We start from the raw sequence: 56360 nt of genomic DNA on the forward strand, positions 1-56360 counted from the left end.
CCCCAGTCCGAGACTCACACAAAGAAGTGGGACACCATGACTATTGAACCGAAGACCTCGACACGTTCGGAACGAACGTGGCACGGAGGCGACGACCGAACGGCACCGCTCAGGGAAGAACCTGAGCTGCCCGGACGCGGCCTGGACGCGGAGCCGGGATCGGGCTCGGCGCAACAACGCGCCCACGAACTGAGGAACAGGCCGGGCGCCGTCTTCTGGGGGTCCATCGGCGTCGTCGTTGCCTTCATCGCCTGGTCCGCGCTGTCGCCGGATTCCATGAGTGGCTCGATGACCGCGGCGATGAACTGGATCGCCGGCAGCGTGGGATGGACCTACCTCCTGGTCACCCTCGGGTGCATTCTCCTCATGGTGTACCTGGCCTTCAGCCGTTTCGGACGAATCAGACTCGGCAAGGACCAGGACCGACCCGAATACAGCACCTGGTCGTGGCTGGCCATGATCCTGTCCGCCGTCATGGGCATCGGGCTCATCAGCTACGCCGTGGCCGAACCCATCATTCACTTCACGCAGCCCCCGCACGGCTTGTCCGAACCGGGCACCTATCAGGCAGCCGTCCGAGCCATGCAATTCTCGTATTTCGACTGGGGACCGCATGCCTGGGCCGTGTTCGGGATCTTCGGCCTGGCTATCGCCTATTCGACCCATCGACGCGGCAACACCGGATTGATCTCACCGATGCTGAGGCCCGTCCTCGGCAAGGCCATGGACGGTCCGCTGGGACACGTGGTGGACATCCTGGCGGTCATCGCTACCCTCTTCGGGACCACGGCTTCCCTGGGACTGGGCGCGTCCCAGATCTCCGAGGGCATGAATCGTGTGCTGGGGATCCCCAACGAGCTCTTCGTCCAAATCGTGATCATCATCGGAATCACGACCGTGTTCACCCTCTCGGCCCTGTCCGGCGTGAACCGCGGCATCAAGTACACCAGCCAGGTCACCTCGGTGTTGTCCATCCTCCTTGCCCTGTACGTGCTCGTGATCGGGCCGACCGGGTTCTTGGGCAACCTGTTCTTTCGCTCCATGGGCCAGTACCTCAACGACTTCTTCATGGTCAGCCTGACCACCCCGGTATCCGGCGACGACGTCCAGTGGTACCAGTCCTGGACCTACTTCATGATGGCCTGGTGGCTGAGCTGGGGTGCGTTCGTCGGCGTCTTCCTCGCGAAGATCTCCCGCGGCCGCACGATTCGTGAGTTCGTGGTCGGCGTCCTCGGCATTCCCAGCCTGGTGTTCTTCGTCTGGTTCACAATTTTCGGAGGCACAGCCATCAAACTCGACATGGAAGGTGCCGGATCGATCGGTCGAGCGGCAACCCAGGATCTCAATTCGGCCTTCTTCGAAACCTTGGACCAGCTGCCCCTCACAGGAATCACGTCGGTCATCGCGATCATCCTGGTGGTCTTGTTCTTCGTTTCGGGCGCGGACGCCAATACGTTCGTGTTGAGCATGCTGACATCCCGAGGAGCTCTCGAACCGAGTCGTGCCATCCTCACCACGTGGGGCGCGCTCACGGGCGTCAGCGCGATCTTCCTTTTCTTGGTCGGCGGCCTGGACGCCCTCCAACAGGCGGCCATGATCTCGGCGTTGCCCTTCGGCATCGTGATCGCCCTGCTCGGGGTCAGCCTGGTCAAGTCATTGCGCACGGACCAGGACTTCGACTTCACGCGAACCGTCACCCGCGACGAGGTGAAAACGGGGATGCTCCGCGTGCCCTCCCCCATCCTGTCCATGGACTTCGAGGATCCGCCGACCAGCTCCATCCCCCAGCAACGCGCGCCACGCGACCAGCGAATCGAGTCCCTGAATTCCCCTGACCAGGGGTGATCTGCCTAGAGTGGGTCCGTGCACAGCCTTCGACGAGCCGCCGCATTCACCGGCACAGAAATCTTCTCCCCGTTCATTCTCGCGACCGTTTTGCTCATCGGGGTGCCCGCGAGCACGGGTCCCGGTTGGGTGTGGCAGGCCGTGGTGGGCGTGGTGGCCGTCGTCGTGATCCCGTGGGGCCTGTCCCTCTACATGGCACACACCGGCCGGGTCAGCGATCGCTTCATCTACCACCGGAAACAGCGGTACGTCTTCTACGGCATATCCCTGATCTCGATCGCCGCAGGAACCGCGATCCTGCTGATCGCGCCCGCCGCCGCGGCCACGAAGAGCATCATCATCGTGATGCTGCTGGCCATTCTGATCATCGCTCTCGTCAATTTCCGTCTCAAGGCCAGCGCCCATGCCGGAATGAGCGCGATCTTCGGCATGGTGATTCCGGGCCTGTTCGGACCCTGGTGGGTCCTCCTGTCGTTGGTGGTCCACGCTTCGGTGTGCTGGTCGCGGTGGTACCTGAAGAAGCACACCGTCCCCGAGATCGCGGTCGGGACGCTGATCGGTGTGCTGCTCGGCGCGGGCCACCTGTGGTTCGCCTCCTCGCTCTGACCGGCTGTTTCTCATCATGAACGTCGTTTGCGCCTGCGGCGTCGTCGGGAGAAGCTGAAACCGCCACATCAGCACGAGCGGAAGGATGGGCATGCTCGGGGTACTCGAGGGCTTCGCCATCATCGGGATCGTCGTCGGTATCGGGTACGTGGTCGAGCGCATGGGCGTGCTCGGCAAGAACGCCGGCTGGACCCTCAATCGATTCGCGTTCTTCGTTGCCCTGCCGGCGCTGATGTTCACGACCCTGGCGACGTCGGACCTCCACGTCATCTTCTCCGCGCGGCTACCGGTCGCCGCGCTGAGCTTCGTGGCCATGGCAGCCCTGTACACGCTAATCGCCGGGGTTTTTCTCAAACGCGGGGTCGGCCGGGTGACGGTCGGGGCCGTCGGGGCGGCCCTGCTGAACTCGAACAACATGGGCCTACCAGTGGCCACCTATATTTTCGGTGACCCATCCCAGGTGGCCCCGATCCTGTTGTTCCAGCTGGTCCTGGCCACTCCCATCTGCCTGGCGATCTTCGACGTCGTCGCCAAAGGCAGGTTGTCCGCTCGGGACGTGATCAGCCAACCCTTCCGCAACCCGATCATCATCGCTTCGGTGCTCGGTGTTCTGGTCAATGCCCTGGGGGTTCCGATCCCGGAAGTCATCGACCAGCCCCTGACCCTGGTCGGTGGGGCAGGGATCCCCCTGATCCTGGTGGCCTTCGGCATGTCGCTGCGGGGAAACCGTCCGCTCGCGGTCGAGGGCCAAAAGGTCGAGACGCTCCTCTCGGTGGGCCTGAAAGTCGTGGCCATGCCTGTGGCGGCGTTCCTCCTGGGCAACTACGTCTTCGGACTGGCCCCGCACGACCTCTTCGCGGCCACGGCCCTGGCCGGCCTGCCGACGGCACAGAACCTCTTCAGCTTCTCCTCGCGCTACAACCAGAATGTCTCGCTGGCCAGGGACATCGTCCTCCTCTCGACGATCGCCGCGATACCGGCACTCTTCGTGATCGCAGCAATCATGGCCTAGGCGCTCTCGGTTTATTTGGGGGGTGGCTGGGTGGGTCGCTGGGGCTGGTTTTGGGTCTGACCAGGGCTGCCCCGGGTCGGGTCCGGCGACGCTGGGCGGGGGACTTGGGTGCGAGCGCGATTGGCACCGGGTCCACGCCGGCCGCGTTGGGTGGATTTGGGTCGGAGACGACTGGCACCGGGTCCACGCAGGCCGCGTTGGGTGGATTTGGGTCGGATGCGACTGGCCCCGGGTCCACGCCGGCCGCGTTGGGTGGCGGTTACCCGAATCGGGGCCATTTGCCTCCGAAAGGTGGCGGTTAGGACACCACCTAACGGAGGGAAACGGCTCTCAATCCGGTAACCACCACCGGACGGGGCCAGTCCGGGTGGCCGACGTCGTCGTGAACCCCCTCGAGGCGGCAATTTCGAGCGGTCCGGCGCCCGAGGTGGCAATCGCGTGCGTTCCGCGGCCCGAGGTGGCAGTCTTGAGCGTTTTCGGGCCCCAAATCCGCACAAAACTGCCACCTCGCAGGGAGAACCGCACGAGAATGCCACCTCGCAGGAAGAACCGCACGAGAATGCCACCTCGCGGGGGGAGGGAGGGGGCTGGCCCACAGACAGCCCCAGAGGCCGGCCCGGAACTCCCTAGCCGAGAAGCCTGCCCAACCCCAGCCCCGCCGCGGCCGCCGCGGTCGAGACCACGAGCAGTCCGAGGGCGTTGACCCACGCGGCGTTCCAGCGTCGCTCCTGCATGAGCCGGAACGTTTCCACGCTTGCGGTCGAGAACGTCGTATAGCCTCCCATGAACCCGACGCCCAGGACCGCCTGCAGTTCCGGCGCCACCAGGTGCGCGGCGAGCAGGCCAGTCAGCCCTCCGAGCAGGAACGAGCCGGAGATGTTGATGATGTTGGTCGCCCACGGCATCGAGTTGCCCAGGGCCTGCTTGATGACGCCGTCCAGAAGCATGCGCACCGCCGCGCCGGCGCCTCCCGCGAGCGCGACGCCGAGAAAGAGCCAATCGATCACGCGGCGGTCCTTTCGTCGTTGCGGACCGGCGTCGTCGTTCGAGCTGCCACCAGAATCCCAGCGCCGGAGGCGACGACTCCGACAACCACGGTCAGCAGGGCATAGCCGATCCCCGTCCAGATTCGACCGGAGCCGAGGAGTTCGACGACGTTCGTCGCGAGCGTGCTGTAGGTCGTGAATCCACCCAGGGCACCGGTTCCCACGAGCACGCGGACCGTCCGCCGGGTGCCGACGTCGTCCCCGCGACGTCCGAGGGCTTCCAGAAGGTAGCCGAGGCAGAACGCCCCCACCAGGTTGATCGCGAGGATCGCGCCCATGGCCTGACCAGAGCCGGGGAAGGCGAGGGTCAGCCCGTATCGGATCGCGGTACCGAGGGCACCGCCGAGAAATGCGAGACCGAGATAGGCCGGACGGAGGTACAGGGGGCCGGTGGTCGGGGTGGGCGATTGGTCGTGACGCCGCATCATACCGTCCCGGCCGTTCCGTGCGGCTTCTCGCCCTCGACGTCGCCCTCGCCGGCGTCGGCGTCGTCGCCGTCGGCGCTGCCGGCGTCGGCGGTATCCCCGTCGCCCTCAACATCGCGCCAGGGCACCACGACGACGGGGCGTTCCTGCACGTGGCTCAGATACGTGGCGACGGACCCATTGAGGAATTCGCGGAAGCCGCCCCGGAAGCCGGGCTCGTGCGCTCCGACCACGATCATCGAGGCGCCTTCCGACTCCGCGAGTCGGGCAAGTTCGGCCCCCGCGCCGCCCGCGAGTGAATGCTCGCTCCACTCGACCGGGGTTCCGCGCAGGACCTCTTCGATCCTCGAACGGACCCGGTCCGGGAAGGGCTGAACGGCCTCGTCGAATTCGTCCGGGTCCAGGCTCTCCGAGGCGATGGTTCCGTCGTCGTTGAGCCTGACGGTCCGGCGTCCGACGTCGACGAGACAGCACGCGAGGCGAGAGCCGGTCGAGTATGCCAACCAGCTGGCCGTCGAGAGAATGGGTTCGAGCTGCCGCGGGTCGATGCCGACGGCGATCACTCCGCCGTGTGAGCTCATCGCGCCTCACCACCCGGGTCACGGGTCAGTGCGCGGGTGCGCGGCGTACGGGGTTTCATGGGTCTCCTACCTTCCGACGCGGACGCACCGTTTCATGGCGCGCCACATGACACAGGCAGGGACTGTTGTCGTTGTCCGCCGGCTCCGGATGGAGTGTCCCGTGGGCAACGAGGTTGGGTTACGGCGAGCCCCACCGCCGCGACGGAGCGTGTCCGTCCACTGAGTTCAACGTATTCCGGGCGCCCCGAGAAGTCAACGCGCCGCGGCCCGCCATGGCGGACACCTTCCGTCACGGCGGACATTTCCCGCCGTGGCGGAGATCATCCGCCGTGGCGCAAACCGTCACGTCCGGAAGTCCTCCATTTCGGCCACCCTCCCTTGCGATCAGCAGTCGAGAGGCCTAATGTACAACTTGTATCTATGTTGCGTTCAACCCCAGGAACGCGAAGTCTCGAAGGAACGGACCGTGCCCCAGAAATCCGCCAGGCCTCGCCCCGACGCCGATTCCGCCCCCACCCAGGAACGTCACACCGCCCCCGCGGGCGACCTCGTGTACCAAGAGGTCAAGGCCCGCATCCTCGACCACAGGCTCGAAGGCGGCGCCCTGATCAGCGAGGGGGACATCGCCGCCGAACTCCAGGTCAGCCGGACGCCGGTTCGCGAGGGGTTCGTGCGGTTGCAGGCCGAGGGGTGGATGACGCTGTACCCCAAGCGCGGTGCCCTGATCCGGCAGGCCGGCCCCAATGAAGCGCGGGACGTGGTCGAGGCGCGGATCGTCGTCGAGTCCCACGCGGTCGAAGCCATCACGACGTCGGGCCACGGCCAGGAAGTCGCGGACGAGCTGCGCGAGCTGATCCGGACCCAGTCGGAGGCGCTCGACGCAGGCAACCATGACGACTTCGCCGAGATCGACGCCGACTTCCACCAGCACATCGTTCTGCGCGCGGGGAACGGGCTGTTCATCGACTTCTTCGACAACCTCAAGGACCGGCAACGCCGAATGTCGGCGCGCTCCGTCTGGAAATCCAGCGAAAAGGCCGAGACCGTTCTGGCCCACCACCGCGAGCTGGCCGACCTCATCGCCGCGGGCGACGTCGTCGGCTTCAAGCAACGGCTCGGCACCCACCTCAACGAGGTGCACCACCGTCTCCTCCCCTGAGACCGGTCGCCGAGACCCCAGTCACCACAATTCCCTCGAAAGGACTCCCCCTCTTGCTTCCTCAGAAGCGCCGCCTCCCCCTGTGGCTTCTCGTCGCCACGTCCCTCTTCGCCGTCGCATGGGGCGGCAACCAGTTCACTCCACTTCTCGTGATGTACCAGGACCTCGACGACCTGAGCACCGGCGCGGTCGACGTCCTCCTCGGCGCGTACGTGCTGGGCATCGTTCCGGCGCTTCTGGTCGGCGGGCCACTCTCGGACCGTTGGGGGAGAAGGCCCCTCATGATTCCCGGGCCCGTGTTCGCCCTGATCGCCTCGGTACTGTTGGCCGTCGGTGCGGCCTCGCCCACGGTCCTGTTCATCGGCCGGGTCTTCTCGGGCCTTGGCTTGGGGCTGGGCATGGTGGTCGGTGGCTCCTGGATCAAAGAGCTCTCCATGGCTCCCTATGATCCGTCCGCCGACGACGCCGCCGGGGCCCGACGTGCCTCGATGTCCTTGACCGCAGGGTTCGCCCTCGGTGCCGCGGTGGCCGCCGGGCTCGCACAGTTCGGCCCCTGGCAAGCGGCAACGCCTTATGTGGTGCACATGATCGTGGCCCTGGTCGGCCTCGCGGCCGCGCTGATGGCCCCCGAGACTCATAGTCGCCAGGCCGAGCCGGCCCGGTTGGTCGACGACCTCCGGATTCCCACGGCGAAACACCGCAGGTTCCTGTGGGTCGTGGTCCCCATGGCCCCCTGGGTCTTCGGGTGCGCGGGCAGCGCCTACGCGGTTCTGCCCGGTGTGGTGAGCGCCCGGACCCAGGGTCTGGACATCGGATTCTCCGGACTGTTGTGCCTCGTCGGACTGGGGTGCGGATTCATCTTGCAGCAACTCGGCAAGAGGTTCGACGACGTCCGGTCGGCGCGCGCCGTCGTCGTCGCCCTGGCCTGCACCGTCCCCGCCATGGTCTGCGCCGCATGGGCCTCGTACACCCTGAATCCGTGGCTCGCGGTCCTGGCCGCGGCCATGCTCGGCAGTTCGTACGGGCTGCTACTGGTCTCCGGGCTGCAGGAGGTTCAACGCATCGCCAGCCCCAAGGATCTGGCCGGCCTGACCGCCGTCTACTACTCCCTGACCTACTTGGGCTTCTTCATCCCCGCGGCCCTCGCGGTGCTGAACTCCTGGATGACGTACCAGGTCATGTTCGTCGGGGGCGGTGCCGTGGCCCTGCTCTGCCTCGCCCTGGTCGCGAGTTTCTACCGCAAACACCTTCCGAATGCCGGTCCAGCGAACGGCGCCGAGGCCGCGCGGGCCTGAGGTCCGGGCCTGTGGCCGGCGGGCGGGGCGGCGTCGGGCGTCGCGCGCGGGCGACGGCGTCGGGCGTCGCTGGGCCGGGCGCGTCGGCGTCGGGCGTTGGGCGCGGGCGCGTCGGCGTCGGACGTTGGGCAGGCGCGACGGCGTCGGACGCAGCTGGGATGGGCCGTTTGCGCGTCGGGGCTGGGTTGGGAGCGCGATTCTCGGCCTGGACGACGCGGGCTGAGTGGCGGTTACCCGATTGAGCGCCGTTTACCCCCGTTAGGTGTAGGCGGCACCGCCTCCTAAGAGGGGTAGCCGCCTCGCATTCCGGCAACCCCCACCCAACAGGCCAGAGCAAAGGCCACGAGAGAGCCATGCAGGGGCCCAGACCGCACAAGGGCCACGCGGGCTGAGTGGCGGTTACCCGATTGAGCGCCGTTAGCCCCCGTTAGGTGTGGGCGGCACCGCCTCCTAAGAGAGGTAGCCGCCTCGCATTCCGGCAACCCCCACCCAACAGGCCAGAACAGGGGCCACGCGGGGCGACGACGCCGCGCACACCCCGTCGAGGTGGCAATCCCGTGCGCCAAGCCCCGGGGGTCCACGGCGAGGTGGCACATTTGTGCGGATTTGCGCCCCAAAAACGCACGTGGCTGCCACCTCGCGACAGGATGAGGGAGGCACGCCAGCGGGAGCCCCGGCCCGCCCCCGCCCCGTCTAAGCGGAAAGCGCGTTGCGGTATTCGCCCTCGCCGCGCAGGGCACGCAGGTTGTGTTCGATCAGGTCCTCCGAGTCGACCGGTCGGCCGCCCGCCGAATGCGGGGTGATGATGAGGTTGGGCGCTTCCCACAAGGGGCTGTCCGAGCCCAGCGGTTCCTGGGAGGCGACGTCGATCGCCGCGCCCGCGATCTCGCGGTCGTTGAGGGCCTGGATGAGGGCGTCCTCGTCCACGGTCAAACCACGGCCCACGTTGACCACGTAGGCATGCTCGGGAAGGGTTCTCAGCACATCCGCGTCGAGGGCCTTCTCCGTGGCCCCCGCGCTGGGCAGGATCATGACCAGAACATCGGTCCTGGCCAGCAGCTCGTCCTTCTCCTCCGTCGCGACGACGTTGTATCCGTCCCGCACGCCAGTCGACCGGGCGATGCCGGAGACCTGCGCCCCGAGAGCCGAGTACAGGGGCGCAAGCGTCGACGCGATCGACCCGAATCCCCAGATCGTGACCTGAGCATCGAGCAGCGTGGCGACGCGCCCTTCCGGGTGCAGCTTCTGCGGGCCGCCCAGTTCCGAGGCCCACCGGTGCTCGCGGTGCGCCGTGCCGAGTTCGGGAAGCGAACGCACCAGCGCCAGCGTCAGCGCGAGAGCATGTTCGGCCACCGGCTTGTCATGCAGACCGATTCCGGAACACACCACGATGTCCTCCGAGAACCCCGCCTTCACGATCGGGTCAGGCCCCGCGAGCAATGCCTGGATGAGGCGCAGACCGGTCAGACGGCGGGCACTGTCGGCAAGTTGTTCGGCCGTATTCGCCCAGACCACCAGGACGTCGGCGTCCACGTGCTCCTCCGGGACGGGTGACTTGGGGTCGTAGACGACCGCGGTGTCGCCCTCGTGCAACGACAGTTTGCCCTGATCGATCTCGATCGAGGACGGCAACAGAATCTTCAATGGTTCCTCCTTGGTCCGGGCCTGGTCCCCACCTTACGAGGAGGCGCCGACTATTAACTCCTGTGGCTTAACCCACGTCCCCGCGGCACGGTTCGGTGCAGGCGAGCGAGCGACGTCGCAATACCCTTCCGATTGCGCGCGAAGGACCCGTTGAGACGGAAGATGCCGGCCAGTGGAAGCCCCAGGAGCCGGGCCGGTCTCGCATCGAAGGTTTCGCGGACCAGGACGCCGCCGCCCTCGGCCGGTTCGACCTCCCATGTCCAGGTGTGTCCCGTGGGCATCCGCCAGGCGAAGGCGCGCCCGGGCTCGGCGCGGGTCACGGTGAAGGAGATGCGGTACGGAATCCCGTACAGCCTCATGGACTGGGTGACTCGGTCCCCGACGTCGGCCCGCTCCGGCCCCGCGATCCGGCGCTGCACCGTACCCGATCCGTCCAAGCGAGAATGCCGACTCACGTCCGAGACCAGGTCGTACACGGACTGCGGGTCGGAGGCCTCGAGAACGGTCTCGGCCGAGATCACGTTCCGGGGCGCATCCAGGAATCGAACAGCAGGAATGTACATGAACCCCATTCTTCCAGCCGTTTCGTGTGTCACCATGGGGAGTACAAGCAATCCATCGTGTGGAGGTTTCCTGTTGATTTCGATCATCGTCAAGTTCCAGGTCAAGCCGGAGTCGGCCGATTCGTTTCCCGAGGTGACCCGCGAATTCACGAAGGCCACGCGCGCCGAACCGGGCAACAAGTGGTTCGAGTGGTCGCGAAGCATTGAGAACCCGAATGAGTACGTGCTCCTCGAAGCGTTCGACGACGACGCCGCCGCGGACCACGTCAACAGCGAGCACTTCGCCAACGGTCTGGAGAGTATGCGCCCGCACCTGGTCGAGACCCCGAAGATCCTGTCCCGGCAGGTCGAGGGAGAGGACTGGGATCGCATGGGCGAACTGCAGATCGACCAGTGAGCGACCCCCTGCCCCCGGCAGGCGCGGTCCACGAAGACTCAGGTCATGCCCACGACGCGGTGCAACTTGCCGTGTCGACGGTGATCCTTGCGATGAGGCGCGAAGAGAAGGACGAACCGCATTCGCTGTGGTTGCCCCTCGTCAGGCGCCTCAGGGACCCTTTCAAGGGGATGTTCGCCCTCCCAGGCGGACCGCTCTCTCCCGAGCTGTCCCTCGAGATGTCCGCCGCATCGACTCTCGAACGGGCAACGGGCCTTGTCCCCGGGTACCTCGAGCAGTTGTACGCGTTCGGTCGCGTCCACCGCCTCCCCGGCCCCGAGGACGAGTACGACGACGTCGCCCCACCCAGCGAGCGGGTGGTCTCGGTGGTCTACTGGGCGTCGATTCCGACGACCGACGTCGCGAACACCCGTGTCCACGAGAATATCCGGTGGATGCGGGCCGATGACCTGCCGCGCCTGGCCTTCGACCACAACGAGATCGTCGACTATGCCCTGTACCGCCTGAAGAACAAGGTCGAGTACTCACGCATCGCGCATTCCTTCCTCGGGGAGGAATTCACCCTGGCCGAGCTGCGCGAGGTCTACGAAGCGATCCTTCAGCGGCCGCTGGATCCTGCGAATTTCCGTCGCCAGATCGCGGCGTCGAAATCCATCATCGACACCGGCAAACGCGTGGAAGGAACCCGGCACCGGCCCCCGCGCCTGTTCCGCTACGACCACACGCAGGCTTTCGCGGACCAGGGTCCCCTGGGCATGTACCGCGCGGCCGCGCACGACGCAGCCATGCGTCGCGACGAGAACCGGAATGAGAATCCGTAAGAAACCAATTTTCACTCTGCGATAAGGCGTATTCCGTGCCGAAGACTCGCCCTGATTGACTGCGGAATGTGATCCAGATCATGGGTCGCATTATCGATATTCAATGAGGAGTAGTCATGAGCACTCAGGACACCGCGCCAGTGGATCTCTCAACCGTCGAAGCCGCCCGCAAGAAAGCGCCCGAGGGACAACGCGTCGCCGTGGTCACGGGATCCGCGCGAGGAATCGGCGAAGGGATCGCGCAGAGGTTGGGCCGAGACGGCCTGCACGTCATCGTGGCCGACCTGCCCTCCATGCAGGAGGGCATCGACTCAACGGTGGAGGCGATCACGTCGGCAGGCGGCACCGCGACGGGAACGACCGTCGACGTCTCGGACGAAGACTCGGTCGCGGCCCTCGTGTCCACGGCCGTCAAGGCGGGAGGGCACTTGGACGTCTTCGTCGCGAACGCCGGGATCGCCCAGGTTCAGGAACTGCTCGACTACGATTCGAAAGACTTCCAGAAGATCGTCGACGTCAACATCAAGGGTGTCTTCAATTCATATCGCCTGGCCGCTCGCCAGATGGTCGACCAGGGGCACGGGGGCAAGATCATCGGTGCGGCCTCGATTGTCGCCTTCCGACCCTTCGCGTTCCTCGGACCGTATTCGCTGACCAAGTGGGCGGTTCGCGGGCTCACCCAGGCCGCGGCGATGGAATGGGCCGAATACGGGATCACGGTCAATGCGTACGGGCCCGGCATCGTCGGCACGAACATGTGGGACCTGATCGACGAGAAGCTCGCGGCCAAGCACGGTCAGCAACGGGGCGAGGCCCTGGCCGAGAACGCGCAATCGATCCAGTTGGGCCGCGTGTCCGTCCCGGACGACATCGCGCGCCTCGTCTCGTACTTGGCCGGAGAGGACTCCGACTACGTCACCGGGCAGACGATGCTCGTGGACGGGGGCATCCAGTTCAGCTGAGAGAAGGAGCCCCCAGCGGCACGTTCTGAGAATCGCGGAGAACGGCCCCGACCGACCGGCGTCGATCGGGGCCGTTCTCGCGGGGTGGGAAGACCGGGCCGCGCCCAGTCATTCCTCCCAGGAGTTCACCTCGGTCCGGAAACCAACGGTTCAGAGGTTCACGGTGTCACTCGAGCCCGAGGGTCGGTCGCCCGTGAACTTCGAGGTGACGATCTGGGCCAGGGAAACGACCTTGCCGCCGGGCTGCCCCCAGAACTGGGCGGACTCCCCGACGAAACGCATCAGACCCAGATTCGGGTCCTCCTTGCCGCCCTCGAACCAGGCGGCGACGCCGTCGTTCCACAGTTCGTCGATCTTCTCCCGGTTCGCGTTCTCGAACTCGACGTGACCCGAGACCGACAACCAGGACCCGACCTCGGCAAAGGCCAGGTTCACCTCGGAGGTCTCCATCAGGTCCTCCGCGAGTTCGCCGTGGAGACCGATGAAGAACCAGGCCTCGGCGTCCTCCGTGACCTTCTGCGGGGTCATGGGGTGCGAGTGAAGCCTTCCGTCGTTCTTGGAGACGGACGTCAGCATGACGAAACGCTCGCTGCGCATGATCTCGACGATCTTTTCCTGTGTCAGGTCAGACATTGCGGTTCCTTTCCATCGTGAAATGCGGCGCGTTGGCTCTGGAACCCATCTTTCTCCTCGCCGGTCCGACTGGCCAGAGGCGCGGTCGGCTTATGCTCACGGAGGAACGCGGCCCGACGTCGTCGGGATGGCCCGGGGCCTAGCGACGAAACAGCCGCTGGTTCGCGAACTCGGTGATACCCAGCCTTCCGAGCTCCCGACCGTTGCCCGATCTCTTGACCCCGCCGAAGGGCAGCTCCGCCGCGGTGCCTCCAGGCATGTTGATCGACACCATCCCGACCTCGAGGCCTTCGCCCACGGCTTCGGCCCTCTCCGGGTCCCCACCGAACACGGCGCCACCCAGTCCGTAGGGCGAGTCGTTGGCCACCTCGATGGCTTCTTCGTCGCTGTTGACCGAGTGCACGACGACGACCGGCCCGAACAGCTCCTCGTGGTACGCGTCCGACGAGGGGGCGACGTCGGTCAGGAGCGTCGGCGCATAGTAGTTCCCGGGCCGGTCCAAGCGCTTTCCGCCCGTGACCAGGGTGGCGCCCTGGGCGACGGCGCGGTCCACGTGTTCGGAGATGGCCTCGACCGCGCTCGCGGAGGACAAGGGGGCGAGCGTCGTCGCCGGGTCCTGCGGGTCGCCCGGCTCGTAGTCGGTCTCCAGGATCCTCTTCGCCGCGGCGACGAAGGGGGCATAGGCCTCCTCCATCACGATGAACCGCTTCGGGGAGTTGCAGGCCTGCCCCATGTTCTCCATGCGCGTCCGAACGGCCAGGTCGGCGATGTCTTCGATGTTCTCCTCGTCGAGCACGATCAGCGGATCGGAGCCGCCGAGCTCGAGCACGACCTTCTTGAGCTGTTCCCCGGCAATCGAGGCGACCGACGCGCCGGCGGCTTCGCTTCCCGTCAGGGAGACCCCGGAGATCCTGGGGTCGCGCACGACGCCGCCGATATGCCCCGCATCGATGAGCAGGATCTGGACGACGTCCGATCCCAGGCCCGCTTCCGCCAGAACGTCGGCCAGGGCGTAGGCGGATTCCGGGGTCGAGGACGCCGGTTTGATGAGCAAGGTATTGCCGAGAACAAGGTTGGGGGCGATCAACCGAGCCAATTGGTACATCGGATAGTTCCAGGGCATGACGCCCAGAATGACGCCGGTGGGCCGGTACTGCACGACGTCGTCCTGATCGGAATCCTCGATCGGCTGCTCCTGGAGCATGTCCGGCCCCTTGGAACCGTAGTACTCGAAGATCTGCGCGACGATCTCAACCTCGTTGACCGCGTCCGAGTTCCGTTTCCCCATCTCCCGGGTGATGACGCCGGCAAGCTCAGCGGACTTGTCCCGCAAGAGCTCCGCGGCCTTGAGCAAGGCACCCGCCCTCTCGGACGGCGTCGACTGCCGATCAGCCTTGTAGCCGTTGTGGAGGGTCTCGAGGGCGAACTCGATCTCGTCGTCCGTGGCGCTCTGGTATTCGCGCACGGTCTCGCCAGTAGCGGGGTTGGTCACGGCGTACATACAGCTCCTCGACGTTGCGGCGGGTGTGCTCACGACTCTTCCCGGATTCCGAAGGACTTTCCAGATCCTCCCATCATGAGAGATGACCCGCGAGTCACCGTAGAACGACGGAGCACGTCAGAACGGCAAAAGGCCCCGCACCACGAGGGTGCGGGGCCCGGGCCAGGGTCGGTGTTCCTTAGTTGGGAACGATGAGGCCCTTGGTCTGCGTACGAGCACGGTCGAAACGCTCCTGGGCGTCCGCCCAGTTGGCGATGTTCCAGAATGCCTTGACGTAATCGGGCTTGACGTTCTGGTAATCGAGGTAGAAGGCGTGCTCCCACATGTCGAGCTGCAGGATCGGGGTCTGGCCCAGCGGGACATTGCCGGCCTGCTGATCGTAGAGCTGGAAGAGGTTGAGACGCTCACCGATCGAGTCCCAGGCCAGCACGGCCCAGCCGGATCCCTGGATGCCCGTGGCAGTCGCAGTGAACTGCGCCTGGAAGGCATCGAAGGAACCGAAGAAGTCGTCGATCGCGGCGGCGAGCTCACCGGTGGGCTTGTCGCCTCCGTCCGGAGACAGGTTGTTCCAGAAGATCGAGTGGTTGGTGTGCCCGCCCAGGTTGAAGGCGAGATCCTTCTCGAGCTGGTTCACGTAGGCGAGGTCGTTGCTCGAACGTGCCGCTTCCAGCTTCTCCAGGGCGGTGTTCGCACCCTTGACGTAGGTCGCGTGGTGCTTGTCGTGGTGCAACTCCATAATGCGAGCCGAGATGTTGGGCTCGAGAGCTGCGTAGTCATACGGAAGATCCGGAAGTACGTACTGGTCAGCCATAACCAATCCTTTCAGTGATCCAGCTAATAGATCCACTCCCGACTTTAACACCAGGGCGCGGCCGCCTCACAGGGAAACGTCATATCTTCCGCCGCCAGCGAAGATCGGCTGAACACGGCGACGTCGGGCGCAACCCTTTCCGCGCAGGCGACCGGCCCCCGGGGCAGACGCGGTCGACCGACCCCGGGGCAGACCGTGGCACTCCCCCGGGCGGCGGCTCGCTGGCTGCGGCGCGGGAGGCAACCGCTCGCTGCCCCCCCCCTCCCCGGTCAGCGTCGGCGCTCCGTCTTCGACGCCTTCGACGTCACCCGTTCCCGCGCCCGACTCAGGACACCGCGGGCACCCGTGGTGGGTCGAAGTGCATCGAGGCGCGCCATGGTCGGTTCGTCGAGGCGGATGCGGCCGGCGTCGACGTTCTGCTCCAGGTGTTCGAGCGACGCGGTTCCCGGGATCAACAGGGTGTGGTCGGAATGGTGCAACAACCACGCGAGCCCGACCTGGGCGGGAGCCACGTCCAGTTCCCGGGCGATCTCCTGGACCTCGGGTTCGCGCCACACCTTCGCGGACCCGGGAAATGCGCCGCCGAGAGGGAAGTACGGCACCCACGCCATGTTCTTGGAACGGGACAGGGCAAGGGCCGCCTCGTGGGTGCGAGACGTCAACGAATACGCATTCTGCACGCAGACGGGACGCACCGGAAGCGAGCGTCGGAGTTGGTCATCGTTCACGTTGCTGACACCGATCTGGCCGATCAGCCCTTCGTCGCGCATCGCGACCATCTCGGCCAGCTGGTCCTCGAGGTTGACCCTCGGGAGGCCCGGCAACGGCGTATTTTCCGGTCCGACGCGTCTGAGGTTGACGACGTCGAGCCGTTCGACCCCGAGACTATCGAGATTGTCCTGGACCGCACGTCGGAGCTCTTCGGGCCTTTGCGCTGGAACCAGGGGCATGGGGCCACGCTCCGGCGGCCGCGCCCCGACCTTCGTGACGATCACGACGCCGTCCCGACCCGCGACCTCTTCCGCGAGCGCCCGGTTCGCGACCCCATTCCCGTAGAAGTAGGCGGTGTCGAAGTGATTGATGCCGAGGTCGAGGGCCCGCCGGAGCACGGTTCGCGCCGCCGTCGGGTCCTTGAGGCGAGGTAGTTGCATCGCGCCGTAACCGACGCGGGCGACGTCGTGGGGACCCAAGGCAGCCTTGCCTCCCGGGGCCGAGTCGTTGTGGTAGGCATCTGTGGGCGAACTGTTGGTCATGAGACGACCTTCCGACATGCGACGAGGAAATGCTTCCGAGGTGTTCCCGCGTGGCCGCAACCACCGAACGGGAGACGGTCCGCGCGGTTCTTGAGTTTCGCGCTGTTGGTGGATCATGATGCCATTTCCTGGCCCGAAGTGGCAGTTTCGTGCGGCCCCCTTGGCGCGAGGTGGCAATTTCGAGCGACCCCTGGCGCGAGGTGGCAATTTCGAGCGGCCCCCTGGCGCGAAGTGGCAATTTCGAGCGGTTTTTGGGCTTAAAACCGCACAAAAGCGCCACCTCGAGCTGGGGCAAGGACCGAATTCGCACAGGATTGCCACCTCGGGACGGTTGCCGACGCCGTCGCTCCCCCGCCCGGCACCGTTTGGTGGTGGTTACCCGATTGGGAGGCGTTTGCCACCCACCTCAGTCCGCACACGCGGGATCCTTGGGAGCCGTTGGGTGGCGGTTACCCAATTGCGGGGCCCTTGCCGCCCATCTGACGCCTCACACGCAGGGGTTTTAGGGCCCGTTGGGTGGTGGTTACCCAATTGCGGGGCCCTTGCCGCCCTTTTGACGCCTCACACGCAGGGGCTTTTGGGCCCGTTGGGTGGCGGTAGCCCAATGGCGGGGCCCTTACCGTCCATCTGACGCCTCACACGCAGGGGCTTTGGGGCCCGTTGGGTGGCGGTTACCCGATTGAGAGGCGTTTGCCCCTGCTAGGTGGGGGTTGAACCGCCACCTAGCAGGGGCAAACGCCTCCGAAGCCGGCAACCGCCACGCAACTCCAGCGGTCGCACCCGGCGACTCCGGCACGCCCCCACCCAGTGGCCCAAACCTGCCGGACCAAAGACCTCGAGTGCACGAAATTGCCACCTCACGGGCGGAAAAGAGGGGAAGGCAAATGTCGACGACGCCCCTAGCGCCCCTTCATCAAGTAGAGCGCTGAGTTGAGGTAGAGCGCGCAGAGACCCAGAACTGGCAATGCGGCGATCAACTCCCCTGAGGACACTTCCGTTGTCATCATCTTCAGGAGGATCCAGAAGGCCGGAACGCCGCCCAACATCAAGCTCGCGGTCGGGCGTGCAGTCATCCTCCACCAGGACCGTGGGGCGTCCGACTCGTCCGCACCCCTAAATACCCTGGTCAGGCCGTAAATTAGCGGAGCAAAAACGAACCAGAAGATCATCTGGTTATCCACGTCCGCCAAGAGTTCCGCTCCGCCCGCCGCCAGGGACGCCACCACGCATGACGCGAGAACCGCAGCGAGCTTCCCAACGAACGTGCGAACTCGCCATACCCACGGATCGCGGACGGGGAAGTCAGAGGCATCAACGGAAGCTGAGTTTTCGTGATTCATCGTTCTCCCGGAGTGGTTCTGTTCACCGGTCGCACTCCATGCAACCACACCCCACACGCCCGAACCCGCCCACAGACCCAGCCCACCCACGCAACTCGCACCTATTCTCACTCCGCGATAACCGGACTTCTCAGGATGCGAGTGGCCTAGTGAGACTGTGTTGCAGCACACATTTAGCTACACTCGAAGAGGAGTCACCGTGAAAGCTATCCGTCTCCACCAATACGGGAAGGACCCTGTGCTCGAAGAGGTCGACGAACCGAAGATCACCGACCCATGGGGCGTGATCGTCGATGTCGAGGCCGCGGGCCTGTGCCGCACCGATCTGCACATCGTCGAGGGCCAGTGGGAGCCGATCCAGCACCCGAGCCTCCCCTACATTCTCGGCCACGAGAACGCGGGGCGGGTCCGCGAGGTGGGAAGCGCCGTGAACAACGTCAGTCCGGGCGACACGGTCATCATGCATCCCCTGACCAGCTGTGGGTTGTGCCCACCCTGCCGCCTCGGCCAGGACTCACATTGCGAGAATTCGACTTTTCCCGGCGTCAGCGTGGACGGCGGGATGGCCGACCAGTTGCTCACCAACGCCAGAGCAGTCGTGAAACTCGACGACGGCTTGGACCCCAAGGACGTGGCGGCACTGGCCGACGCCGGGTTGACGGCGTATCACGCGGTGAGGAAAGCCGCCGACGAGTTGTTCCCGGGCAGCCACGCCGTCGTGATCGGCGCGGGCGGGCTCGGCCACATCGGCATCCAGACCCTGGCGGCCATCACGAGCGCGGAAATCACCGTGGTGGACCGGAGCGAAGAAGCCCTCGAGCTGGCACAACAGCTCGGCGCCCACCACACGGTGCGCGCGGGCGACGACGACGCCGTCGCGTCCCAAGTCCTCGACATCACCGGCGGCGGAGCCCAGATCGTCTTCGACTTCGTCGGTGAGCAGGGCGTCGAACTCTTGGCGCCGCGACTCCTGCGCAATCGCGGTTCGCACTACGTCGTCGGCTACGGCGGCGAATCAAGACTCCCGACGATCGAGATCATCAGCCGGGAAATCAATGTGATCGGCAACCTGGTGGGCACCTACAACGACCTGGTCGAACTCATGACGCTCACCGCCCAGGGGAGGGTCAAGCTGCACACCTCCATCTACCCCCTCGACGCCGCCCTGGATGCCTTTCACGACCTCGACGCCGGCCGACTGGTCGGTCGAGGAATCCTCGTGCCCTGACCGGAACAAACGATCGATAGGAGCTGAACGATGACGTTCCCAGCAAAATACCCACAATTGAACGAGATGGAGCTGACGGATGACGCACACGACGTGCTCATCAGGCTGCTCCGCGTGGCCTTCCCGCATCCGGACTTCCCGGACGGCCCGTACGAACGAACGGCCACCAGGATCCTCAACGAGGCCCGGGAATCGACCTGGTTCCGCGTGGCACTGACCCAGGGAATTCTCACGCTGGGCCAACTGGCCGGCGGCGATTTCAGGAATCTCGACGACGACGCCGCGACGAGCGTCCTGCGCCGCATCGAGGCCACGGCGTTCTTCGGGTTCATCCGCCGCACGACGGTGCTCAACCTCTACGACGACCCCGAGGTCTGGGAAGTCCTCGGCTACGAGGGGCCGAGCTTCGACAAGGGCGGCTACATCAACCGCGGTTTCAACGACCTCGATTGGCTCCCCGAGCCCCGGATCGAACTCTACGACGGTGAGCCACTGCCGGACATTGCCCCGAACGCAGTGCTCGCATCCACCGGAAAATCGCCGACCGGCGGCCAGCAGACCGACACCAGCAACCAGCCTGGATCCCAGGAAACCGTGATGAGAAAGGTTTCGAAGTGAAAATCGATCAGAATGAAGAAGCCGTTGTCATTGTGGGTTCGGGAGCGGGCGGAGGCACCCTCGCCTACGAACTGACCAAGAAGGGCATCCCCGTGGTCGTGCTCGAGGCGGGCCCGTACCTGCGCAACGAGGACTACGTGAACAACGAGTGGGAAGCCTTCAACCAGATGGCGTGGCTCGATCCGCGCACGACCAGTGGTTCGTGGCGCATCACCACCGACTTCCCGAACCTTCCGACATGGATCGTGAAGGCGGTGGGCGGCACCACGACGCACTGGTCGGGTGCGACGCCGCGCTTCAAGGAACACGAGTTCAAGGCCCGCAGCACGTACGGCCGCGTGGAGGGGGCCAACCTTCTCGATTGGCCGATCACGAAGGAAGACCTGGACCCGTACTACGAGCGGGCCGAAATCGCGATGGGATCGACCCACACCCACGGGCGCAAACCGTTGCCGGCCAACAACAACTACAAGGTCTTCGCGAACGGGGCCGAGCGCATCGGCTACAAGCATTACGCGACCGGCCCCTACGCGACCAACGCCGAGGAATACGACGGCCGCCCCGCATCCATCCAGGACGGCTTCAACTTCCAGGGCGACAAGAACAAGTCCAAGTGGTCGACCCTGGTCCGCGAGATCCCGCGGGCCGAGGACACCGGGCTGTTGGACCTGCGCTCGGACTGTCAGGTCGTGCAGATCACCCACGACGCTTCCGGTCGAGCGGATTCCGTGCTCTATCTCGACGACGAAGGAAACCTTCACCGTCAGGCCGCGAAGCTCGTGGCGGTCGCGGGCAACTCGATCGAGACCCCGCGCCTGCTCCTCATGTCGGCAACCGCCATGTTCCCTGATGGGCTCGCGAATTCGTCGGGGCAGGTCGGCCGCAACTACATGCGGCACACCACGGGCTCCGTGTTCTCACGGTTCGACAAGCCGGTGCGCATGTACAGGGGCGAGACGATGGCGGGCGTGATCGCCGACGAATCCATCCACAACCCGGACCGCGGTTTCGTGGGAGGCTACTATCTCGAAACGATCTCGCTCGGCCCCGCGTTCCTGGCCAGCTTCGCGGATCCGGGAGCCTGGGGCGCCGACTTCGCCGAGATCATGAACGCCTACCTGAATACGGCGGGCCTGTGGGTCATCGGCGAAGACATGCCGCAGGAATCGAATCGGATCACCTTGAATTCGGCCGTCACGGACAAGAACGGTCTGCCGGTCCCGAACGTCAATTTCGACGATCACGCGAACGACGTCGCCATGCGCGACCACGGGTACCAGCAGGCCGAGAAGCTCTACAACTCGGTCGGTGCCGTCGGTTCCCACCGTGCTCCCCCGTACCCGTCGACGCACAACCTCGGGACCTCCCGCATGAGCGCTCGGCCCGAGGACGGCGTCGTCGACCAGTGGGGGCGCACTCACGACATCCCCAACCTGTTCGTCAGTGACGGGTCGGTCTTCACCACGGGGGCCGCGGCGAATCCGACCCTCACGATCGTCGCTCTGGCGATCAGGCAGGCCGAGTACATCGCCGATCAACTGAAGACCGGCGGCATCTGAAAACCTCACCACTTCACCCAGATATTAGGAGAAACTATGCCCACTTCATCCCCGTACGACCAGATCGCGGAAGTCCCCGCCTTCGAGGTCACCAGCACTGACGTCACCGACGGTGGAACGCTGCCCACACCCCAGGTCAGCGGCATCTTCGGCGCAGGCGGCGAAGACGTCAGCCCTCAACTGTCCTGGAGCGGATTCCCCTCCGAGACAAAGAGTTTCGCCATCACCGTATACGACCCCACGGCACCGACCGGAAGCGGTTTCTGGCACTGGGCCGTCACGGATGTTCCCGCGTCGACGACGTCGGTCCCGAGCGGAGCCGGCGGCGAGGACGGCGAGGGCCTGCCCGAAGGAGCCATCCAGTTGCGGAATGATGCGAGCCTCTCCCGCTACCTCGGGGCGGCTCCTCCCGCGGGTCACGGCGTCCACACGTACTACATCGCGATCCACGCGCTCGACGTCGAAACCCTCGACATCGGGGCGGATGCCACACCGGCATTCCTCGGATTCAACATGTCGGGGCACACGATCGCCCGGGCAGTGATCACCGGTACGTTCGAAGCCGAGTAGGCCCCTGGGCCCGGCCGTCCGCCCCACCGGCCCGTGGGGCGGACGGCCGGGCCACCAACCCCATGTTTTGTCCGGAGTGACCGCTATGTACGGAGGCGAGTGAACGTGACCGTCGAGAAAAAGACCGCCAAGAAGTCGTCTGCGCCTCGTGATTCGAGCGTTCAGACCATTGAGCGAACCCTCGCCATCCTCGAGTTCGTCTCCGAACGCGGCGGGGCCACGGCACGAGAAGTCTCCGAAACGCTCCAGTACCCCCTGCCGACTGTTTACCGTCTGATGCAAGCGCTCGTGCAGGCGGACTATCTCACGCACCTGCAAACGGAGCATCGCTTCGAATTGGGGTTCAAACTCGACCAGCTCGGGGCCTCCCTGCACCGCCAGGTCGGGGTCCCGGCCATGGTCCGCTCGGAAATCCAGATCCTGCACGACTATGCCAAGGCCGCGGCGTACTTCGCGATCTACCGAGGGACCGGCGTGGTACTCGCCTACGTCGTGGACAGCCCCCGGTATCCCCGACTCCAGCCGCTGCGCTTCGGTTTCCACGAAGCCGCCCACGCGACCGCTTTCGGAAAGATCATGCTGTCCGGCATGTCGAAGGCCCAGCTCGACCAGTACCTCGAGGCCCACGGCACCTCGGACCTGACCCCGTCGACCATCACCGACCGCGCCAAGCTGGAGGAACACCTCGCGGAAGTCGGGAACAGGGGCATCGCCTGGGAGAAGGAAGAATTCATCCCCGGCATGACCTGCGCCGCCATCGGCGTTCGCAACGACGCCGGAATGGTCGTGGGCTCCGTCGCGATCAGCACGCCCTCCCAGGACACGGGCCCCGTCCGGGACAGGGAGCTCGAACGTCGTCTCCGGGACACCGCGAATCGCATCAGCCGCTACTACCGGACCACTCAGGCCCCCATCGCGTGATCCCGCCGGCGCACCGTACGGAGTGACGACGCCGCCCCGGCCCCTCCTGCGCGGGCCCTACCTTTCCGCGCCGTACAGATGCTCGGGGCGGCCCGTCGACCCGTAGTGGAGGGTCACCGTGACGGAGCGCGATTCGGCGAGTTTGACCAGGTGTCGCTGCGCCGTCGCCCGGGAAATCCCCACGGCCTCCGCGACCTCGGCGGCCGACATGACCGCGCTGGCACCGCGCAGGGTCTCCAGAATCGTGCCCGACGTCGAAGAACCGGGAGAGTGTGTGGCCGGCGTCGTCCCGACCGAATCGGTCAGTGCGCGCAGTGCCCGGTCGAGGCCCGCCTGGTCGAGGCGTTCCCTGTCGAGCAGCCGGCGGTACCGTGCGTACCGACGGAGGAAGCCCTGGAGCACGGCGGCGTCGAAAGGCTTGAGTATGTAGGTCAGCGCCCCCGCCCGCAACGCCGAACGAACCACCGCGGCATCCGCGACCGCCGAAAGCACGGCGGCGTCCGTGTCCGCGGAACGCAGCAGGTCCACCCCGTTGCCGTCGGGCAGCACGTAGTCGACAAGAACCAAGTCGACTTCTCCGCCGTCCAAGGCTTCCCGAGCCGCATGGACGTCCCGGACGGGCTCGAGGGCTTCGAACCCCGCCACCTGGTCGACGTATTCACAGTGCAATTGACCGACGTACAGGTCGTCGTCGACCACCAGTACTTTCGTCACGATTCACCCTTCTCTTCCAGAACGTGGGGCAGTTCCACCCCGAAACTCGCCCCGCCCATCCGCGGGTCCTTGCCATCGATCAGCCAGACTCGACCCCCTTGGCGTCGGGCCACCCGGCGGCACAGGGCCAGGCCGATGCCCAACCCGTGCGCCTCGTCGCCGGAGCCATCACCCGAGGTGACGCCGTCGTCGAAGACGCGCTCGCGCTCGCTCTCCGAGGCCAGGCCGTCGCCGGTGTCGCTCACGACGGCGTGCAGGGCCTCGCCATCGCTCAGCACATGCATCTCGACCACCCGTGGCGTCGCCGAGCCGCGGACCGCAGCACGCACCGCGTTGTCAATCAGGTTGCCCAGGATGAGGGTCACGTCCTCGGGTTCGCGGACCCGCCCCAGGACCAGGGAGTCCTCCGAAATGCGCAGTTGGACGCCGCCCTCCGCGCTCGTGGTGCCCTTGGCTTCGGCGAGCGCCCTCAGATAGGGGTCGGAGATGGCGTCGATCCCCTCGACCGGGGCACCGATCGGGCCCGTCCTGAGAATCTCGCCCAGATAGCGTTCGGCCTCCTGATCGGCCCCGGTGGCCACGAGACCCATGACCGTGTGGAGCCGGTTCGCGAATTCGTGGCGCTGGGCGCGCAAGGCGTCGGCCATCGTGGTGACGGATTCGAGTTGGCGGGACATGGTCAGAATCTGGGTCTCGTCCCGGAGCGTCACGACCCCACCGACCGATATGCCCCCGCGCCGCACCCGCACGGCCGTGGCCAGGAGGATCCGGTCGCCCACGGAGACGCGGCGCCTGAGCTCAGGGGCCTCCGGGTCGGCGTCGTCGGTCAGGACCTCCTCGACCATCGTCCGGATCCGTTCGGGAATGTCGACGTCGTCCTTCGACCCCTGGTCCTGGCCCAGGAGGGTTCGGGCGGTGCTGTTGCTCAGGGTCAATCGTCCGTCCGGGGCGAATCCGAGAACGCCGTCGTCCAGGCCGCGCAGCACGGCCTCCTGGTGCTGGGCCATTTCGGCCAGCTCTTCGGGACCGATGCCCAGAGTCTGGCGCTTGAGTCTCCTGCCGAGGGCCACGGAGGCCACGACCCCGACCGCGAGAGCGGCGATCGCGAGGGCGCCGATCACCCAGATCCTCTGGCGCACCTCGGCCCCGACCACGGAGGTGCGGATCCCGACCGAGACCTCACCGACCACGGTGCCGTCCCCGGTCGACGAGTACACGGGGACCTTGGCCCGCACCGTTTCCCCGAGGGTGCCCTTCTGGTGGGTGGTCTCCTCGCGACCGGACAGCGCGGCATCGGGTGATGTGGACACCTTCTTGCCGAGTCGAGACCCGTCCGGGTGCGCGATCCGCAGTCCCCGGTCGTTCGTGACCACCACGAAATCGACGGAATTCCGGGAGGCGACCTCTTGCGCGAGGGCCTGAACGTCGCCGGAACGGGCGGCGTCGGGGTCGATCTCCTTCTCGGAACTCGCCCGAGTCGCGCCTTCCTCGATCACGGATTCGGAGGCGAGGGTCCGGGCGATCGACAGGGCCCGGGTCTCGGTCGCGTCCGTGACCGTTCGGGCGCCCAGCCACGCGAAGGTTGCCGCCGCGAGCGCCAGCACCACGATGATGACCAACAGCTGACTCGTCAGCACGCGGCGGGAGAAGGAGCTGGACGGTCGCGGCATGCGCCCAGCCTAGACCGCAATCACCGCTGAGCACAATGCGCAAAAGGCGCGCAATGAGCAGAACGCGATCAGTGAGCACAACCCTGCGCGCAGCCCCCAGGGTTCCCTAAGGTGTATTGCGCATCACAACACACTTCGAAGGAGAAGCCCGTGATCGTCCTTCTCGGATTCGTCATGATTCTGGTCTTCATGGCCTTGATCATGACCAAGAAACTTTCGCCGGTCCTGGCGCTCATCCTGATCCCGACCATTTTCGGCCTCTTTGCCGGCGCGGGCCTGGGCATCGGGGACATGGTCATGGACGCGATCGAGTCCATGTCATCGACGGCCGCACTGCTGCTGTTCGCGATCATTTACTTCGGGATCATGATCGACGTCGGCCTGTTCGACAAGCTCGTCGACCTCATTCTGCGCTTCTGCGGCAATGACCCGGTGCGAGTGGTCTTCGGTACGGCCCTGCTCTCGGGCGCGGTATCGCTGGACGGCGACGGCTCGACGACGTTCATCGTGGTCACCGCCGCAATGCTCCCGATCTACCAGCGACTGCACATGTCGCCCGTGGTCCTGACCTGCACGGCCGGCCTGATCAACGGAACCCTGAACATCGTTCCCTGGGGCGGCCCGACGGCCCGCGCGGCCTCCGCGCTGCACCTGGACGCGAACGCGATCTTCACCCCCATGGTCCCGTCCCTGGTCGTGGGCCTCATCGTTGCGCTGAGCTTCACCTACTTTCTGGGGCGGTCCGAACGGCGTCGTCTGCAGAAGAACGGCATCGCATGGGTCACCGGCTCCGGTGATGCCACCGAGAACGGGAACGATACGGCGACCAAGGGCTCCGGACGGGCCATGGCCAGCGTCGCTGCGCCGGCCGACGGCGGCTCCCACTCCGCCTCCGACGGCGACGACGGTTCCGCGGCGAACCCCTCGGGCGGGCCAGCCACTCAGGCTCTCGTGGTCAACCAGTTCGAGGACGAGCAACAAGGTTCTTCCGCACTGACCGATACGGCGTTGGACCCGAATCGCCCGACCCTGCGGCCGCACCTCTTCTGGTTCAACCTGGCCCTGACGGTTGCGATCATGGTCCTGCTGGTCGTGGACATCCTGCCCCTTCCGTACCTGTTCATGATCGGCACGGTCATCGCCCTTCTGGTCAATTTCCGGGGCGTGAAGGAACAGCAGGACGAACTGGCCTCCCATGCGACGTCGATCATCTCGGTCGTGGCGATGGTCATGGCCGCCGGCGTTCTGACCGGCGTCATGAGCGGGACCGGCATGGTCGACGAGATGGCCTCCTGGCTCGTGAACGTGATCCCCGATTCCATGGGCCCCTTCCTCGCCGTCATCACGGGCGTCCTCTCGATTCCCATGACGTTCTTCATGAGCAACGACGCCTTCTACTTCGGCATCCTCCCGGTGCTCTCGGAAACCGCGTCCCATTACGGGATTCCGGCCACGGACATGGCCCGGGCCTCCATCACCGGGCAGCCGGTGCACCTTCAGTCGCCGCTGGTTCCCGCCATCCTGTTGCTCGTCTCGCTCTCCGGAGTCGAGCTCGGCGACCACCACAAGAAGGTTCTGTGGCGAGCGCTCGTGGTCTCATTGGTCATGTTGGCCGTGGGCGTGCTGGTCGGCGTGGTCGCCATCGGCTCCTGACCTGCGGACAGCTCGCGAAAGGAAAAACAGCGCATGTCTGACTTCTATTCGAAACCCGCCCGGCTGATGCCGGAGCCCTCTCTGAGGGTTTCGGCGTCGGCGGGCATCGACCGGGCGGCGAGGACCGTCGTCCTCGGGCACCGTTCGGACGCGAGCCCTCGGGTTATGCGAGAGGCGATCGCGGCCGCCGAGAGGGAGAAGGCGGCCCTGCGGGTCGTCGTGTACGCTTCGGACAGCACCACCAGCCCGACCGCGAGCCGCATCGAGATGGTCAAGGAGGTCTCCCGCCAGATCATCGATGCGGGGATCGAATTCGAGATCCAGCGCGCCGGCGACGACGTCGCCAACCAGGTCCTGGAGCTCGCGGAAGAACACGATGCCCGGCTGATCGTTCTGGCGACGCGGCGTCGCTCCCCGGTCATGAAGCTGTTCCTCGGTTCGAGCGCCCAGCGGGTCATTCTCGAGGCGGATTGCCCGGTGCTTACCGTGAAATAGCGTAGGACCTGATCAACCGGCGTCACCCAAAGCGTTGGAATCCTTTTTGTGTTAATATTCTGCGCGTACCAACGAGTACGTTTCCGTACCGAACTGTGGGGCGTTCGGGCGGCCACCCCCTTCCGGACCCGTTGGTCCGTTGAGGCTCGCTCGTCTGCTCCGTCAGGACAGGTATTCGCACAGAATGAGCAGAAGAGGACCAATGCACACCACGTCGTCCCCCACTCGGCGCGCGGTGACCAAGGGTGCCGCCTGGAGCGTTCCCCTGGTTGCCGGAGCTTCCACCGTCCCCGCCTAAGCGGTCAGCAATTGCGAGAAGACCGTGGCCACCCACCAGGGTGGGCGCACCACGCAGACAGCCGCTTCCGGAAGCATGTCCAACGGCATCACCGTCACTTCCGCGGCCACGAAGGGCGCCACATCCAAGATGTTCCTGGCCACCTCCGGAGAAGCCGGAAACGGGGGCAACAGGGGACGGTACAACTTCAATGTCGTCAATCTCGCGCCTCCGGGTGCCACCGCCGGTCCGTACCTGGAGCTGAACCAGCGAACCCTCGTGAAGCACTACCGGCAGGCGTCCCAGACCGTGACCTTCACGTTCCCCCAGCCGGTCTACTGTGTGGAGTTCTGGGTGACCGACATCGATTACCAGAACGGATACTACGGCGACGTGGTCACGGTCCCAGGGGCCGTCGCTACCCCTTCGACCCCGGCGGACGTGACCTGTTCCGGCTCCACGTGTCAGAGCGCGCACTCGGGGGCCCCGGGCACCTTCGGCGTGGATCCGGGCGCAGCGCGCGGACTGGTGCACTACAAGCTGACCGGCCGCGGGTTGACCAGCTTCTCCTTGATCTACTCGAGCAATTCTTCCGGGAAGAGTTCGACGAACTATCAGCAGGTGTACGTCTCCCCGATTTCATACACGACACGAGCGGATTGCACCTGCGCGTGAGGCGCGTGTGAGGCGTACGCGGCACTGAACCCGTCACGGGCGGGTTCAGTGCCACGAGTCGGTCGCGGGAGGGGGCTGCGGGTCGGTAGCGGGCGTGCGGCACGCCGCGGGCCTGCAGGCCCGTCGCGGGCCGTTGCCGGGAGTCGCAGCCCGGTCTCGGTTCGTAGCGTCGCTACAGGCTCCACCGCTCCCGACGATAGGCCGCGTCCCAGAACATCTCCTCGTACCGGGAAGCATCGAGGAACACCTCGCGCATCCGTGACCGGACCGTCTCCGACGCCGATTCGGCGGCCTCATCGACCAGATCGATGGCCCTCTGCGTGGCCTCCGCGAAGGCCGGGTCGCCGTATTCCTCGATCCAGCGGCCGTACGGGTGGCCCTCCACGGCTTCCGCGCGAAGGGCCAGGCGCTGGCCGACGTCGGCGTAGATCCAGAAACAGGGCAGAACCGCCGCGGCACCGACGTCGTAGGGTTCGTACGCGCACGCCGCGAGCAGGGTGTACATGTACCCCCTGGTGGTCGGGGACGGCGCCTCCGGCCTGGGCAAGGCACTCAGACGACGGTCGCCCATGAGTTGGGTGTGAAGGGCTTTTTCGTCCGCGACGGCCGAGCTCGCGCTCCCCGCCCAGAATTCCGCGGCCTCCTGCGAAGGTGCTCGCGTCGCCAACATCGCGAGCGCCCGCGAGTAATTGCCCAGGTAGAAGGCGTCCTGCTGGATGTAATCGACGAAAATCTCTGGGGCGAGAGTTCCCGCGGCGAGCTCCTCGAGGAAGGCCAGACGGTTGACTCGGTCCAGGATCCCGGAAGCATCGTTCCACAGGCGACTCGTGAATTCGCCGGTCCGCCACTGGCCGGCCTGTTCTTGGGTGATTGGGTTCATGGCGTGCTCACGCTCCGTGGGTGGTTCTACCTCAGTACTTGGGACAAGTGATTGACGGGACCGTGGCCCTGGTCCGGGTATCGCGAGAGGCGCCACTCGGCGCCGTCCTTGAGCGCCCTCGTGAGGAAGTTCTTGCCGTCCCTTGCTGCGGCTTCGAGGGCGTCGTCGTCAATGACCCGGGGTTCGGCGCTGTCCGAATCCCGCATCTCCTGCCTGGAATCCCGGGCCGCGAATCCTGCGATGGCGGACGAGAGGGTGCACCCCGTTCCGTGCGTGTTGCGCGTCCGGACTCGCGGCGAGCTCAACTCGACCAGAACGGGGTCCGCTTCCGGCTCATTTCCGGACGACGTCGCTCCAGGCGCCCATCCGGGGACCGTCGCAAGGATGTCCACGGCCTCGCCGGTGCGCATATGCCCGCCCTTGAGGAGAACGGCGCGGGGGCCGAGCGCGAGCAGCTCCTTGGCCTGTGTCCGCATCTCCTCGACGGATTGGGCGACCCTATCGGGACGACCCAGCAGCCGGGCGCCTTCCGGCAGATTGGGCGTGATGAGATCCGCGAGGGGAAGCAGATCACCGCGGAGCGCGGCGTCGGCATCCTCGCTCAACAGGGGGTCCCCACTGGTTGCCACCATCACCGGGTCAAGAACCACGGTGCCGAAGTGCTCGCGACGCTCGGAGATCAGCGCCGCGACCGTCCGCACCACGTCGGCGGTGCCGAGCATGCCGATCTTGGTTGCGTCCACCGGCAGGTCATCGATCACGGACTCGATCTGGGTGGCCACCACCTCGCTCGGGACCCCGTGGACATCACGGACTCCGCGCGTGTTCTGGCTCGGCAACGACGTCAGGCACGCGCACCCGTAGGCCCCGACGGCCGAAAAGGCCTTCAGATCGGCCTGGATTCCGGCGCCTCCGGAAGGGTCGGAGCCTGCGATGGTCATGGCGACGGGTGGCCGCATCACGAGTCACGTCCTCTCATCAGGGTCATGGTTGCAAGACGCCGCATCTCCGCCGCCGCGTGCCGAGGATCCTCCGCGCCCGCGATCGCCGAGACCACGCACAGGCCATCGACGGGGACTCCCGCGAGCCGGGTCGCCGTGGACGGATTGATGCCGCCGATGGCCACACTGGCCAAACCGACCGTTCGGGCGAAGGCCGCGCACGCGGTGACCCCATCGGGCCCCAGCGGCGGGCCGGCGTCGTTCTTGGTGGGCGTCGCCCAGACGGGCCCGATGCCCAGAACATCCGCATACCGTTCGGCCACCGCGGCCCGGGCTTCGTCCGGACTCGACACCGAGAGGCCGACCATCAGGTCCCGTCCGAGGACCCGGCGAGCCTCCTTCGCTGCGGCGTCCGACTGGCCGACGTGGACATTGAGGCCCAGGTCGGCCGCGATATTGAGCCTGTCGTTGACGAACAGATGCGCGGGCCGCCCCGAGTCCTGTTCGGCCCTCCCGACGGCCTTCGCGCATTCCTTCGCCAATACGGAGAATTCGGAATCCCCCAGTTCCTTGTCACGCACCTGAACCACACCGACGCCGCCCATCACGGCCTCGTACACCACATGCGGGACGCGTTCGACGCCCCCGCAGAGTGCGGTGTCGGTCACGAAGTACAGGGAGAAGTCTGTGGTCGGAGGAATCACGGGGCGTCCTCTACGATCTCGGCCGTGCGGGCGATGCCCTCGGGATACAGCTCGTACAGAGCATCGAGCCACCGCACACGGAACGTTCCCGGGCCTTCGGCGGTTCTGCCTGCCAGGGTTCCGGCGGCCCCCAGGTGCGCGTGAGCGGCCACGGCGGCGTCGTGATCCGACAGGCCGGCCGGACGCGAGGCGCCGAGGTAGGCTGCCACCGTTGCCCCGAGGGAACATCCCGTGCCAATGACCAATGGCATGAACGGGTGACCGCTGGTCACCCACGTGATTCGATCCGCGGAGACAATCGCGTCCCGCTCCCCGGAGATGGCGACGACGCCGCCCGTGCGCTCTGACAGTGCATGTCCGGCGTCGAGAGCGGATTCGACGTCGTCGGTCGATTCGACCCCGCGGCCTCCGTGCCCCAGCCCTGCGAGGGCCACGATCTCACTCGCATTTCCCCTGATCACGGACGGTCGGGCCTCGAGCAGGTTCCGGGAGAGTTCGGTGCGCACGGGGAGAGAGCCCACGGCGACAGGATCCAGGACCCAGGGCACGCCGTTGGTTCGGGCCGTTTCGACCGCGGCCTTGATGGCCGAGATCTGAGTATCCGAGACCGTTCCGACGTTCACCAGAAGTCCGTTGGCCACTCCGGCGAAAATGCCGGCTTCCTCCGGATGCTCGACCATGGCCGGAGAGGCGCCCACGGCGAGCAGAACGTTGGCGGTGATCTCCTTGACCACGGCATTGGTCAGGCAATGGACCAGAGGAGTGGTGTCCCGCACCGCTCGAGCCGGATCGATCACGACCCGATCGGCACCGTTGGACCCGGCATCGGTGATCGACGCTTCGATGTTCTGCGAACCAGCCATGGTGACCATCCCTTCGCTAGTACTGGCTAGATCAGGTTCAAAGGGTCGTATCTCAGCCTCAGGGCACCCCTCGTCACTGCGAACGCTCACGTGCGCTCCGATCCAACTGTAGTCCGCGGACCCGGGCCGCGGCATGGACAGAGCCAAAGTACCGAGAATCTGTGGACACCGACGCGAGAAGGCGGTTTTCCACAACGCATATCCACAGTGTGGAGAACTTACACGATTGTGACTTCACATCGCCCACGAACCCGACGGCGAACCGTCACCTCGGATCGTTTCGCAACCATTGATCCCGCAATGACGGGGATGTTGTGGACCAATCTGCCCCCGAGAGGACGCTGATCGACGTCGTCCGGTCATGAGGAGAGTCGACCGGCCTCCCCACACCCGACCTCACCCGTCCCCACCTGTGGAAAACTTTTCGCACAGGTGGTGGAGAATTGGGGACATTTGGAAGCCACCCTGTGGACAGTTGTGGATATTTGTGGACAACCCATTGTCGTCTCGGCTCGTTCGTGACGAGGCGATCGCCGTCGCGACCTGCACCCGACGTACGCCCCCTTGTCTCGACACCAACCCGCAAAGTTCGCGCTGACCAGCGGACCTTCTGACCGAGCGACACCCCATCAGCCCCGCCCCCTCGATCCCCATGGGCACACGGAAGGCGGGTCCGGACGACGTCGCCCGGCCAAGCTTTCTCCACAGACGTTGTCCCCAGGCGTGGACAACTTACATGCGCGTAGTTCGATTCCCCACCGGGCTCGTGTTTCGAATCGGCTTCGGCCCCATGAGCGCGTCGAAGCCTTCGACATTCCACAGCACTTAGGACACGTGTTCGACTTGTGCACATCGTTGTGCACACCTGTGGATAACTTTCTCCACCGCCTGTGGGGTTCGCCGTGCGTTCGGCACTCCCGACCCCACACCTCGTGGGTCACGGGGCTGGGTCCGCCCCGGAGCGACGGGTGAGCCAGAGCGCGCCAGCAAGCGCCAGACCCCAGAGCAGGAACAGGGGATCCCAGAGAATGGCGTGCCCCCATTGCGCCGGCCGATTCGACGTCGACGGGCCCATGACGATCCCGATCCAGCCGCCGACCGCACCCAGAGCGCCCCACCCGATCAGCGCGATGGCGCCGATCCAGGAGACGGCACGGACCCATCGATGCGGAGGACGGCGGAGGTGGTCGACCCAGGGGATCAAGGCGGCGGCCGCCTTGCCCAAACCGACAAGACCGAGCATCCAACGGAAGCCGGCATCGCCGTCCCGGTGCATGCGGACCGCAAAGTCCCCGACGGTTTCCAGGAGCAAGGACCCGCCGAGCGCCCAGTACAGGCTCGCCGCAGCATGACAGAGCCCCAGAACCATCGCCACGGCAAGCAGGCGCTGACCATCCAATCTCTTCATGTCTCGAGCCTATTGGCCCATTTCGGTTCGAACCAGGGGTCCATTCAGACAGCATGGTGCTTTCATCCAGCGAGGCCCCAGCAGCTGTCTCGCTTCTCATTCAAAACACGACAGCGAATTCCGAATTTCGCGTGTCCCTCAAAATTTTGGTTAGACTCGCTGACCGGCTCGCACAACATTTGACACCAATCACATTGAGGAACACGTTATGAGTAAGTCATTCACTTTCAGCGCCGCTACTGCCTTGGCGAGCGTGCTCGTTCTCGGCGGCGCCGCGGCAGCCAATGCCCACGGGTACATCGGCAATTCCAAATCGGATGTGACCGCTCGTGCGGCCATGAGTTCGAACACCGATTTGGGCGCGGTCCAGTACGAGCCGCAGTCCATTGAGGCACCGAAGGGGTTCAGCCTGGATCCCTCGACGGGTGGCCCGGAGGACGGACACCTGGCCTCCGGGGGCACGGATCTCGCCAAGAACCTGGACGAGCAGTCCTCCGACAGGTGGGACAAGAACGAGGTCCAGGCCGGCCAGGAACTCAACCTGGGTTGGGAGTACACGGCCAAGCACCCCACGGCCAAGTGGCACTACTACATCACCAAGAACGGCTGGGACCAGAACTCCCCGCTGACTCGCGATGAGCTGCAGCCGCTCTCCGAGGTCGAGGGCGATGGCTCGCTTCCCACTGACGGGACCGCGGACCAGATGAAATTGCCCGACGACCACAAGGGATATCACGTGATCTACGCCGTGTGGGATATCGAGGATACTTCCAACGCGTTTTACAACACCGTCGATGTGAATATCAACGACTGATATTTTCTGACATTCGGTCGCGTTGTTTCCTGTCCGGTGTCGACGAGGACTTCGGTCGTCGTCGGCACCGGCGGGGCTCACCCGGCGACGGCGGGCAGGTGAGCGCGCACAATTCTCGACCCCCTGGTCAATGCCACGAGACCCATAAAAATTCGGGCTTTGATCCCGATCCCGCGCGGCACCGGAGCGCCGCGGAAATAGTGACCCGATTCGAGGAGCTTCGCGCCGACGCCCCACCTTTCCACCTCGGCCTCAGGGTCATCGACCCAGTAGACCATTCTGGCCGAACTTCCCGCTTTCTCCAGTTGACGCTGCGAGTGCTTGAGTCCGTCCTTGCTGGAACAGTCGAAGCCGACGTCGACACCCCCGAACGCGGCCTGCAGACCGTCCATCAGACGGGCGACTCGATCGTGCGACAGGTAGTGCAGGACTCCACAGGCGATGACGAGAACCGGTTTGCCCGCCGTTTCCACACGCTCCATCCACGAGTTCTCTGACAAATCCGCGGCCACTGTGCACAATCTCGGGTCCTCCTGAAGATATTCCCCACGCAGGCGCGCGACGGACGGGAAATCGACCGCGTACCAGGATCGTGCTTTCTGTCCAGCCCGCCAGAACGTGGTGTCGAGACCTGCACCGAGTTCGAGAACCACCCCGTCGGGGTTCCGCTCCAGGAAGTCGCGGACCATGCGGTCGAACGCATGGGAACGGACGACATAGCAGAAGTCCCCGAACCTCTCCGCATTCGTGCTCGCACGCACCGTCACGCCGAGATCATGCAAGAGTCGGTCGCCCGCGGGATCCGGAAGAACCTCGGGGAAACGCTGCGCCGCTCGTGCCCGCCCCAACAACGGGACCAGCAGCGTCCCCTCGACGTTACTGTCGCTCAGTCCTTCGAGTTCCGGAAGAATACGGTCCGGCGTCGAACGATTCATGGGCTTCCCTCAGAGATGGTGCGCTTGGAGGCCCTGCCCGCCGCTCGGCACGCAGTCCGATGAGGGAATCAGAGGCTCTGTACGACGCAGTATAAAGGCACATGACACTCATGAGCATGTGTTGTCCACAGCTCAACCAGAAGCCGGACACATCGTTCCATGCACAGTTCGCATTCGTCGTCCATGGTGTGGGGTCCTCCCCTACTATCGACGTATGAGCACTTTGAGCAACCAATTGAGCAGTCTGCCGTCCTTCCCCAAAAACCTCCCGATCCTCGACCCTGCGACGGTTCCCGGGGCCCCGGAGCAGTTGTTCCAGGAGTGGTTCCAGGATGCGATCGCATCAGGCAATCGGCAGCCGCATGCGATGACGTTCACGACGATCCAACATGGGGACACTCCCGTCGGTCGTACCCTCATCGTCAAGGACATCGACGAACGCGGCTTCCATTTCTCGACGCACCGGACCTCCCGCAAGGGGGAACAACTCGAGAAGAACCCGCGCGCCTCCATGGTCTTCTTCTGGCGGGAGTCCGGGCGACAGGTTAGGGTCACGGGCAACGTGGTCGCCCTCAGCGGCGAGGAATCAGAGCGCGACTGGGAAAAGCGCCCCAGCTACACGGGCGAGCCGAACCCGGAGTGGCAGCTCTACTCTCTGGAACCCACGGAGTACGAGTTCATGCAGGCCCGCGAAGACCGCAACCATACGAGGGTCGAATACGTTCGCGAATCCTCCGGATGGGAGAACCACCAGGTCACGACCCCGGCCGGCTGACCCTGCCATGATGGAGACATGGATGAGACGCCACACGAGAACGCGGCGGAACTGAGAATCAGGCCCTCACAAGGACCCACGGACTACGCTCCACTCGCCGCAATCTGGCGGAGCGCGGTCACAGCGACCCACGATTTCCTGGCCGAAACGGACCGCGAAGAGATCGAATCCACGTTGGAATCCGATGACTTCCCCGCCGTTTGGCTCGATGTCGCCGAGTTGGACGGTCGGCAGGTGGGGTTCTCCGGCGTCCTCAACGGCAACCTGGAGATGCTGTTCGTGGACGCCGGCCGACGCGGCGTCGGCATCGGAACGAAGCTTCTGACCCACGCGATCGAAGAGCATGAGGTCCGGACCGTCGATGTGAACGAACAGAATGCCCAAGCGGTTGAGTTCTATATGCGTCGCGGTTTTCAGGTGGTCGGACGCAGCGAAACCGACGACGCCGGGCGCCCGTACCCGCTATTGCATCTCAGCCTGAGCTGAAGCCGGGGGGGGGAGCTGAGGCAGAAGGGCTGAGGCAGATGGCCTGAGGCGGCGGGCGGCGACGGCAAGCGGCGACGGCAGGCGGCGACGGCAGGCCGGCAGGGGCAGGCGGGCGGCGGCAGCAGGCCGGCAGCGCACCCAGCGCGTCCGACGAACCCGCTCGAGGTGGCAATTTTGAGCCGGCTCCAACGCGAGGTGGCAATTTTGAGCCGGCTCCAACGCGAGGTGGCAATTTCGGGCCAGATCCCACGCGAGGTGGCAATTTCGGGACGAAAAAGCCCGTTTTCGGTCCCAAAATTGCCACCTCGACGCGAAGGGCGCACAAAACTGCCACCTCGACGCCGAAAGCGACCCCGTAGGCCGCACCGCGCCACACACCGTGCGGAAGCCAGGTTGTCAGGCCAGGATGCCCCAGCCTCGGCGGTCGTCGAGGCCGCCAGCGATCGCGAATCGGCCGGGTCCGAGGAGGAAGACGGCCAGGGACGCGAGTCCGAGCACCAGAACGGATTCGTACCCGCCGTTCGAGGCGAAGAAACCTTGGGAACCGTGCACAAAGTAGATGGCCCCGAGCATGTCGAGGGCAAGCACCAGGCCGGCGAGCCGGGACAACAGGCCGACGATCAGCGCGATTCCGCCGACCAGCTCGGCGTATGCGGCCACCGTGGCTGCGAGCTCGGCCGAGGGAACGCCCATTTGCCGGAAATTCTCCGCGGTCCCGGCCAGGGTCCATTCGTTGAACTTCTGCAAACCGTGCATCAGGAACACAACGCCCAAGCCGACTCTCAGGAGCAACAGGCCGAGGGGCGCGGACAGCGTCGAATTCTGTGGGTAACTCATATCTCGAACACTCTACCTGTCAGCGGTACACCGTCGAGGCCGGGCGTCACAGTCACAACCCCTTGTCCGAGACCCAGTCCTTGGCGGCCTGCACGGTCGATGCCTTCTCGTCGCCACTGACCCGGTCGTTCAGACGAATCAGATCCTGGGTGGTCAGCGTCTTCGACACCTTGTTGATCACGTCCTGGGCCGCCTGGGGAACCTGGTCCTTTCGGATCAGGGCAATGGCCTGCTGGGCCAGGAAGTTGTTCTTGGGGTCCTCCAGAACCACCAGATCGTTCTTCTCGATCGCCGGCGTCGTGGTGAAGATGTCCGCGACCTGCACTTGGTCGTCCAGAAGAGCCTTCACCGTGAGGGGTCCGCCCGAATCGTTGATGGGCGAGAACTTCGCGGGAACGCACCCGTACTTGGCTTCGAGCCCCGGCAGGCCGTAGGCCCGTTCCTGAAACTCCGGCGGCCCGGCAAGCTTGAGGTCCGAACAGACCTTGCCGAGGTCCTCGAGCGACTCGAGCCCGTACTTTTTCGCCACGTCCTTCGTGACCACCAGTGCGTCCTTGTCCTCGGCCGGGGACGGTTCCAGCACTTGGAGTCCTTTCGGGACCACCTTCGCGAGGGCGGACATGATGTCTTCGGCGGTGCTCTCGGTCGCCGACTTGTCGAAGTACTGGAGGAGGTTGCCCGAATAGTCGGGCACCACGCTGACACTGCCCTGTTTGACGGCGCCGATATAGGCCTCACGGGCGCCGATTGCGGGCTGGCTCTCGGCCTTGTGCCCGGCGTTCTGGAGGGCCGCGGTATAGATTTCGGCGATGATCTGGGACTCCACGAAGTCCGCGGAGCCGACCACGATGGTGCCCTTGCCCTTGGACGGTCCCAGGGCGTTCTTCCCCGACAGGCCGCAACCGGTCAGCCCCAGGACCGACGCCGCCGCGGCGAGACCGAGTACCTCCCGGCGCGACGCGTTCCTCGATACAGGATTCATCACGATTCCTCCTTGACCAGGCCGGGAGAAGTGAGCATGCGCTGCACGAGAGCCAGGATCCCGTCCAGTGCAAGGGCCAGGACCGCGGCGAGCAGCATCGAGGCGACCATTCGCGAATAGTCCCGGACGGCGAGGCCGTCGATCAGGAACCTGCCGAGACCGCCCAGGTCGATGTAGGCCATGACCGTCACCGTGGCCACGATCTGGAGGGCAGCGTTGCGGATCCCGCCGAACAGGACGGGGACCGCATTGGGTATCTCGACCGTGAAGAGGATCTGCCACTCCTTCATGCCCTGGGCGCGGGCGGCGTCGACCACGGCAGGATCCACCGCGGCGACACCCGCGTACGCGTTGGCGAGCAAGGGGGCCACGGCCAGAATCACCAGGGCCAGAACGGGCGCGGTCAGGCCGATACCGATCCAGAGAGCGAACAGGGTCAGCAGGCCCAACGTGGGAAGGGAGCGCAGAGCGCCCGTCAGCCCGATCACCACGTTTCCGCCCCGACGCGTGTGCCCGAGCCACAGCCCGATGGGGACGGCGACGACCACGGAAATGCCCAGAACCATGCCCGTGTAGCCCAGGTGCTCGGCGAGGCGGATCCATATTCCGCCCGAACCGCCCCAGGACGCCGGGTCCGTGAACCAGTTCCACGTTTGTTCGACGACGTTCATGACCTCACCTGCCAACGCGTTGCGACGGCCGCGGCCAGAGCGACCAGGCGATCCAGGACGACGGCGATCAGCGCGATCAGCACGATTCCGACGATGATCTCGGTCGTGAAGTCGCGCCGGAGGCCGTCGGTGAAGAGCGTGCCGAGGGACTGGATCCCAATCACCGCGCCCACCGAGACCATGGAAATATTCGATACCAGAGCCACGCGCAGCCCCGCGGCCATCACCGGAACGGACAGCGGCAACTCAACCGCCCAGAACCGGCGAGCCGGTCGGTACCCGACGGCCGTGGCGGCGTCGAGCACGGCGGCGTCGACGGACTCGAAGGCATCCACGCAGGAGCGGACCATCATCGCGATCACGTACAGGCTCAGCGCAATGATCACGTTGGTCAGCGAGGTAATGGCCGTGCCGAGGACCAGGGGCAGGAGCACGAACAGGGCCAGGGAAGGGATCGTGTAGAGCAGGGCCGCCGCATTGACCACGGTTCCCCGCCGCGCCTTGCCGGCTCGTGCGCGTGACGCACCGCCGGCGCCCTCCGCGCCACGGGACCGGCGCACCGCGGCGAAACGAGCGACCGGTATCGAGACAACGGTTCCGATGATCACGGGAAGCACGGACTGCAACAGGTGCAGCCACGTCAGCTCCCCCACGTAGGACAGGTTGTGGAAGAGCCAGGTCACAGGCCCACCCCGTATCTGCTCTTGCGCTCTCTGGCGGCGGCGTCCATGACGTCGTCGGAGGACAGCAGGCCGAGTGCTCGGCCGTCGTCGTCCACCGCGACGCCCCAGCCGGACGGGGAAGAGAGCACGGAATCCAAGGCGTCGCGCAGGCTCCCGCCTTGGGGGAACAGGCTTCCACCGACCATGGTTCGATCGTCGATGCTCCATCCTGCGGGTCGGCCGGCGTCGTCGAGGGCCAGGCGCCAATCGCCCCACGGCCGGTCCTCCGCATCCAGGGGGCGGATCGGGACCTCGCCCGCGGAGGCAAAAGTGAGGCGGCGGGTTCCGCGGTCGTGGCCGACGAATGAGGCCACGAAGTCGTCGGCCGGCTCGCGCAGAATCTCCTCGGGGCTTCCGAACTGCGCAACACGGCCGCCCTCGGCGAAGACCGCGACGCGCTGGCCCAAGGTCACGGCCTCATCGATGTCGTGGGTCACGAACACGATGGTCCGCTCCAGGGTCTCGTGGAGCCGGATGAGCTCGCGCTGCAGGTCCGCCCTCACCACGGGGTCAACGGCGGAAAACGGCTCATCCATGAGCAGCACGGGGGAATCCGCGGCCAGGGCGCGGGCGACGCCGACGCGCTGCGCCTGTCCCCCGGACAATTGGGCGGGATAGCGTTTCGCCAGCCCGCGGTCCAGACCGACCGTGTCCATCAGTTCGAGGGCCCGGGACCGCCCGTCACGCTTCGACACCCCGTTCAGTCTCGGCACGGTCGCAATATTGTCGGCGACCGTGCGATGAGGCATCAGACCGGATTCCTGCATCACGTAACCCATGGACCGGCGCAGTTCGTGGGCAGGAGTGTCCTTGTTGTCCTCGCCCTGAATGAGAATCCGTCCGCGGGTGGGTTCCACCATGCGGTTGATCATGCGCAACGACGTCGTCTTCCCGCACCCGGAGGGCCCCACGAAGACCGTGATGAGACCGTCCGGAATCGCGAGATCGAGGTTCTCCACCGCGGTGGAGGACTCGAACTCCTTGGAGACTCCGATGAACTCGATCGCGTCCGTTTTTCCTAGTGGCATGGTGGTTCCTTCGGTTCAGACTGCTTTGTGCGATCCTACGCCAGGCCTTCGCGGAGAGTTGCCCAACTCACCCGGAAACGACGTCATACTTTGGGTTCGGGCGCCGAGAGGATAGCTTACGAATCACAGGAACCCGCCGGGCCCGCAGGAGGTCGAGTGTCTGCCGCGTCGATGCCGAAGTACCGCGCCGTCGAGCGGCAATTGCGCGCCCGAGTCGCTGAGCTCGAGGACGGGACCCTGCTCCCCACGGAAGCCCGCATGTGCGAGGAATACGACGTATCGCGCATCACGCTGCGGCGGGCCATCGAGGAAATTGCCCGCGACGGACTCGTGACTCGACATCGCGGCCACGGCACCAAGGTCAGCCGACCGGCCCCGACGACCACGGAGAACCACGTCGAACAGGGCGAGCACTTCGATAGCCGGTTCACCGGCTTCTTCGGTCAACTGACGGGTTTCGGGCACCGCGTGCACTCGGACATTCTGGAGTTCGGCCTTGTCCGCGCCAATACTTCCGTTGCCGGCGCCCTCCGGGTGGACCGCCACTCCGAGGTGCTCCACATGTCCCGACGCCGCTATGTGGACGGCAATGTCCACCAGCTCTCGCGCACGTGGTTCGGCCCGGACCGCTTCCCGGGGATCGAGACCGAGGACTTCTTCGAGCAGTCCCTCTACGGCTGCCTCGAGGAGAAATACGGCGTCAGCATCGCCCAGCAGGACCTGAGCGTCTCGCTCCGCGTGCCGTCCCGGGACGAGGCCCGGACGCTCGGGATCACCGACAGGCAACCGCGCCTGTCCTTGCAGATCACGGCCTGCTCCTCGGACGGGGAGCCGTTCCTGTACGGCGAATCGGTCTTCGTCTCGACCGACGCCCACATCTACTTCACGGCCGGAGGAAACCGACCCGAGAACCCCTGACGGGCCAGCCCCGTCTCAGATCTCGCTAGGCCCTGGGGCCCGTTCCCTGCGCCAATTGCGCCGCGACGATCGAAGAAGGCTTGCCACCGAGCAGCGCTTCGCCGATCGCGGCGAGCTGGCTGACCTGGCGCTTGTTGAGGCGGTTGAAGACCGCGGCGCGCACTTGTCTGACATGGCCGGGCGCGGCGGCGACGACGGCGTCGTGCCCGCTCGGCAACAAATGGCAGATGCTGACGCGGCGGTCGGTTTCCGAGGTCGTGCGCTCGACGTAGGCGTCTTCCTCGAGACGTTTCACCACGCGGGAGAGCCTTGCCAGGCGCGTGTTGGTCTGCGACGAAAGTTCGGTCATCGTGAGCCGACGTTCGGGAGCCTCGGAGAGCATCGCGAGGACCATGTACTCGACGAAGCCCATGCCCGAGTCGCGTTGGAGCTGGTTCTCGAGCTGGCCCGGAAGTTGGAACATGATCGCCGAAAGACTCAGCCAGGCTTCACGCTCTTCTTGCGTCAGCCACTGCGGCTCGCACGGGGCTTGGGGCGCGTGGGACACCGGACGACCTTCCACTCGACGATCTTGCTCCCTGCTCGATCAACGATCCGCAGGTCATGCCATTATGCCCCACTCGCTCGCCCGTTCCCGTCCCATCCGGCTCGGGGATCCACGTTCTGACATGGGAGGACTCGACTCCGTCCCGTGACGGAGGACGCACCTCGTGGCGGCGTCCTTCGCCTATACTGGGTCATTCAGGTGTGCCGGGAAGTCTGGTCGGCAGGTCGCGGAGTGCGCGGCCTTGTTCCCTGGATCGACATTGATGATCCTCGACCCTTGTCGGAGACTCTCATGCAGCACCGCGCCGCACACCGCCTCACGTCACTGCTTCGCCAGGAATCCACGGGCGGGGTGATCCTCCTCTGCGCAACGCTTCTGGCCCTCGTCCTGGCCAACAGCGGCGCCTCGCCCTGGTACTTCGCGATCCGGGACCACCACCTCGGCTTCACCGTCGGTTCCCTGGACCTCGACCTGTCGATCGGCCACTGGGCCGCGGACGGCCTTCTGGCCGTGTTCTTCTTCATCGTCGGGCTGGAGCTCAAGAAAGAGTTCGTGGTCGGGGAGCTCCGCAACCCCGGGACCTCGGTGGTTCCCATGGCCGCCGCGGCAGGCGGCGTCGCGCTCCCGGCCATCATCTTCTCCGCGATCAACGCGGGAGGCCCGGCCATCGGCGGTTGGGCGGTTCCGACGGCGACCGACATCGCGTTCGCCGTCGCCGTGCTCGCCGTCGTCGGGCGGAACCTCCCCACGGCCCTGCGGACCTTCCTGCTGACCCTGGCCGTGGTGGACGATCTCATCGCGATCACGATCATCGCGATCTTCTACACCTCCGACCTGAACCTCGGTTTCCTGGCCCTCGCCGCGTTGCCGCTCGCTGCCTACGCGTTCGTCGCCTACCGGGGCGAGAAGGTTCTGCACCTGCGGCCCGAAGCCGCGTGGCTCATCCTCCTGCCCCTCGGCGTGTTGACGTGGGCTTTCTTCCTCGGTTCGGGGATTCACGCGACGATCGCCGGCGTCCTGCTGGGCTTCTGCGTGCCCGTCCGGCGGGGATCCCGCACGCCCGACGACGCCCGTGCAGGCCTCTCCGAAGTCTTGGAGCACCGCATCCGACCGCTCTCCGCGGGGCTGTGCGTCCCCGTGTTCGCGTTCTTCTCGGCGGGTGTGGCGGTCGGAGGCTGGAGCGGGTTCGTGGAGTCCGTGAGCAGCCCCGCCGCCCTCGGGATCCTCCTCGGCCTCGTGGTCGGCAAATGCCTCGGGATCACGGGGGCCACCTGGCTCGTCACGCGCCTGCGCGGGCCGAGGCTGGATCCGACCATCGCGTGGCCCGACGTCGTCGGGGTCTCGCTCGTCGCCGGCATCGGATTCACGGTCTCGCTCCTGATCGCCGAGCTGAGTTTTGCGGGAGACCCGTCCCTGGACGGAGCGGCCAAGGTCGCGATCCTCACCGGGTCCACCCTGGCCGCTCTCGCCGGAGGTTCGTTCCTTGCCCTGAGGAGCAAACGCCGGGCCCGATGGGAAATGCACAGTGAGGACGGTACCGCCCGGTAACTCGGAGCGCGCTCTATGATTCAATCCACAGCATTTGTAGACTGTCCGGACGATTCCCGACTGGGCGGAATGTCGCCGACGAAAGGCAGGAATGGGTTTTTTCGACCTCACAGGATGGGGATTCCTGATCGGAATTCTCGTGGTCACCATCGTCGTCTTCGTCCTCGGTGTACTCCTCCTGCCGCGCATGTCGGCTCCTGGTCCCCTGAAGTATTTGGCTCAGGCCGTCGCCTTCGTCGTGGTCTCCGCGCTGGTCCTCGTGACCGCGACCGCGTGGCTCAACCGGGACAACAACTGGTACACCTCGTGGGACGATCTCTTCAACAGCGGAGACGTGGCCGCCATGAACTCCAGCAAGGTCTTCGGCCAGAAAGTGGCCAAAGTTGCCCACGCCAAGAAAATCACCGGTGATGCCACGGACAAGCAGCGCGACCCCGCCTCCAATCCCGCTTTCAAGGACAAGATCAAAGAAGGCGAATCGAACAGCACGTACTTTTCTGTCAAGGTTCCGGGGAAAGCAAGTGGACAGAGCTATGACGTCACGGTGTGGTTGCCCGCTTCGTATCTGAAGAATCCGGAGAGTTTCTACCCGGTGATCATGGGTTTCAGCGGTTTTCCCGGATCCCCGGACACCTACTCCAAGTCCATCGACTACGGCCAGTTGATCGAGGACGCCGTCAAGCACAACAAGATGCGGGAAGCCATCTTCGTGGTTCCCGCCGTGTACCCGGGTGGTTACGACAGCGAATGCGTGGACGGAACCCGCTCCCAGCCCGGCGGGAAGACGCCCAAGGTCGAAACCTACGTGACCCAGGACGTCGTGCCGTGGGTCAAGGACAACTTCAGGGTCTCGGACGACCCCCACGCGTGGGCCCTCACCGGGTACAGTGCCGGTGGTTGGTGCTCCGCCATGCTGAGCATGAGACATCCCGATCTCTTTGCCTCGGGGTTGGTCCAGTCCGGCTACTTCGAGCCGATCTACAGTGACAACCAGCATTGGAATGCACAGGACGATCCGCGGTACGACCTGGAGAAGATGGCCTCGAACAAGCCCCCGGACACGAACCTCCACTATTTTTCGAGCAAGGACGACACCCTGTCCTGGCCCTCCCTGAACCAGTTCAAGGACAAGGTGAGCCGCCCGACGTCGTTGACGGTCGATTCGGTCGACACCGGTGGGCACCGCCAGGACGTCTGGGAGCCGGGGATGGCCAAGAGCCTGACCTGGCTGGGCCGCACCAGCCCATTTTTCGCGCCGTTGACCTGAATCCAGAGGGAAAGTACTCGTGAAGACTCATAGCACCGGCAGCCGCTCCGCCACCTACTACCTGCCCGGAAAGCAACCGGGCCGTCGCATGGCGGCGCTCGTCACCTGGGTTTACGCCCTCGCGGTTCTGGTCAATGCGGCGTTGCTGATCACCCGCCCCTCGCGTCACGGGGCCGTCGAGTTCCTGTTCGGGCTGCTCAACGTCCCGGTCGAGCGCAGCCTGATCATGCTGGTGATTTCGGCGCTCGTGTTCTGGGCGTTGCTGCGCCGCAAGAGGGCAGGCCTGTGGGCGGCCATGATCTTCCAGCTGGGCGGGCTGGCGTCGGGGATCCTGACTACCGTGGCCTTCGACGCCGTGTCCGCGCCGCCCGAGATCATCGCGGCCAACCCGCTGCTCCACCCGGCCTGGGACATCGTCGCCGGCGTGCTGGGCATCGTGTTCTTCATCCTGCTCTACAGGTCCCGCCGGGAGTTCCCGGCCCGCATCAGACCGATCTCCTACGGCGCGGGACTTCTGGTCGTGGCGGCCGGATTCGTGCTCGCGCTGGTGGTGGCATGGGTCTTCCTCCCGTTCCACGCCATGGGGGACCTCTGGGCCCTCCTCCTGAGGGCCTGGGGCAGCACCTCGCCGGCGGTCATGTCCCATCTGCACAACATCCATCGGTGGCACGTCCAGACCATCTCCACCGTGTACGGTCTGACAGCGATCGCCGCCGTCTGGGTGATTCTCCGTTCCAAGAGGGCGATCCATTCCTGGACCGGCGAGCGGGAACTGCACCTGCGCGAGTTGCTCCACGAGTACGGGCACCAGGATTCGCTGTCCTACTTCGCGACCCGCCGCGAGAAGTCGATGGTCTTCTCCGACGACGGCCGCGCGGCCGTCACGTACCGCGTCTTCGGATCGGTCTCATTGGCCTCGGGCGACCCGGTGGGCGACCGGAGCTCGTGGGAGAACGCCATCCTCAAGTGGAAGTCGGAAGCGCGGGAGTACGGCTGGATTCCCGCGGTCATCAGCGCGAGCCGCGACGGCGCCAGGGAATACACCAAAGTCGGCATGGCTGCTCTGGGGATGGGCGACGAGGCCATCCTCTACCCCGACCGGTTCTCGCTGAACAACACGTCCATGAACGAGGTCCGCCACAGCGTGCGACGCCTGGAGCGGGAAGAAGTCACCTACCGCATCCGGCGCCAGGCCGACTTCACTCGGGAGCAACTGGACCGGTTGGTCGGCCTCGCGGACGAGTGGCGGCATGGCAAGGTCGAACGCGGATTCTCGATGGCGCTCAACAGGATCGGTGATTCCGCGGACGCCCGGAACGTCTTCATCACCGCGGAGAACGCGGATGGCGAGCCGATCGGTTTTCTCTCCTTCGTCCCGTGGGGTTCGAACGGCTTGTCGCTCGACGTCATGCGTCGCTCGCCCCAGGCTCCGAACGGGACCACCGAATTCATGATCGTCAAGATGATGGAGGAGGCCGAGGGGCTGGGTGTCAGCAGGGTTTCGCTGAACTTCGCGATGTTCCGCGAGACGTTCGCCCGTTCGGAAGAACTCGGGGCGAATCCGCTGACCCGTTTCGGCTCCTCGGTCCTGGGCGTGCTGGACAGGTTCCTGCAACTGGAGCGGCTCTACAAGTTCAACCAGAAATTCGCTCCGACCTGGGTTCCCCGTTTCATCTGCGTGGACTCGTACGTCTCGGTGGCGAATGTGGGCATGGCCTGCGGCGTCGCGGAAGGATTCCTGCCGGCCTGGATGGGCGGGAAGGCGTCCGCGGAACACACCCTCGGTCGGAACGAGCTGGAACGGCTCCGGGAGATCGAACGACGCCGGGTCGGTGCCGAGGATCTCGCCCCGAAGTGGTCGGACCAGACACGTCACCGCATCCGACATCTGGAAGAGATGCGGGAGGCCGGTGTCGAACCATTCCCGAAGGGCACCGGTGAAGGCATGACCGTGCGCGCCGTCGCTCCTCTGCTCGGGAGCGGAGAGGACGCCGTCGACGGAGGCGCACCGGGGGCGGCGTCGCCCGCCGACGTCGCGGTCAACGGTCGCGTCCGGTCGATGAGGCGCCACGGCAAGGTCACGTTCCTGGACCTGCACGAGCACGGGACCACGATTCAGGTGGTGCTCGACGAATCCGTGTGCGGAACCGACACGGCCGCCCGGGTGCGGTGGATCGATTCGGGAGATTACGTGCTGGTCCGCGGCCACATCGGCTCCTCGCGCAACGGAACGCCGTCCCTGATCGCTCACTCGTGGGACATCACATCCAAGTGCCTGCACCCGATCCCCTACGATTCCTTCACGGACCCGGAGGCGCGGCTGCGCCGGCGGTCCATGGACCTGATCATCAACCCGGAGGAGTCGAAGCGGCTGCGCATCCGGTCGGCGACCATCCGGGCCATCCGCACCACGCTGGACGACCAGGGTTTCCTCGAGGTCGAGACGCCGATGCTCAACACGATCCACGGTGGGGCGAGCGCCCGGCCGTTCAAGACGTTCATCAATGCCTACGGCGTCGACCTGACCCTGCGCATCGCACCCGAGCTCTACCTCAAACGCTTGGTTGTCGGGGACATGGGTCCGGTCTACGAGTTGGGCCGCGATTTCCGCAACGAGGGCGCCGATTCGACCCACAACCCCGAGTTCACGGTCCTGGAGGCTTACCAGCCCTTTGCGGACTACACCGTGATGAGGGAGCTGACCGAGCGGATCCTCAAGAACGCGGCCCGCGCGGTCTTCGGTGAAGAGGTTCTCCCGCTGCGTCTGGGGGACGAGCCCAAGGATCCTCGCCAGGAGGCCGTGCTGACCGACGTCTCCGGGCCCTGGCCGGTCGTGAGCGTGTGCGAGGCCCTGTCCCAGGCGGTCGGGCGGCCCATCGACCTCGACACCGACTTCGAGACGCTCATGGGTCTCGCCCGCGACCACGAGATCCACGTCCGGGACGACATGGGGCCGGGAGCGGTCATCGAGGAGCTCTACGGCGAACTCGTCGAGGCGAAGACCTCCAGGCCCACGTTCTACAAGGACTTCCCCGTCGAGACCTCTCCCCTGGCCGGCCCCCACCGTGAGGACTCGCGCTTCGCCGAACGCTGGGACCTGGTGATCAACGGGACCGAGATGGGCACCGCCTACTCCGAGATGGCCGACGCGATCGAACAGCGACGCCGCCTGACCGAGCAGTCTCTCAAGGCGGCGGCGGGCGACGTCGAGGCCATGCAGATCGATGAGGACTTCCTCGACGCCCTGGAGACCGGGCTGCCGCCCACGGGCGGGCTCGGGATCGGCATCGACCGGCTGATCATGATGCTCACCGGCTCGCCGATTCGTGGCGTCCTGGCCTTCCCGTTCGTTCGCCCCGGGGCGACGCCGAGGCTCAAGTCCGCGCCTCGCAGCGTCAAGGGGCCGGATTCCGCGTCGCTCGAATGAACCCGGTCCAGTTCCTTGCCGCCTCCTCGGGTCTGGGCGTCGGCGGATTCGACCCTGCCCCGGCGCTGATCGCCGCGGTATTCATGGCCGCGCGCCCCAGCGAGACACCGGAACAGGCCCGGGGTGTCCGCCGCGACGTCCTCTTGTTCGGCACGGTGCTCATCGGAGGAACCGCGCTCTGGGGCGTGGGGCTGTCCCTCCTGGTCGGGGAGCGTCTTGCGAGCGTCCCCTGGCACGGGCTCCTGCGCGCCGGCGGGTGGGCGGCCGGCGTCGAGCTCCTTCTCGCGATCGCCGGATTCTGCGCGGCCGGCCACAAATGGGTGCACCGCAACGACCCGCCGCGGCAGGAGAAGGCGCGCAACAGGGCGGGGCTCATGCTCGTGGCCCTGGGATTCGTGGCGATCGTGACCGCCGACGTGCCGTTCATCGTCACGATCGGCCTTTCCTCGCACCAACCCGTGTGGGTCGTGATCCCGGCGTTCATCGTCTGGGCCGTGGTTTCCCAGTTCCCACTGTTCGTGCTGTGCATCGCGGTGCTGTTCAACAAGCACCGGAAGGTCTCCCAGGTGATCGGCCGGGTCTGGGACTCGTTGCGCACATGGGTTCGATGGGCGGTCCCGATCGGGCTGGCCTCGGTCAGCGTGCTCCTGCTGCTCGACGCCGCGCGCTTCTTCCTCCTGGGACACTTCCTGATCGGGTGATTCGGCCTTCCGGGTCAGCTCAGACCATCCGCTGACGAGCGCCGGTGTGCCTCAGCGATCCGGAACAGCTCGAGGTATCCCTGGACGTCCCAGGCGGTCCGCCCCACGAACAGCCCTCCCACGTGGTCGAGCGACAGGAGCTGCGCGGCGTTGTCCACCGTGACGGAACCGCCGTACAGGAGCGCTTCCACCCGGTGGTCGTATTCGTTTCCCAGGGCGGCGAAGGCTTCGACGAGCTCCTCGGTGCGGGGAGGCCGGCCGGCGTCGCCGATGGCCCACATCGGCTCGTAGGCGATCAGGACCTTCCCCAGCTCGGGTTCGGTCAGGCCGTCGAGCGCGCCGTGCGCCTGTTCGAGAATGTATTCCGCTGACTGTCCGGCGGCCTTGATGTCCTCGGGTTCCCCAATGCACAGCAAGGGCCGCATCCCGTGCCGGATCGCTGCCTCGACCTTCCACCGGGTGGTCTCGATCGTCTCCCCGAAATGCGTCCGCCGTTCGGAGTGCCCGATTTCCACGATGGAGGCCCCGGCGTCCTTGACCTGAGGAACGGAGATCTCCCCCGTCCAGGCCCCGGAGTCCTCCCAATGAGCGTTCTGGGCGCCGACGAGGACGGGCGACCGACCGCCGAGGGACTGGACGACCGGAGAGATCGCGGTGAAAGAAGGGATGACGAAGGGCTGCACCCTCTCGAGGACGTCCTCGGACAGGTTCTCCGTGAGCGTGTCTGCCCACGCGCGGGCGTCTGCCCCCAGCTTGTTCATTTTCCAGCTGGTCCCGATCCACAGGCGTTCCGGCGTCGTCCCTCCGGTCGTCGCACTCGATCCGCGTGGGGGCATGACTGAACTCCTTCCGACCACGTCCGGTTTCCGGGTCTCTCCCACGGTTCGGCTGCCCTGCCTCGGGCAACGCTGGCGGCCCCACAGTCCTCTCACGATCCTATAGGAAGATGCATTGGTCAGTGAAGGGTTTTGATGTCGGCTCTCTTGTCGATTCGCGTCAGGACGGGCTCCAGGGCCAGTCACCCCGGCGTCATACCCACTCAAATTATTCGCCGGGATGGTTGACACAGGTCACGTCGGACATAAATCCTATAGGAATACTCAACTCGAAGGAGAGCCGCATGTTCACAGCCGAGTCCTGGCCGATCGCCGCCAACATGTTGTCGTTCGGTGCCACCGCGCCCGATGGTGGCCACATCAAAGATGCGCCCGCCACGGTCTGGGCCGCGCAGATGCGCGAAGCCCGGGAGCTCGGAATCACGCAGATCGACCCGACCGACGCGTGGGTTCCCCTGGCACGGCTGAGCGACGAACGGGTCGAGGAGTTCCGGCGCACCCTCGAGGGCGAGGGCCTCTCGATCCCTTCGATCTCGATGACTCGGAGCTCGGTGGTCGACCGCGACAAGGGGGACCAGTTCCTGGCCGAGGCCCATCGCCTCCTCGACCTGGCTCCGAGCTTCGGGGCCAGCATCGTGAACGTCGGTTTCATGCAGGCCCTGACGCCGGAGCAGGCCGACGCCGTCTGGTTCTGGCTCGAGAACGGCCATCACGACGACCCCGCGCTCCGTGACCTCGCCATCGAACGCATCCGGGAACTCGGCGATCACGCCCAGTCGGTGGGGGTCGGGCTGAGCCTCGAAATGTACGAGGACACCTACATCGGGACCCCCGATGACGCGGTGGCCTTCCTGGACGACGTCGACCACGACGCCGTCGGGCTGAACCCTGACCTCGGCAACCTGGTTCGTCTCCACCGACCGATGCCCCACCCCGACGACATGTACGAGACGGTCCTGCCCCGGTCAAATTTCTGGCACATCAAGAACTATTCACGGGACTTCGACCCACGCACCGGGGCGTACACCTCCGCACCGATGCCGCTCAAATACGGCTACATCAACTATCGGCGAATCATCCGTCGAGCCATCGAGTCCGGCTACACGGGCCCGTTCTGTTGCGAGCACTACGGTTCCGACTCGCTGGGTGTGATCGCGGAGAACATCCAGTACATCCGCCAGGTCCTGGCTTCGGCCCTGGACTGACCCTCCCCGCGACCGTCTCACTGCGTTCCCCCTTCCCAGACCCATGCAAAGGAGCATTCATGTCCACGACCCCTTTCCCCTCCGAGCGCACAGCGGTGGTCACCGGCGCGGGGGCACCGCGCGGCATCGGACGGCACGTGGCCCGAGCCCTCGCCGCGTCCGGATGGAACGTGGCCGTTCTGGATATCGACGAATCCGCGGTCACCGGTTTCGCGTCCGAGTTGGCGGAGGAGAGCGGCCGCATCGTCGTCGGGATCGGGGCGGACATTGCGGACAAGGAATCGGTCGAGCGGGCCTTCGCCACGATCGACGCCGAGCTGCCGCCCGTCCTCGCCGAGGTCAACCTGGCGGGAATCCCCGGGCCACAGGAATTCTTCGACCTCACCTCGGAGAACTTCACCCGCATCATGGACGTCAACGCGAAGGGCACCCTCTTCATGATGCAGGCGGCGGCTTCCCGCATGATCGAGGCGGGCACCGGCGGCCGGATCGTGAACACGTCCTCCATCACCGCCTACGACGGCGGGGGAACTTTCTCCAAGACCGGCTATGCGGCCGCGAAGGCCGCGGTTCTGGGGCTGACCCGCGGCGGCGCCCGCGAACTGGGGAAACACGGCATCACCTGCAACTCCATCGTGCCCGGCCCCATCGATACGGACATCATGGGCGGGACCCTCACGGAGGAGCGCAAGACCGGGATGTCCGCCGACATCCCCCTGGAACGGGTCGGCCAACCGCAAGAGGTTGCGGGACTGATCAAGTTCCTGGTCAGCGAGGATTCCAGTTTCGTCAACGGTGACGCCGTCTTCGTCGACGGCGGAAAACACATGGTCTGACCTCCCCGGCTCCCTCAGCAAGGAGAACGAAATCATGACAATGACGTCATCCCCGGGCAACGACCCCCGGATCCAATCCGCGACCGAGCGGCAGTCCCTCACCCACGAGGTCGAATCGGCGACGCGCAAGGCCAGCTGGCGCCTGCTTCCGTTCCTGATGCTGATGTTCGTGGTGGCCTTCATCGACCGGACGAACATCGGTTTCGCGGAAGAGGCCCTGGAAATCCACGCCGGAATTTCGACCGCGGCCTACGCGCTCGGCGCCGGGCTGTTCTTCATCGGCTACGCCGTGTTCGAGGTCCCCTCGAACCTCATCATGTACAAGGTCGGGGCCCGCTGGTGGATGGCCCGCATCATGGTCACCTGGGGGATCGTGGCCGCGCTGTTCATGTTCACCAGCGGTCCCGTGATGTTCTACGTTCTCCGGTTCCTGCTCGGCGTGGCCGAAGCCGGATTCTTCCCAGGAGTCATCTACTACCTGACCTGTTGGTTCCCCCGGCGTCGTCGTGGGCAGGCCACCTCGCTGTTCTACTTGGGTCTCCCGATCGCCAACATTGTCGGTTCGCCGCTCTCGGGCGCCCTGCTCGAGCTCGATGGACTGTTCGGGCTCCGAGGGTTCCAGTGGATGTTCTTGCTGGAAGGCCTGCTCGCGGTCGCCATCGGTTGCGTGGCGTTCCTGTGCCTGCCCGACCGGCCGGCCCGAGCCGGCTGGTTGTCCCGGGCCGAGCGCGAGGGTTTGGAGAATGCCCTGGCCGCCGAGGCGGAGGTCAAGGAGCAGACGCACCGGATGCGCTGGTGGAAGGCGCTGCTGAACGGCCGAGTGCTGTATTTCGCGCTGATCTACCTGACGATCCAGGTCGCCGTGTACGGGCTGACTTTCTTCCTGCCGCGCCAGGTCTCGCAGATCACGGGCCAGGAAATCGGTTTCGTCGTCGGACTCCTGGTCGCCGTCCCGTGGCTCACCGCCCTCGTCTCGGCGGCATTCGTGGGACGCTACGCCGACAAACGGGCCGCCTACCGGCGAACCACCACGTTCATGCTCGCCCTGTCCGGCGTCGGCCTGAGCGCCAGCGCCTTCCTGCACCAACCGGTCCTGACGATGATCGCACTGTGCGCCGCGGCCATCGGGTTCGTCTCGGCGCAGCCCATTTTCTGGAACATCCCCACCGGTTATCTTTCGGGCGCGGCCCTGGCGGCCGGCGTCGGGCTGATCAACGGGCTGGGAAATCTGGGCGGTTTCATCGCCCCGAACCTGCGGTCGTGGGTCACCGAGACCTTCGGAAGCGAAGCGGCCGGCCTCGTGATGCTCGCGCTGGCCCCGTTCCTGGGAGCGATCCTCGTCGCAGGGACGGCCGTGCTGGAACGCCGCGACCGGACCGAGCACCCTTCAACCCCATCCACCTGATTCCCCTTCCACGAAAGGATTCACCATGTCCACAGACCCCGTTTCGACCATCCGCACCGTCACCGTCGTCGGCGCAGGCTACATGGGCGGAGGCATCGCGCAGGTCCTCGCCATGGCGGGGTTGCCCGTCAGGATCGCCGACGTCAGCGTCGAGGCCGCCGACGCCGCCCTGGAACGCATCCTGGGCGAGGCGCGCGCCTCGGAGGACCAGGGCCTCGTGCCCGCCGGAAGCGCCGACGCCGTCGCCTCCCACCTCACGGCGGGTCAGAGCATCGAGGAGGCCGTCGCCGAGGCCGACTTCATCGAGGAAGCCGTCTTCGAGGTACCCGATGTCAAGCACGAGGTTCTCGGACGGATCTCGGCGGCCGCGCGACCGGAGGCGATCATCGGGACCAATACCTCGACGATCCCGGTGCGCGTGCTCGCGCCCGCCGTCTCCCACCCGGAGCGCTTCCTGACGGTCCACTTCTCCAACCCGATGCCTTTCATCCCCGGCGTCGAACTCGTGGCGGGAGACGCGACAACGCAGGGCGCGATCGACGCCGTCAAGGACCTCCTGGCACGTGCCGACTGCGAGGGTGCGCAGGTCGCGGACACTCCCGGCATGGTGCTCAATCGGCTCCAGTATGCGTTGTTGAAGGAAGCGACCTCGGTGGTCGAGGAGGGGGTCGCGACCGTCGACGACGTCGACACGATCGTTCGCACGACCTTCGGCTTCCGTCTCGGCTTCTTCGGACCTTTCGCGATCGCGGATCAGGCGGGCCTCGACGTGTACGCCAATTGTTTCTCGACGTTCGAGGAAGCGTACGGCGAGCGCCTCGCCACCCCGCAGTTGCTCAAGGACGCGGCGGCCGAGGACCGCAAGGGCCTCAAGAACGGCAAGGGTTTGGTCGAGGACTACGACGACGAAACTCGCGCCGAGCTGATCGCCTACCGCAACAAGGCCTACGCCAGGATGCGGGACGTGCTGCGGGAAGTCGGCCCCGCACCGCGCGGCACTCGCCGTGGCCAGGACTGACCCGCACCGGACGGCCTCCGGGCCGCCCGGCCGCTATGGACTCGAGGAGTCACCATGAATTCTGTTGTTCCCGTTGACGAACAGGCCCTGATCAAGAAGATCACCTGGCACATCGTTCCGTTCGTGATGGTCCTGTACATCATCGCCTACATCGATCGGTCGGTCATTGGCTATGCCAAGCTCCAGATGTCGGCCGACATCGGGCTGAGCGACTCCGCCTTCGGTCTGGGCGCCGGCCTGTTCTTCCTGGCGTATTTCCTCTTCGAGGTTCCGTCGAATTACGTGCTGCCCAAGGTCGGACCGCGCATCTGGTTCGCACGGATCCTGTTCACCTGGGGCCTGATCACGGCGCTGACCGCGCTCACGACGTCGAGCGGCGTGTTCTACGTGCTCCGTTTCCTCCTCGGCGTGGCCGAAGCAGGGTTCTATCCCGGGGTCCTCTACTATCTGACCTTCTGGTTCCCCCAGCGCCACCGCACGCGGGCGACCGGTACCTTCGTCCTCGCGGCCCCGATCGCGTTCCTGGTCATGAGCCCGCTCGCGGGCACGATCCTCGGTCTGGACTGGTTCGGTCTGCGAGGGTGGCATTGGCTCTTCGTCCTCTCGGGAGCGGCGGCCATGGTCGCTGCGGTACCGACCCTGATATGGCTTCGGGACGCCCCTCGCAAGGCACCGTGGCTGACGTCTCGGGAGGCCGACTGGCTCGAGAACGAGCTGGAGCAGGACCGCGAGCGCTTCGGCCAGCAGTCCCATGACAATCCTCTCAAGGCGTTGGGGTCACGGTACGTCTGGGTCTTCGCGGTGCTGTTCTTCCCCTCGACCGTGGGGATCTATGGTCTGAGCTTCTGGATGCCGACGGTCGTGAGTTCCTTCAGCGGTTCGGATGCGAACACCGGGTGGCTTTCGGCGGTCCCCTATCTGTTCGGGGTCATCGGCATCTTCGTCACGTCGCGCCTCGCTTCGAAGCTGCGGGAGAACTGGGTGCCTCTCATCCTGATCTACCTGGGCAGTGCCGTGGGCATCTTTTGGGCCGGGTTCTCCGGTTCGGGCACAGTGCAGTTGGCGGCCATGTCCGTGGCGGCCTTTTTCCTCTATTCGGTCGCGGGGGTCTTCTGGGCCCTGCCGACCCGTTACTTGGCGGGTGCCACGGCGGCCGTCGGCATCGCGTTCGTCAATTCTTTCGGCAACATCGGTGGCTTCGTGGGGCCCTATGTGGTCGGGGCCGTTTCGGACGCGACCGGGAACGCCGCGAACGGGATGCATTTCCTGGGCATCGTGCTGGTTCTGGGCGCCGTCGGCTCCTTCGTCGGGATGCGCGCCTGGGCGGGGAAAAACCCGGAGGGGCCGTCGGCCGAGCCGAAGGGCGACGCCACGCGCGTCCTCTAGTATCTGGAAAGCGGCCAACTCGATCGGACAGGAGACGCCATGAGCAGCAAGCGCCAGGCCCTGCGCGCGGACGTGCAGGAGGAGATCCAGAATCGACTCATGCAGGGCGACTGGCGCCCGGGGGCCCGGTTGAGCATCGATGGTCTCGCCAGGGATTTGGATGTCTCCCCGACGCCGGTGCGCGAGGCTCTGGCCGCTCTCGAGCGTTCGGAACTCATCACGTACCAGCCGCTCAAGGGTTTCGTGGTGGCTCCCCCGTTGACCGCGGAACAGATCGGGGAGCTCATCGATGCCCGCCTGGTGGTCGAGCTCGCGGCGTTCACCCGGGCCTTCGGGACCTGGCAGGCGCTGCTCGACGATCTGCGCGAGGCCTACGCCGAGCACGCGCGGATCGCCGAACAGATCGCGGGCGAGCCCAAACCGGACTACGCGCTCTTCCACGCGTATTTCGAGGCCGACAACGCCTTCCACGAAGCCTTTTTCCGCCACGCGGGCAACCACTACCTGGCTTCGATGCGCGATGTGCTGAACGCTCACGGCCACCGCATGCGCCAGACCTGGTCGGAAGGCCCGGAACGGATCGACGCCGCCGATGCCCTGGCCGAGCACGCGGAGATCCTCGCCAGGGTCGAAGAGCACAATCACGACGGCGCCCAGGCCGCCCTGCGCCGCCACCTGGAAGGGGTCCGCGAGCGCTCGGGCGGGGCGGCGTCGCTCCCGGGGGCCTGACGATCAGGCCAGGTGCTCACCGAGTTCGGTCATGAGGATCGCGAAGGACAGGGCACCGGGATCCACCGTTCCCAACGATTTGTCCCCCAGGACCCGCGCCCGGCCCTTGTTCGCGGTGATGCTCGCCGTTGCGTCCGCGGCTTCCCTGGCGGCCGCGGCCGCCGAGGCAATTGCTTCCCCGGCGTTCTGCCCGGTGAACGACGCCGCGAGCGTCCTA

General features: G+C 65.8%; 56 protein-coding genes and 1 riboswitch (1 of these 57 running past the window's edge). Of the genes, 30 read left to right on the top strand and 26 right to left on the bottom strand.

The annotated features are described in order from the left end of the window. Window positions 1-36 precede the first annotated feature (36 nt). The 3 genes from EWU68_RS07800 to EWU68_RS07810 all read left to right on the top strand — a co-directional run bounded on the left by EWU68_RS07800 (window position 37) and on the right by EWU68_RS07810 (window position 3463). Window positions 37-1845 carry a BCCT family transporter gene (locus EWU68_RS07800; RefSeq protein ID WP_129315571.1) on the top strand — a complete coding sequence of 603 codons (1809 nt, stop codon included), beginning with the start codon at window positions 37-39 and terminating at the stop codon, window positions 1843-1845. 18 nt (window positions 1846-1863) lie between these two features. Continuing rightward, entirely contained in the window at window positions 1864-2451 is a 588-nt protein-coding gene (locus EWU68_RS07805; RefSeq protein WP_129315572.1) for a phosphatase PAP2 family protein, read from the top strand. A gap of 91 nt (window positions 2452-2542) precedes the next feature. Next, window positions 2543-3463 carry an AEC family transporter gene (locus tag EWU68_RS07810; RefSeq protein ID WP_129315573.1) on the top strand — a complete coding sequence of 307 codons (921 nt, stop codon included), beginning with the start codon at window positions 2543-2545 and terminating at the stop codon, window positions 3461-3463. A gap of 626 nt (window positions 3464-4089) precedes the next feature. On the opposite strand, the gene crcB is transcribed toward EWU68_RS07810, so the two are convergent. Genes crcB through EWU68_RS07825 form a run of 3 tightly spaced genes read right to left on the bottom strand, consistent with a single transcriptional unit; the run spans window position 4090 to window position 5515 of the window. Then, the gene (gene crcB, locus EWU68_RS07815) at window positions 4090-4470 is read right to left on the bottom strand and encodes a fluoride efflux transporter CrcB (protein WP_129315574.1); all 381 of its coding nucleotides are present in this window, start codon (window positions 4468-4470) and stop codon (window positions 4090-4092) included. Then, a complete protein-coding gene (locus tag EWU68_RS07820; RefSeq protein ID WP_238692379.1) occupies window positions 4467-4937 on the bottom strand; it encodes a fluoride efflux transporter FluC in 471 nt (156 codons plus the stop codon). The genes crcB and EWU68_RS07820 overlap by 4 nt, the downstream gene beginning before the upstream one ends. Continuing rightward, the gene (locus EWU68_RS07825) at window positions 4934-5515 is read right to left on the bottom strand and encodes a universal stress protein (protein ID WP_129315575.1); all 582 of its coding nucleotides are present in this window, start codon (window positions 5513-5515) and stop codon (window positions 4934-4936) included. The genes EWU68_RS07820 and EWU68_RS07825 overlap by 4 nt, the downstream gene beginning before the upstream one ends. A 466-nt stretch (window positions 5516-5981) precedes the next feature. On the opposite strand from EWU68_RS07825, the gene EWU68_RS07830 reads away from it, so the two are divergent. Together EWU68_RS07830 and EWU68_RS07835 are read left to right on the top strand one after the other, a co-directional pair. Continuing rightward, window positions 5982-6674, top strand: coding sequence for a GntR family transcriptional regulator (locus EWU68_RS07830; RefSeq protein ID WP_202976703.1), 693 nt, complete (start codon window positions 5982-5984; stop codon window positions 6672-6674). 53 nt (window positions 6675-6727) lie between these two features. Beyond that, window positions 6728-7969, top strand: a complete 1242-nt coding sequence (locus EWU68_RS07835) for an MFS transporter (RefSeq protein ID WP_156265556.1) — start codon at window positions 6728-6730, stop codon at window positions 7967-7969. A 693-nt stretch (window positions 7970-8662) separates the two neighbouring features. On the opposite strand, the gene EWU68_RS07840 is transcribed toward EWU68_RS07835, so the two are convergent. Beyond that, a complete protein-coding gene (locus EWU68_RS07840) occupies window positions 8663-9613 on the bottom strand; it encodes a phosphoglycerate dehydrogenase (RefSeq protein ID WP_129315578.1) in 951 nt (316 codons plus the stop codon). Window positions 9614-9666: 53 nt separating this feature from the next. Beyond that, window positions 9667-10176 (bottom strand): SRPBCC family protein, encoded by a 510-nt coding sequence (locus tag EWU68_RS07845; RefSeq protein WP_129315579.1) that lies wholly within the window; start codon window positions 10174-10176, stop codon window positions 9667-9669. Between the two features lie 73 nt (window positions 10177-10249). On the opposite strand from EWU68_RS07845, the gene EWU68_RS07850 reads away from it, so the two are divergent. From EWU68_RS07850 to EWU68_RS07860, 3 genes are all read left to right on the top strand, one after another. Continuing rightward, on the top strand, window positions 10250-10573 hold the full coding sequence (locus EWU68_RS07850) for a putative quinol monooxygenase (protein ID WP_129315580.1): 324 nt from the start codon (window positions 10250-10252) through the stop codon (window positions 10571-10573). 92 nt (window positions 10574-10665) lie between these two features. Continuing rightward, entirely contained in the window at window positions 10666-11394 is a 729-nt protein-coding gene (locus EWU68_RS07855) for an NUDIX hydrolase (RefSeq protein WP_165162126.1), read from the top strand. Between the two features lie 116 nt (window positions 11395-11510). Beyond that, on the top strand, window positions 11511-12356 hold the full coding sequence (locus tag EWU68_RS07860; RefSeq protein WP_129315581.1) for an SDR family oxidoreductase: 846 nt from the start codon (window positions 11511-11513) through the stop codon (window positions 12354-12356). Between the two features lie 150 nt (window positions 12357-12506). Here the strand turns inward: EWU68_RS07860 and EWU68_RS07865 are convergent, their stop codons facing one another. The 5 genes from EWU68_RS07865 to EWU68_RS07885 all read right to left on the bottom strand — a co-directional run bounded on the left by EWU68_RS07865 (window position 12507) and on the right by EWU68_RS07885 (window position 17894). Next, window positions 12507-12989, bottom strand: coding sequence for a pyridoxamine 5'-phosphate oxidase family protein (locus EWU68_RS07865; protein ID WP_129315582.1), 483 nt, complete (start codon window positions 12987-12989; stop codon window positions 12507-12509). A gap of 139 nt (window positions 12990-13128) precedes the next feature. After that, a complete protein-coding gene (locus tag EWU68_RS07870) occupies window positions 13129-14490 on the bottom strand; it encodes an aldehyde dehydrogenase family protein (protein WP_129315583.1) in 1362 nt (453 codons plus the stop codon). A gap of 178 nt (window positions 14491-14668) precedes the next feature. Next, window positions 14669-15301, bottom strand: coding sequence for a superoxide dismutase (locus EWU68_RS07875; RefSeq protein WP_129315584.1), 633 nt, complete (start codon window positions 15299-15301; stop codon window positions 14669-14671). A gap of 269 nt (window positions 15302-15570) precedes the next feature. After that, a complete protein-coding gene (locus EWU68_RS07880; RefSeq protein WP_129315585.1) occupies window positions 15571-16554 on the bottom strand; it encodes an aldo/keto reductase in 984 nt (327 codons plus the stop codon). Between the two features lie 899 nt (window positions 16555-17453). Continuing rightward, the gene (locus tag EWU68_RS07885) at window positions 17454-17894 is read right to left on the bottom strand and encodes a hypothetical protein (protein ID WP_129315586.1); all 441 of its coding nucleotides are present in this window, start codon (window positions 17892-17894) and stop codon (window positions 17454-17456) included. Window positions 17895-18093: 199 nt separating this feature from the next. Between EWU68_RS07885 and EWU68_RS07890 the strand changes: the two genes are divergently transcribed. The 5 genes from EWU68_RS07890 to EWU68_RS07910 all read left to right on the top strand — a co-directional run bounded on the left by EWU68_RS07890 (window position 18094) and on the right by EWU68_RS07910 (window position 22790). Continuing rightward, window positions 18094-19122, top strand: coding sequence for an NAD(P)-dependent alcohol dehydrogenase (locus EWU68_RS07890; RefSeq protein WP_129315587.1), 1029 nt, complete (start codon window positions 18094-18096; stop codon window positions 19120-19122). A 30-nt stretch (window positions 19123-19152) separates the two neighbouring features. Beyond that, complete coding sequence (locus tag EWU68_RS07895) at window positions 19153-19740, top strand: hypothetical protein (RefSeq protein ID WP_193554041.1); 588 nt, start codon at window positions 19153-19155, stop codon at window positions 19738-19740. Continuing rightward, entirely contained in the window at window positions 19737-21299 is a 1563-nt protein-coding gene (locus EWU68_RS07900) for a GMC family oxidoreductase (protein ID WP_129315588.1), read from the top strand. Before EWU68_RS07895 ends, EWU68_RS07900 begins: the two co-directional genes overlap by 4 nt. A gap of 36 nt (window positions 21300-21335) precedes the next feature. Continuing rightward, window positions 21336-21869 (top strand): YbhB/YbcL family Raf kinase inhibitor-like protein, encoded by a 534-nt coding sequence (locus tag EWU68_RS07905; protein WP_129315589.1) that lies wholly within the window; start codon window positions 21336-21338, stop codon window positions 21867-21869. 105 nt (window positions 21870-21974) lie between these two features. Further along, window positions 21975-22790 carry an IclR family transcriptional regulator gene (locus EWU68_RS07910; protein WP_156265544.1) on the top strand — a complete coding sequence of 272 codons (816 nt, stop codon included), beginning with the start codon at window positions 21975-21977 and terminating at the stop codon, window positions 22788-22790. A gap of 57 nt (window positions 22791-22847) precedes the next feature. On the opposite strand, the gene EWU68_RS07915 is transcribed toward EWU68_RS07910, so the two are convergent. Together EWU68_RS07915 and EWU68_RS07920 are read right to left on the bottom strand one after the other, a co-directional pair. Continuing rightward, window positions 22848-23504 (bottom strand): response regulator, encoded by a 657-nt coding sequence (locus tag EWU68_RS07915; protein WP_129315591.1) that lies wholly within the window; start codon window positions 23502-23504, stop codon window positions 22848-22850. Then, window positions 23501-25174, bottom strand: a complete 1674-nt coding sequence (locus tag EWU68_RS07920) for a sensor histidine kinase (protein ID WP_129315592.1) — start codon at window positions 25172-25174, stop codon at window positions 23501-23503. Before EWU68_RS07920 ends, EWU68_RS07915 begins: the two co-directional genes overlap by 4 nt. A 150-nt stretch (window positions 25175-25324) precedes the next feature. Here EWU68_RS07920 and EWU68_RS07925 point away from each other — a divergent pair, with 150 nt between their 5' ends. The 3 genes from EWU68_RS07925 to EWU68_RS07935 all read left to right on the top strand — a co-directional run bounded on the left by EWU68_RS07925 (window position 25325) and on the right by EWU68_RS07935 (window position 28274). Then, entirely contained in the window at window positions 25325-26827 is a 1503-nt protein-coding gene (locus tag EWU68_RS07925; protein WP_129315593.1) for a CitMHS family transporter, read from the top strand. Between the two features lie 33 nt (window positions 26828-26860). After that, window positions 26861-27322 carry a universal stress protein gene (locus tag EWU68_RS07930; protein WP_129315594.1) on the top strand — a complete coding sequence of 154 codons (462 nt, stop codon included), beginning with the start codon at window positions 26861-26863 and terminating at the stop codon, window positions 27320-27322. 322 nt (window positions 27323-27644) lie between these two features. Further along, window positions 27645-28274, top strand: coding sequence for a hypothetical protein (locus tag EWU68_RS07935; RefSeq protein WP_129315595.1), 630 nt, complete (start codon window positions 27645-27647; stop codon window positions 28272-28274). A 172-nt stretch (window positions 28275-28446) separates the two neighbouring features. On the opposite strand, the gene EWU68_RS07940 is transcribed toward EWU68_RS07935, so the two are convergent. The 5 genes from EWU68_RS07940 to EWU68_RS07960 all read right to left on the bottom strand — a co-directional run bounded on the left by EWU68_RS07940 (window position 28447) and on the right by EWU68_RS07960 (window position 33070). Next, window positions 28447-29154 (bottom strand): TenA family protein, encoded by a 708-nt coding sequence (locus tag EWU68_RS07940; protein ID WP_129315596.1) that lies wholly within the window; start codon window positions 29152-29154, stop codon window positions 28447-28449. A gap of 26 nt (window positions 29155-29180) precedes the next feature. Beyond that, window positions 29181-30113: a bifunctional hydroxymethylpyrimidine kinase/phosphomethylpyrimidine kinase gene (gene thiD / locus EWU68_RS07945; protein WP_129315634.1), complete on the bottom strand. Its 933-nt coding sequence runs from the start codon at window positions 30111-30113 to the stop codon at window positions 29181-29183. After that, window positions 30113-30799: a thiamine phosphate synthase gene (thiE, locus tag EWU68_RS07950; RefSeq protein ID WP_156265543.1), complete on the bottom strand. Its 687-nt coding sequence runs from the start codon at window positions 30797-30799 to the stop codon at window positions 30113-30115. Before thiE ends, thiD begins: the two co-directional genes overlap by 1 nt. Beyond that, window positions 30796-31662, bottom strand: coding sequence for a hydroxyethylthiazole kinase (gene thiM / locus EWU68_RS07955; RefSeq protein WP_129315598.1), 867 nt, complete (start codon window positions 31660-31662; stop codon window positions 30796-30798). The genes thiE and thiM overlap by 4 nt, the downstream gene beginning before the upstream one ends. After that, window positions 31653-31743: riboswitch (TPP riboswitch) on the bottom strand. It overlaps the preceding gene by 10 nt. An 856-nt stretch (window positions 31744-32599) precedes the next feature. Further along, window positions 32600-33070 carry a DUF3995 domain-containing protein gene (locus EWU68_RS07960; RefSeq protein WP_129315599.1) on the bottom strand — a complete coding sequence of 157 codons (471 nt, stop codon included), beginning with the start codon at window positions 33068-33070 and terminating at the stop codon, window positions 32600-32602. Window positions 33071-33278: 208 nt separating this feature from the next. On the opposite strand from EWU68_RS07960, the gene EWU68_RS07965 reads away from it, so the two are divergent. Then, a complete protein-coding gene (locus tag EWU68_RS07965) occupies window positions 33279-33884 on the top strand; it encodes a lytic polysaccharide monooxygenase (protein WP_129315600.1) in 606 nt (201 codons plus the stop codon). Between the two features lie 77 nt (window positions 33885-33961). On the opposite strand, the gene EWU68_RS07970 is transcribed toward EWU68_RS07965, so the two are convergent. Further along, window positions 33962-34819, bottom strand: coding sequence for a class I SAM-dependent methyltransferase (locus EWU68_RS07970; protein ID WP_129315601.1), 858 nt, complete (start codon window positions 34817-34819; stop codon window positions 33962-33964). A gap of 214 nt (window positions 34820-35033) precedes the next feature. Between EWU68_RS07970 and EWU68_RS07975 the strand changes: the two genes are divergently transcribed. Continuing rightward, window positions 35034-35594 carry a pyridoxine/pyridoxamine 5'-phosphate oxidase gene (locus EWU68_RS07975; protein WP_129315602.1) on the top strand — a complete coding sequence of 187 codons (561 nt, stop codon included), beginning with the start codon at window positions 35034-35036 and terminating at the stop codon, window positions 35592-35594. A gap of 18 nt (window positions 35595-35612) precedes the next feature. Next, entirely contained in the window at window positions 35613-36080 is a 468-nt protein-coding gene (locus EWU68_RS07980; RefSeq protein WP_129315603.1) for an acetyltransferase, read from the top strand. A gap of 396 nt (window positions 36081-36476) precedes the next feature. On the opposite strand, the gene EWU68_RS07985 is transcribed toward EWU68_RS07980, so the two are convergent. Genes EWU68_RS07985 through EWU68_RS08005 form a run of 5 tightly spaced genes read right to left on the bottom strand, consistent with a single transcriptional unit; the run spans window position 36477 to window position 40320 of the window. Next, a complete protein-coding gene (locus tag EWU68_RS07985) occupies window positions 36477-36917 on the bottom strand; it encodes a DoxX family protein (protein WP_129315604.1) in 441 nt (146 codons plus the stop codon). A gap of 52 nt (window positions 36918-36969) precedes the next feature. Then, the gene (locus EWU68_RS07990) at window positions 36970-37899 is read right to left on the bottom strand and encodes an ABC transporter substrate-binding protein (protein ID WP_129315635.1); all 930 of its coding nucleotides are present in this window, start codon (window positions 37897-37899) and stop codon (window positions 36970-36972) included. Beyond that, the gene (locus EWU68_RS07995; protein ID WP_129315605.1) at window positions 37899-38570 is read right to left on the bottom strand and encodes an ABC transporter permease; all 672 of its coding nucleotides are present in this window, start codon (window positions 38568-38570) and stop codon (window positions 37899-37901) included. Before EWU68_RS07995 ends, EWU68_RS07990 begins: the two co-directional genes overlap by 1 nt. Beyond that, the gene (locus EWU68_RS08000) at window positions 38567-39253 is read right to left on the bottom strand and encodes an ABC transporter permease (RefSeq protein WP_129315606.1); all 687 of its coding nucleotides are present in this window, start codon (window positions 39251-39253) and stop codon (window positions 38567-38569) included. The genes EWU68_RS07995 and EWU68_RS08000 overlap by 4 nt, the downstream gene beginning before the upstream one ends. Further along, a complete protein-coding gene (locus EWU68_RS08005) occupies window positions 39250-40320 on the bottom strand; it encodes an ABC transporter ATP-binding protein (protein ID WP_129315607.1) in 1071 nt (356 codons plus the stop codon). The genes EWU68_RS08000 and EWU68_RS08005 overlap by 4 nt, the downstream gene beginning before the upstream one ends. 156 nt (window positions 40321-40476) lie before the next feature. On the opposite strand from EWU68_RS08005, the gene EWU68_RS08010 reads away from it, so the two are divergent. Next, window positions 40477-41238: a GntR family transcriptional regulator gene (locus EWU68_RS08010; RefSeq protein ID WP_129315608.1), complete on the top strand. Its 762-nt coding sequence runs from the start codon at window positions 40477-40479 to the stop codon at window positions 41236-41238. Between the two features lie 25 nt (window positions 41239-41263). On the opposite strand, the gene EWU68_RS08015 is transcribed toward EWU68_RS08010, so the two are convergent. After that, on the bottom strand, window positions 41264-41785 hold the full coding sequence (locus EWU68_RS08015) for a MarR family winged helix-turn-helix transcriptional regulator (RefSeq protein WP_238692380.1): 522 nt from the start codon (window positions 41783-41785) through the stop codon (window positions 41264-41266). A gap of 291 nt (window positions 41786-42076) precedes the next feature. Here EWU68_RS08015 and nhaA point away from each other — a divergent pair, with 291 nt between their 5' ends. From nhaA to EWU68_RS08035, 4 genes are all read left to right on the top strand, one after another. Next, window positions 42077-43333 (top strand): Na+/H+ antiporter NhaA, encoded by a 1257-nt coding sequence (gene nhaA / locus EWU68_RS08020; RefSeq protein ID WP_129315637.1) that lies wholly within the window; start codon window positions 42077-42079, stop codon window positions 43331-43333. A 91-nt stretch (window positions 43334-43424) separates the two neighbouring features. Next, complete coding sequence (locus EWU68_RS08025; RefSeq protein ID WP_129315609.1) at window positions 43425-44600, top strand: alpha/beta hydrolase; 1176 nt, start codon at window positions 43425-43427, stop codon at window positions 44598-44600. Window positions 44601-44619: 19 nt separating this feature from the next. Continuing rightward, window positions 44620-48027, top strand: a complete 3408-nt coding sequence (gene lysX / locus EWU68_RS08030) for a bifunctional lysylphosphatidylglycerol synthetase/lysine--tRNA ligase LysX (protein WP_238692381.1) — start codon at window positions 44620-44622, stop codon at window positions 48025-48027. Continuing rightward, on the top strand, window positions 48024-48728 hold the full coding sequence (locus EWU68_RS08035) for a hypothetical protein (protein ID WP_129315610.1): 705 nt from the start codon (window positions 48024-48026) through the stop codon (window positions 48726-48728). The genes lysX and EWU68_RS08035 overlap by 4 nt, the downstream gene beginning before the upstream one ends. 14 nt (window positions 48729-48742) lie before the next feature. On the opposite strand, the gene EWU68_RS08040 is transcribed toward EWU68_RS08035, so the two are convergent. After that, window positions 48743-49564, bottom strand: coding sequence for a triose-phosphate isomerase (locus EWU68_RS08040; RefSeq protein ID WP_129315611.1), 822 nt, complete (start codon window positions 49562-49564; stop codon window positions 48743-48745). Between the two features lie 284 nt (window positions 49565-49848). On the opposite strand from EWU68_RS08040, the gene EWU68_RS08045 reads away from it, so the two are divergent. The 6 genes from EWU68_RS08045 to EWU68_RS08070 are packed head-to-tail and all read left to right on the top strand — an operon-like array spanning window position 49849 to window position 56143. Continuing rightward, window positions 49849-50769 carry a sugar phosphate isomerase/epimerase family protein gene (locus EWU68_RS08045; protein WP_129315612.1) on the top strand — a complete coding sequence of 307 codons (921 nt, stop codon included), beginning with the start codon at window positions 49849-49851 and terminating at the stop codon, window positions 50767-50769. Window positions 50770-50828: 59 nt separating this feature from the next. After that, complete coding sequence (locus EWU68_RS08050; RefSeq protein ID WP_129315613.1) at window positions 50829-51605, top strand: SDR family NAD(P)-dependent oxidoreductase; 777 nt, start codon at window positions 50829-50831, stop codon at window positions 51603-51605. 34 nt (window positions 51606-51639) lie between these two features. After that, complete coding sequence (locus EWU68_RS08055) at window positions 51640-53010, top strand: MFS transporter (RefSeq protein WP_202976704.1); 1371 nt, start codon at window positions 51640-51642, stop codon at window positions 53008-53010. Window positions 53011-53035: 25 nt separating this feature from the next. After that, the gene (locus EWU68_RS08060; protein ID WP_129315614.1) at window positions 53036-54028 is read left to right on the top strand and encodes a 3-hydroxyacyl-CoA dehydrogenase family protein; all 993 of its coding nucleotides are present in this window, start codon (window positions 53036-53038) and stop codon (window positions 54026-54028) included. A 54-nt stretch (window positions 54029-54082) separates the two neighbouring features. Continuing rightward, window positions 54083-55414, top strand: a complete 1332-nt coding sequence (locus tag EWU68_RS08065; RefSeq protein WP_129315615.1) for an MFS transporter — start codon at window positions 54083-54085, stop codon at window positions 55412-55414. 39 nt (window positions 55415-55453) lie between these two features. Further along, on the top strand, window positions 55454-56143 hold the full coding sequence (locus EWU68_RS08070) for a GntR family transcriptional regulator (protein ID WP_129315616.1): 690 nt from the start codon (window positions 55454-55456) through the stop codon (window positions 56141-56143). Between the two features lie 3 nt (window positions 56144-56146). Here the strand turns inward: EWU68_RS08070 and EWU68_RS08075 are convergent, their stop codons facing one another. Continuing rightward, window positions 56147-56360 carry the final stretch of a dihydroxyacetone kinase family protein gene (locus tag EWU68_RS08075; protein WP_129315617.1) on the bottom strand. Its footprint extends 1499 nt past the window's final position, so 214 of the gene's 1713 nt are visible here — the last part of the coding sequence; the start codon falls outside the window, past its right edge — the gene reads right to left on this strand; it ends in the stop codon at window positions 56147-56149.

It is taken from the genome of Rothia koreensis (assembly GCF_004136575.1).
In the GTDB taxonomy this organism is placed as follows: domain Bacteria; phylum Actinomycetota; class Actinomycetes; order Actinomycetales; family Micrococcaceae; genus Rothia; species Rothia koreensis.

Excerpts from the sequence above, each read along its gene's own strand:
- EWU68_RS07800 (WP_129315571.1), top strand. The coding sequence starts at position 37 with ATGACTATTGAACCGAAGACCTCGACACGTTCGGAACGAACGTGGCAC.
- EWU68_RS07810 (WP_129315573.1), top strand. The coding sequence starts at position 2,543 with ATGCTCGGGGTACTCGAGGGCTTCGCCATCATCGGGATCGTCGTCGGT.
- EWU68_RS07820 (WP_238692379.1), bottom strand. The coding sequence starts at position 4,937 with ATGATGCGGCGTCACGACCAATCGCCCACCCCGACCACCGGCCCCCTG.
- EWU68_RS07825 (WP_129315575.1), bottom strand. The coding sequence starts at position 5,515 with ATGAGCTCACACGGCGGAGTGATCGCCGTCGGCATCGACCCGCGGCAG.
- EWU68_RS07845 (WP_129315579.1), bottom strand. The coding sequence starts at position 10,176 with ATGTACATTCCTGCTGTTCGATTCCTGGATGCGCCCCGGAACGTGATC.
- EWU68_RS07855 (WP_165162126.1), top strand. The coding sequence starts at position 10,666 with ATGAGGCGCGAAGAGAAGGACGAACCGCATTCGCTGTGGTTGCCCCTC.
- EWU68_RS07860 (WP_129315581.1), top strand. The coding sequence starts at position 11,511 with ATGAGCACTCAGGACACCGCGCCAGTGGATCTCTCAACCGTCGAAGCC.
- EWU68_RS07865 (WP_129315582.1), bottom strand. The coding sequence starts at position 12,989 with ATGTCTGACCTGACACAGGAAAAGATCGTCGAGATCATGCGCAGCGAG.
- EWU68_RS07870 (WP_129315583.1), bottom strand. The coding sequence starts at position 14,490 with ATGTACGCCGTGACCAACCCCGCTACTGGCGAGACCGTGCGCGAATAC.
- EWU68_RS07875 (WP_129315584.1), bottom strand. The coding sequence starts at position 15,301 with ATGGCTGACCAGTACGTACTTCCGGATCTTCCGTATGACTACGCAGCT.
- EWU68_RS07880 (WP_129315585.1), bottom strand. The coding sequence starts at position 16,554 with ATGACCAACAGTTCGCCCACAGATGCCTACCACAACGACTCGGCCCCG.
- EWU68_RS07885 (WP_129315586.1), bottom strand. The coding sequence starts at position 17,894 with ATGAATCACGAAAACTCAGCTTCCGTTGATGCCTCTGACTTCCCCGTC.
- EWU68_RS07895 (WP_193554041.1), top strand. The coding sequence starts at position 19,153 with ATGACGTTCCCAGCAAAATACCCACAATTGAACGAGATGGAGCTGACG.
- EWU68_RS07905 (WP_129315589.1), top strand. The coding sequence starts at position 21,336 with ATGCCCACTTCATCCCCGTACGACCAGATCGCGGAAGTCCCCGCCTTC.
- EWU68_RS07920 (WP_129315592.1), bottom strand. The coding sequence starts at position 25,174 with ATGCCGCGACCGTCCAGCTCCTTCTCCCGCCGCGTGCTGACGAGTCAG.
- EWU68_RS07930 (WP_129315594.1), top strand. The coding sequence starts at position 26,861 with ATGTCTGACTTCTATTCGAAACCCGCCCGGCTGATGCCGGAGCCCTCT.
- EWU68_RS07940 (WP_129315596.1), bottom strand. The coding sequence starts at position 29,154 with ATGAACCCAATCACCCAAGAACAGGCCGGCCAGTGGCGGACCGGCGAA.
- thiD (WP_129315634.1), bottom strand. The coding sequence starts at position 30,113 with ATGCGGCCACCCGTCGCCATGACCATCGCAGGCTCCGACCCTTCCGGA.
- thiM (WP_129315598.1), bottom strand. The coding sequence starts at position 31,662 with ATGGCTGGTTCGCAGAACATCGAAGCGTCGATCACCGATGCCGGGTCC.
- EWU68_RS07960 (WP_129315599.1), bottom strand. The coding sequence starts at position 33,070 with ATGAAGAGATTGGATGGTCAGCGCCTGCTTGCCGTGGCGATGGTTCTG.
- EWU68_RS07965 (WP_129315600.1), top strand. The coding sequence starts at position 33,279 with ATGAGTAAGTCATTCACTTTCAGCGCCGCTACTGCCTTGGCGAGCGTG.
- EWU68_RS07970 (WP_129315601.1), bottom strand. The coding sequence starts at position 34,819 with ATGAATCGTTCGACGCCGGACCGTATTCTTCCGGAACTCGAAGGACTG.
- EWU68_RS07975 (WP_129315602.1), top strand. The coding sequence starts at position 35,034 with ATGAGCACTTTGAGCAACCAATTGAGCAGTCTGCCGTCCTTCCCCAAA.
- EWU68_RS07980 (WP_129315603.1), top strand. The coding sequence starts at position 35,613 with ATGGATGAGACGCCACACGAGAACGCGGCGGAACTGAGAATCAGGCCC.
- EWU68_RS07985 (WP_129315604.1), bottom strand. The coding sequence starts at position 36,917 with ATGAGTTACCCACAGAATTCGACGCTGTCCGCGCCCCTCGGCCTGTTG.
- EWU68_RS07990 (WP_129315635.1), bottom strand. The coding sequence starts at position 37,899 with ATGAATCCTGTATCGAGGAACGCGTCGCGCCGGGAGGTACTCGGTCTC.
- EWU68_RS07995 (WP_129315605.1), bottom strand. The coding sequence starts at position 38,570 with ATGAACGTCGTCGAACAAACGTGGAACTGGTTCACGGACCCGGCGTCC.
- EWU68_RS08005 (WP_129315607.1), bottom strand. The coding sequence starts at position 40,320 with ATGCCACTAGGAAAAACGGACGCGATCGAGTTCATCGGAGTCTCCAAG.
- nhaA (WP_129315637.1), top strand. The coding sequence starts at position 42,077 with ATGCAGCACCGCGCCGCACACCGCCTCACGTCACTGCTTCGCCAGGAA.
- EWU68_RS08025 (WP_129315609.1), top strand. The coding sequence starts at position 43,425 with ATGGGTTTTTTCGACCTCACAGGATGGGGATTCCTGATCGGAATTCTC.
- EWU68_RS08035 (WP_129315610.1), top strand. The coding sequence starts at position 48,024 with ATGAACCCGGTCCAGTTCCTTGCCGCCTCCTCGGGTCTGGGCGTCGGC.
- EWU68_RS08040 (WP_129315611.1), bottom strand. The coding sequence starts at position 49,564 with ATGCCCCCACGCGGATCGAGTGCGACGACCGGAGGGACGACGCCGGAA.
- EWU68_RS08045 (WP_129315612.1), top strand. The coding sequence starts at position 49,849 with ATGTTCACAGCCGAGTCCTGGCCGATCGCCGCCAACATGTTGTCGTTC.
- EWU68_RS08050 (WP_129315613.1), top strand. The coding sequence starts at position 50,829 with ATGTCCACGACCCCTTTCCCCTCCGAGCGCACAGCGGTGGTCACCGGC.
- EWU68_RS08055 (WP_202976704.1), top strand. The coding sequence starts at position 51,640 with ATGACAATGACGTCATCCCCGGGCAACGACCCCCGGATCCAATCCGCG.
- EWU68_RS08060 (WP_129315614.1), top strand. The coding sequence starts at position 53,036 with ATGTCCACAGACCCCGTTTCGACCATCCGCACCGTCACCGTCGTCGGC.
- EWU68_RS08065 (WP_129315615.1), top strand. The coding sequence starts at position 54,083 with ATGAATTCTGTTGTTCCCGTTGACGAACAGGCCCTGATCAAGAAGATC.
- EWU68_RS08070 (WP_129315616.1), top strand. The coding sequence starts at position 55,454 with ATGAGCAGCAAGCGCCAGGCCCTGCGCGCGGACGTGCAGGAGGAGATC.